A 57,671-nucleotide genomic window follows, 5' to 3' on the forward strand; every position below is an offset into this window, starting at 1 on the left:
TTTCAGACTGACACCCAATTCATTGTGATCACCCACCGTAAGGAAACGATGGTGCAAGCAGATCGCCTGTATGGCATCACAATGCAGGAGTCTGGCGTCTCGAAACTTGTTTCCGTCGACCTAAGCCAGGTCAGTGCCAGCAATTAACGCATTAAATAGTAAAGGAAGTGTCTCACGTGGGGTTATTTGATTTCTTTAAGCGCCGCAGTAAAGCGGACGAAGAAAGGAAGCCTGAACAACCGGCAACACCCGTTGAACCAGATGCATCTAGTGCACCCGCTGATGCGCAAGATGCATCGCCTGATACCCAGGCGCAAGGCGATACTACACCAGCTGATGAAATGGCTGAAACAACGGATGATGCTAGCGCAACGGCGGTGCCTGACGAGGCAACCGACGCGCCTGAAACGGAATCTGAGCCTGAATCGGAGTCGCAAACAGACGAAAAACCTGATTCACAATCAGAACCTGTATCAGAACCAAAAACAGAACCCGAATCAGAATCAGAACCAGAGTCAAAATTAGAACCTGAATCAGAATCCGAACCTGAGTTAGACACAGATTCAGATCTGAAAACAGACACTCAGCATGTAACTGACGCCGATAACGCCACAGCTGACAGTGAACCTGAATTGCCATCCAATGCTGATGAGGTAGCGCCAACTGACACACAAAACACTGACGTCAGTTTATCGGCTAGCGAAGCACCAACGGTTGAAGCTGACCGTTCAACAACGGAACAGGATGCTGAAACGGATGCGCAAGAGACGGTGGTTGAAGCATCGAAAGATCGTAAAACTGATGTTGATGCAACCGTTGAACCGGTTTCGGAAGCGACTGAACCAGAGACGTCAACCACAGAAAAGGCGCCAACGGATGCCGAACGGTACGACAAGGGGTTGGAAAAATCCCGGACCACGTTTGGTGAACGGTTGAACCATCTGCTGGCGAACTTCCGGCACGTGGATGAGTCCTTCTTTGACGACCTGGAAGAAACCTTGATCGGTGCTGATGTCGGCTACGAGGCCGCCATGCAGATCAGCGACCAGTTGCGTGATGAAGTGAAGTTGCAAAATGCGAAGCGACCAAAGGACGTTCAAAACGTCGTGGTTGAGAAATTGATCGATCTTTACGATGCTGCTGGGACCGAGGAAAATAACGAGCTGCACTTTGCAGACAAGGGGCCGACTGTCATTTTATTTGTCGGTGTTAACGGGGTCGGTAAAACGACCACCATCGGTAAGATGGCCAAGATGTTTAAAACTCAGGGTAAAAAGGTGTTGCTTGCCGCTGCCGATACATTTAGAGCTGGTGCAATCGAGCAGTTGAATGTGTGGGCAAAACGAGACGGGGTTGACATTGTCATGAAGCCCGAAAAGAGCGACCCCTCTGCCGTGGTGTTTGATGCGGTTAAAAAGCGAAGGCCGAAGACTACGATATTTTATTCGTGGATACTGCCGGTCGGTTGCAGAACAAGTCCAACCTGATGAATGAGTTAGCCAAGATGAAGCGGGTCATTAGTCGGGAGATTCCGAATGCACCGCATGAAGTGTTGCTGGTGCTGGATTCAACGACTGGCCAAAATGCGCTTAACCAGGCAAAGTTATTTAAGGAAACGACGGACGTCACTGGCATCGTCTTAACGAAGCTGGACGGGACGGCCCGGGGCGGTATCGTGCTTGCGATTAGAAACGAGTTGCACCTGCCTGTGAAATATGTGGGTCTTGGGGAACAGGTTGATGACCTGCGACCATTTGAGCCAACCGAGTTTGTTTACGGGTTGTTCAAGGGGCTTATCGACGTTAAATAGAGTCACGAGAGGTTGCCTTAACGGGGGCCTCTTTTTTTGGCTGATAATCTTTTAAAAACCGTGGTAGAGCGGTCTAAACCGCTTGCCCAGAACGCTTAAAAATGGTAACCTAGTTGAGTGTATGTAGACAACGGAGGGCGTTACCTTGGAAATTGAAAAAAATTATCGCATCAATTCGCTTTTCGAATTTTACCAGCCGTTACTGACGAAAAAGCAGAACGACTATATGCAGCTCTACTACGGTGACGACTATTCTCTTGGCGAAATTGCCGAAGATTTTAGCGTCAGTCGTCAAGCCGTTTATGATAATATTCGGCGCACAGAAAAGATTCTCGAAACGTATGAGACCAAGCTGCATCTCTTAGCTGAGTTTACGCAACGTAACCAGGTTGCTGATGAGATTCAAGCCTACGTTAAACAACAATACCCAACCGATCAGCGACTCAATCAGCTTGTCAATCAGCTTGAGTCTGCTGAAGAAGAATGAAAGATAGGTGCATTTATCCATGGCATTTGAAGGATTAACTGAACGATTACAAAACGCGATGAAGCGGCTCCGTGGCAAGGGGAAGGTTTCTGACGCCGATTTGCGCGACACCATGCGCGAAATTCGGCTGGCCTTACTGGAAGCGGATGTTAACTTTGACGTCGTCAAGGACTTTGTCAAAACTGTCCGGGAACGGGCCGTTGGCGCGAAGGTGCTGGAAGGCTTGAACCCCGCACAACAGATCGTTAAGATCGTTGACGAAGAATTAACGAAGATGATGGGTGAGACTGAGGTCCCGCTGAACAAATCGCCAAAGATTCCAACTGTCATCATGATGGCTGGTCTTCAAGGGGCTGGTAAAACGACCACGGTCGGCAAATTAGCCAACCGGTTGAAGACTGAAGATAATGCGCGGCCGTTAATGATTGCGGCCGACGTTTATCGGCCAGCCGCCATTGACCAGTTAGTAACGGTTGGTCAGCAAATTGATGTGCCGGTATTCGAAATGGGTACGGACACGAATCCAGTGGAGATCGTGCGTCAGGGGTTAGCCCAAGCTCAGGAAAACCACAACGATTACGTGTTCATCGATACTGCTGGTCGGCTCCAAATTGATGAACAGCTCATGAATGAATTGGCCGATATCAAAGACCTGGCCCACCCAGATGAAATTTTACTGGTCGTGGATGCCATGACTGGGCAAAACGCCGTCGCTACGGCACAAGGTTTAATGATAAGCTCGATGTGACGGGTGTGATCTTAACAAAACTTGATGGCGACACCCGTGGTGGGGCTGCGCTGTCAATTCGGGCCGTCACTGGGAAGCCAATCAAGTTCGTTGGTGAAGGTGAAAAGATGTCTGATTTGGACGTCTTTCACCCTGATCGGATGGCCTCCCGGATCCTTGGGATGGGCGACATGCTGTCCCTGATCGAAAAGACGCAAAAAGAGTATGATGAAAAGCAAGCGCAAGAGCTCACTGAACGCATTCAGGAAAATTCGTTTGATTTCAATGATTTCTTGGATCAAATGCAACAGATTCAAAAGATGGGGCCAATGGACCAGATCATGAAAATGATTCCTGGGATGGCTAACAATCCTGCCATGGCGAACGCGCAGCTGGATCCAAAAGACATGGATCATACAAAGGCCGTCATCTACTCAATGACTGAGCAGGAACGGACGAATCCTGACGTCTTGAACCCCTCACGTCGCCGTCGAATTGCGGCTGGTTCTGGCCGTCCTGTCCAAGAAGTTAACCGGATGATCAAGCAGTTCAATCAGATGAAAAAGATGATGAACCAGGTCTCAAAGGGAAACTTCTCAGGCATGGAAGGTCTAATGGGCCAATCAGGCATGGGCGGCGCCATGGGTGGCAAGATGGGCCAAATGGCCATGAAGCAGATGTCTCGACGCATTAAGAAGAATAAGAAACGTCGGAATAATTTGAAACGTCGGCGGAAATAAGTCAATTAGATAGAATTCAGATCATTTCCTTTAGCGGGTAGTCTGGGTTCTTTTTGTTTTTGTTTGATGGGAAAGGTTTTTATCGTTAATATGAAGTAACAACAGATACTGCTGGTTACTTTGAATTCATCACACTAAAGTCGAAAGAAGGCTCAATATGTTAAGCTACCAACAACTGCTCGTGGCGATTCCACTCGTGCTAAAAGCAGGTAACGTGCCGACCATCGTTGGTGAAGCGGGTATTGGTAAATCGGCATTGGTTGCAGATGTTGCCGACCAGATGCAGGCCAAATTATTTACGACAACGGTCAGTTTGTCTGAAAAAGGTGACCTTGCTATTCCAATTCCGCCACTGACAGATAAGGCTTACGTCCAAACGACACGGTATGGTGAACTTGCTGACGTTAAGTTTGGCTATACGCACACCCTGATCGAAATTATTCACGCTGCGGAAGCTGAATCCAATCGGCCCATTATTTGGTTTCTTGATGAGTTTAATCGGGGGACACAAGCCGTTCAAAGTGAGTTGATGAATTTGGTGTTGCAACGACAGATCAATACGCTGAAGTTACCCGCTCAAGTTCACTTGATCCTGGCAGAAAACCCGGATGCAACGATGGCTGGTTTTGAACAAAGCGATTACGGCGTGGTCACTGGTGATGCGGCCATCAACGATCGGACAGTTCGACTTGTGATGCGTGCCGATACTGCCGACTGGTTGGCTTGGGCAAGACAGGATAATGGTCATGGCCAGCCTAGAATTCAGCCAACAGTGACCCGTTTTATTGAAGAAAATCCGAACCAGTTGCGGCCTAGTGATCACGATGACGATCTGTATCCAACACCGCGTGCATGGGCACGGGTCTCAGCGAATCTCACGCAATTAAGCATATTGCCTGCTGACCAGCAATCGGCTTTACGATTAGATGTTTTAGCGGGTGATCTGGGTGTCACTGTGAGTCGCGCGTTTGAACAATATTTGCGTCGCGATGAACAGGGACTTACAGCGGCTGAAATATACGCGGATGCTGAGGAGACACCTGAGTTGTCAGCCACAGTTCTAGACCGGTTTGACCGTTTTAATCCGGGTCAGCAGCAAAGCATCCTGGCCGACCTCGTTGATCAAAACCCGACCTATCCATTGAACACCCCGCAAGTTGCAGGAAGATTTTTGACGCTGTTACAACACCTTGCTCCAGATGGTCAGTACGCGATTGCGCTTAAAATTGCGGAAACCCCAGAAATTCTGGAGGGCTTGGCTGCTCATGCCGAGCAGAAACCGGATGCTGTGGCTGACCTGTATCAAGCTTTAGCACAGATCGGCGTGGCGAGTGATGCACAGAACTAAGATTCTTGAAAGGGAGGGCGTCGAATGTCGTTTTCACAAGCGTTAATGACGCTAAAACAACTTCCCGCTGGCAGTCAGCAAGACGAGGCGTGTCTGTCCTTGTTGACTCAGGCCACAATGACAATGCTGGGCAGTCAGCGCCTTTATGGCGAGCTGCTCTTACGACTGCCTAAACGAGTGGTTCACGACCAGCAGGCTGCCGTTAAATTGCAAGTGAAACCGGAATTGACACTATTGGTTGACCCTGCAGAACTCATTCGGCTTTGTCAAACGCCCGAATCAGTAATGGCAATCCTGGCCCATGTTTTGGGCCATCTCATTTGGCATCATATCGACCGGTACGGTGCCCAGTCTGAAGACCCGTTTGTCCAGTTAGCCACCGATATGGCGGTCAATGAGTATGTGCCACATTTGCCGCAGGGCGCGATTACGCGTTCACAAATGAACTACCAATATCATTTAAATCTTCAGCCAAAACAAGATTCAGGTGTGTATTTGCGTGCGCTTAAAAAATTGAATTTGGGCACGCAACAGCAGGGCCGGTCTTTTCAACCGGGAAGTGCGACTCAGCTGCCAACGGTGACGCAACTGGATAGTCACGCAGAATGGCACAAAACGGACGCTCAGGCAACGTTAGCAGTTGATCAGCTGTTATCTCAGGCTTGGCATGGGACGCCCGTTAAGCAGCGCGGATTACTGCCTAGTCAGATGCAACAGCAACTGCAAGTGACCGTTCAGCCGCTTCGACTCGATTGGCGCCAGCTTTTGCAACGTGGGCTTGGCAGCACGCTTAAGTTGCGAGATGATGCCTACAATCGGTTTGACCGGCGACAGCCGTACCGGTTGGAACTGCCAGGAACACGCGTCAGTCCGGTCAGAACGGTACTGGTCTTTGTTGATCAGTCTGGGTCAATGAGCGACGCGGAAGTCAGCAGTATTTTGGGTCAGGTGATGACCCTGATCAAACGGTATCAGGATGCGCTTGTTGTTATTCCGTTTGACGCCGTTGTTCATGCCGACCAGGCACAAACGATTCGTCGCGCCAATCAACTTGACGCTCATCGGTTCGGTGGGGGCGGCACAGCATATCAGCCGATTTTTGATTGGCTGCTGACAAATGGCTATCGAAATGATAATGCGGTGGCCCTGATCTTGACTGATGGGCATGGTGAGGAACACGTATCACAGCATCGGTTCACTAATGTGATCTGGGGGTTGACGACAACCGTTCAGGACCTCTCAGTCGAGAATCCAAGCGGCGCAGTGACCGTTATTGCTTAACCCACAAAGGAGGAGTAAACATGCTTTCAGCAGCGGATTGTCGTAGTGTGATTCAGCATGATGCACGTTATCAGCGTGCGAGAAAACTACTAGCGGATGATTGGCAGTCAGTCGATACAAGTAACCCGCTCATGAGTGAACTGATCACGGTTCAAGATCTGCAGTTTGCACAAGCGTTACAACGTGCTCAGCTGGTGCCACTTACGCTCGATTTGGCTGACTATGGTTCTGTAATGGCGTTTTTAAATCACCATCAACGTACCATTACAACCGCGTCACAGCAGTGGTTAACCCAAAAATTCAAATAGATTTAAGGGTGTAAAGAAAAAAACCTTTACAACCCTCTTATTTACTGGTATATTATTTATCGTTGAAAGAATTACAGGAGGTGTCAATGCATGTCAGTTAAGATTCGTTTAAAGCGGATGGGTTCAAAGAAGCGCCCATTCTACCGTATCGTTGTTGCGGACTCACGGAGCCCTCGTGACGGTCGTTTTATCGAAAAAGTTGGGACTTACAACCCACTTGCTGAACCAGCCAAGGTTGAACTTGAAGAAGAATCAATCATGAACTGGTTGAACAATGGTGCCCAACCTTCAGATACTGTTCGGAACATCCTTTCGAACGCCGGTATCATGAAGAAGTTCCACGAAGCTAAGTTTTCAAAGAAATAAGCGAAGTGATCAGTAATGACCGACTTTAAACAACTCATTAAAACAATTGTCACACCACTAGTTGAGAACCCGGACGCCATTAGTATCGAAGAGGTAGAAACAGATCGTTTTTACGAATTCCATCTAACGGTGGCTGGTGACGATATCGGTCGGGTGATCGGAAAGCGCGGCCACGTGGCCTCAGCCATCCGGACGATTGTATATAGCGTGCGGGTCAAAGGCCCAAAGCGTGTTCGTTTAGTCATTAACGACGAATCAAAGGCTCCCGAATGAAGTGGTTTTGAGACTGCTTCTTTTGGAGGCTTTTTTTGTAAGAGTGTGAAGCAAGGCGGTTAAGGGGCAGAATGTAACGGACTCTGGCAGAAATTCCTGAACTTGGTATTTTTGCCAGAGTCCGTTACATGGCCGCCCCTTGCCTTGCTGAACACGTTTCGGCAAAAGAAGCGAGTAAGCAAAACAGAAATTCCTGGGCTTGGAATTTTTGTCAGAGTTGGCTTAGGCAGGAGCCTCTGCCTTGCTGAACATGTTTCAGCAATATAAAAATAACCAGTTAAAACCCAAAATAAAATTGACTATCCAATACAAAATCAAACCTATAAACTAAAAATTAAAACCAGAAAGGCAGTGACCGCATGTACTATAAAGTAGGCACCATCGTAAACACCCACGGCATTCGCGGCGAACTAAAAGTTGTCACCACGACAGACTTTCCTGACCAGCGATTCAAAAAGGGCAGTCAGTTAGCTGTTTTTAAAAAGGAGTCGGATCAAAAGCCGAAACAGACGATCACCATTGCCAGCTCGCGCCAGCACAAAGGCTTTATGCTGATCACATTAGAGGGGGTTGCTGACATTAACGAAGTGTTGCCACTAAAGGGGACAACGTTAAAGGTTTCAGACGATAACCTCTCTGACAGCGACCTGGATGATGGACAGTACTACTACCATCAGATCATCGGGTTAGCTGTTGTGACTGAAGATGGCGAGCACTTGGGCGAAATTAAGGAAATTTTGGCGCCTGGGGCAAACGACGTGTGGGTCGTTGCGCGACCGGAAAAAGATGATCTGCTGCTGCCGGTCATCGATCAGGTCGTTAAACGCGTTGAATTAGACAAAAACCAAGTCGTCGTCGAATTAATGGAGGGGTTAGAGTAACCATGCGGATCGATGTGTTAAGTCTCTTTCCAAACATGTTCAGTGGGCCATTACATGATTCAATTGTTGGCAAGGCCCTGGAACGCGACCAGTTAACGTTAGAAGTGACCGATTTTCGGCAGTATTCGACCAACAAGCATGGCAACGTTGACGACTATCCATTTGGTGGCGGTGCTGGTATGTTGTTGCAGGCGCAACCGCTATTTGACGCCTTCGCTGCAACCCAGAAAACGGCAAGTGAGGCCGGGATTCCGTCGGGGCGGGTCATTTTAATGGATCCAGCAGGTGTTCCGTTTACCCAAAGGGTGGCGGAAGACTTTTCGCGCGAGGACCATTTGACGTTCATCTGCGGCCACTATGAGGGCTATGATGAACGCATTCGGACCCTTGTGACGGACGAGGTCTCAATGGGTGATTATGTGCTTACTGGCGGTGAATTACCGGCAATGGTGATGATTGATGCCATTACCCGACTGCTGCCTGGTGTGCTTGGTAACGAGGCCTCAGCTCCTGGCGATTCCTTTTCAACCGGACTGCTCGAATACCCGCAATACACGCGGCCGGCGGAGTTTCGCGGGATGAAAGTCCCCGATGTCCTGATCAGCGGTGATCATCAAAAAATCGATGATTGGCGCGAAGCACAATCGCTAAAACGGACGTTGGAACGGCGTCCAGACCTGTTGGATAAGTTACAGTTAACTGCCAAACAGCAGCACTTGTTGCGCGACATTCAACTTGAATTGGATGAAAATGCAGATTAGGGTTTACTCAAGTCTTGAGATATGATAGTCTAGTTATTGGCTGTTGAAAGCCACATTAACAACATTCCGCTGTCGAGAAGAGAATGAATGTTGGCGAAGGGAAAGATATTCATGCGTCAAAATCAATTAATCGAAAAGATCAACGCAGATCAATTACGTACCGACATTCCTAACTTCCGTCCTGGGGACACCATTCGTGTTCACGCCAAGGTTGTTGAAGGCACTCGCGAACGTATCCAATTGTTTGAAGGGGTCGTTATCAAGCGTCACGGTACCGGCATCCAAGCAATGTACACTGTTCGTAAGATCACCAACGGTGTCGGTGTTGAGCGGACGTTCCCAGTTCACTCACCACGAGTCGCTGAAGTTGAAGTTGTACGTTACGGTCGTGTCCGTCGTGCTAAGCTTTACTACTTACGTGCATTGCATGGTAAGGCAGCTCGTATTCCAGAATCACGTCGTCCTCGTAACTAGTTCGACATCTGGCAAAAATGAAGCACTTGGGGTTAGCGCTAAGCTGACTTTGAGTGCTTTTTTGTTGGCAAAGACTGAATCTAAGTGCTAAAAATGTGACGAAACCCTGTTTTTATTCTTAAGAATCGGCCATCTTAACCGGGTTTTAAGGACAAAAGGGAGATTCGTGGCATAATAGAAGATGGCATAATTCTGAAAAAAAGTGTGATTTATTGAAAAGGCGGGAGAACTGATGGAAAAACGATCATTTAAGATCCCAGTTTGGCTGATTTACTCGGTGGCGTTTGCGGTGGTCATCACCGCAACGTTTGGGTTACTGCGATTTGAGGGATTAACGAATATTTGGCGTGTTGATGGGATTGCCCAACACTTTCCAATTTTAAAGGAATTTTACGGTATTCTTCACGGAACCGTTCACCAATCGTTATTTAGCTGGTCGTGGAATCTGGGGCTTGGCGCTGATCAAATGACAAGTTTTGCCTATTACGTGGTCGGCGATCCGTTTGCTTATCTGATTGCTTTATTCCCAGCGGACAAGATCGAGCTGGGGTACCAACTGCTGACGATCGTTCGGCTGTATGCGGTCGGGTTGTCATTTCTGGCACTGGCCAGGCAACTGCGGTTCAAGCGTGCTGGCTCACTGTTGGGGGCACTTATTTACACGTTTAACGGGTTCACCTTCTACGTGAGCTTCCACCACCCATTCTTCTTACTGGCGCCATTTTTCTTCCCGCTGTTGTGTTTGGGTGTTGATAAAATCTATCAGGGGGAAGTCATTTCTTTGGCTGACTGGCTTTACAGCACTCGTTTTGATCTGCAATATTTATTTCTCGTACTTGTTGGGATTAGGCGCACTGGTCTTTGCGATAGCCCGCTATGCCGATTTAAAACGACGTGGCGAACTTGTCCGGTCATTTCCCAAATCACTTGGATATTTTGCGGCAACCGTTGCCTTAGCGTTAGCTGTGGCGAGCGTGATCCTGTTGCCGACGTTACTGGCGATGATGTCATCGTCTCGGACGGGCAGCGCGACCTTTGCGAACGGGTTGAGTTTATATCCACTGGTCTACTATCTCAACCTGCCCAACGCGCTATTTAATACCACTGGGACCATGTATTACTGGGACGTCATTGGGACTGGGGCGCTTTCATTTGTTGCCGTCGTGTGGACGTTTAGGCACTTTAAAGACCACATTGCACTTAATGTGACCTTGATTCTAATTGCGTTAGGCGTCTTAGTTCCAGCCTTTGCCGCCTTTATGAATGTGATGAGCACGCCATCTAACCGCTGGCTGTTACTGGCAAGTTTACCATTAGCGTTAGCGGTTGCCAGTTTTACGGACAGTTTGGAGTCGCTGACCACTAAGGATTTCAAATGGTTTATCATTGCTGCAACCGGTTTTTTGATCCTACTGTTCGTTGGAAACGGCTTTACTTTCCTGCTGCGGCCGAGCCACTATCTAAGTTATGGGTGTCTCTTCATTTTCATGGTGATCCTTTCCTATGGCTATATGCGGTCGATGAACGGATTGCCGTTTAAAACGATGCTGCTGGCGTTGGTCGGTTTAAATGCGATCGCAATTGGCACCAGTTTTTATAGTACGAACTTCAACGCGTCGGTTGCTTATAATGAAATTCCAACGGGGAGTGCAACCAGCTGGGCGAAGAATTTCTTTGATGGCGCAGATAAGTTCCTTAAAAAATATGATAAGTCCTTCTACCGAACGTCCATGATGAGTAACTATGACATCCTGGACACGGCCGGAAACAACATCCCGATGCTGTTGGGGACACATACGATTGAATCGTATTTCTCCGTCCAAAACGGGGCAGTCAACAATTTTAATAAACAATTGGATAATAACCAACAAACAATGAATGACCCGACAAGTGACGCCAACAACCGCACAACGATGCTCAATCTTCTGGGTGTAAAGTACGTTTTTGCACGGCGTGATGACGTGGCTCTGAGACGATCGTTCCCGTATGGGTTTAAACTTGTGCGCAATAAACAGGGCAAGATGGTGAAGTTTTCTAACCGAACTGTCTATAAGCTGGAAAATCACTCCAGCACCGTCTTGTTGAAGAACCAGAATGCACTGCCGCTGGCCTACATGCAAACGCGTCAGCTGAACAGCAGCTCATACAATAAACTATCTGGTAACGACAAGGAACAGGCGCTGCTGACTGGGGCCAAGGTCGATCATCAAGTTGCCGGTGTTAAAACGACCAAGGCGACGTCAGCCTCGAAACCTATGAGTTACACGGTGAAGTCGCTAAGTGAACCAATCACGACCTTGGCGCAACTCATTCGGTATCGTTTGACTAAGAATAACGATTTACGGGTAGATCACCTAGATGTTAATAAGTATTCTGATGCGCAATTGGTCAAGTATTTCGCAAAGTCCGCCAAACTCGGTCACGTTTCCAAACGGGTCAACAAACTGCTGACTGAAAATGCTGCCATGGTCACTAAAAATAACGCTGAGAATGCTAACGGCCTGAAGAAGGTGACCAGTGATGTTGCCGGCAACCATCAGGCTTATCAGCTGGAAATTAAAAATCCGCAACGCTATCGAAACTCTGAGCTGTATCTGCAAATTAAGGGTATCAAGATCAATCAAACAACGACCCAATCGAAACTGACGCAGTTGTCAAACCGGTTAACCTTGTTGGATGAACCAACGACACCGGCCTTGAAAGTCACGCACTGGCGGTACGTTTTGAATCACCCGTCGTTTGGCGGTTACCTGATGAGCATGAACACATCGACCAGCAGTAATAATCTGATTCAGCTGGGCTACAACAACATGTCTGATTATGAACAGAAGGGCAGCGCCACGATCAACCTTGGCTATTCTTCAAGAAAGGTTGCCCGCCGATTGATCAACATTTGCTTCTCAGGTGAGGATAGTATTAGCTTCAAGAGCGTGAAATTGGTCGCTGTGCCGTTTAATCGGTCATATGAGACCAAGATTCATCGCTTGCAGAACCAGGGCTTAAAGAAGCTGAAAGTGACAAATAACACGGTCAGTGGGGTTTCAACCACGAAACAAAATGCCATTTTGACCACGTCGATTCCGTATTCAACAGGCTGGCATCTGACAGTGGATGGGAAGGCAACGCCAACCCAGAAGGTCAATACAGGGTTTGTGGGCGCTAGTGTAAAGGGTGGCACGCACCGCATCAAGCTAACGTATGAAACACCAGGGCTCGCTGTTGGGAAGTGGCTAACCCGCATTGGCGGGGTGATCTTTATTGGCATCTTCCTTGCTGAAACAGTGTTAGTGATTTTACGAAAACGCCGACCTGATAACCAGAGAAAACGGCATTAGCTTCGAGTTTACAAAATAGTGCTGCTTAGCCCACGAAAATGGGGTGCGGCACTATTTTATTTTGAGAAACTTAGTTTGGAATAAAAAGTTACTTTAACCTATTAATTAAAAATCAAACCAAGCACCTACGCAAATTAAAGCGCCGAACACATGTTACAATGTGCTCGGCGCTTTTTGACGCTTATAAGTTTAGATCTTGTTTGTACCTAAGTGGTGACAGACCAGTGGCCTTCGTGATCAAATCAGCTGTTAAGTCACGATAGCGTTTAAGCCTAATTCGGCTTGCGCGGTGCTGACTTTGGTGAGGTATGCAGCTAATTCAACACCATCTAAGTCTTGACCAACGTGATCAGCTTCAATAACCGCTTGGCCAAACTGCTGGTTTAAGTCCTTTTGCACGTCAGATAATAGGCCGCCAAATTCGTGGTAGTGGCTATCGACCATAACACCAGCCTGTTTATAGACCCAATAGGCAGAATCTGGTTGATAAGAGACCTTATCACTTGTTTGATAGGCGGCTGGCGTAGATAGGATGCCCGCATAGAAGGGCACGTAGACGCTTTGCGCTGCGACGCCCATAGCCAGCCAATGGATGCCTGCTAATTCTGGTTGCGCGAATTGTCTCAATTGCAGAACATGGGATTCCTGAGTCGTTGCAAGGCTAACGGGTCGGAATCGTTTACGGTCTTCTGGGCTGCCGCTGCCGATAGGATCGTAGGCGGTGCTTGGTAGTGGGAACTTAAGAAAGTCTTAGCATCATCGACTGATAAAAGATTGGTTGCTTGCCGCAAGAATGGTAGGTCATAGCTGTTGACAGCCTGACTGATTTCAGGGTTGAACATTTTTTGTCCATACCAGACCCGTGGTAGGTTATAGTAGGTATCCATCTGGTTTGCGGTGCCAAAAATTTTCCGGAAGTTGAACCCCTGACGAACAGGATTTAGCGCATAATTTGAAACGAATTTCTGGATGCCAGGGTGCCACATGAAGTTGTCAGGATCAGCGAAATCAATTTCTTGAATGGCCATTTGGTTGGCAATCACGGCGTAACTATCATCTGGAATTCGCTGGGCGACCCAGTAGTGGCCGGAGCCGGTCTCGAAATACCACGCTTCATTTTGGTCAGCAAACAGAATGCCGTTTGATTAATCAGTACCATAGGTCGCGACAATCGTGCCGAGACGTTTCACACCTTCGCGTGCTGATTTGATATAGGGGAGTGTGACCGTAATCATGGCCTCTTCACCAATGCCGTCTTTGACAAGCGGATCAGCTGCTAAAACGCGCGCGTTTGCGTAAGTACTTTCAGTCGCACTCATCGCAACGCCATATTCGTTAATGCCGTCTTCTTCAAACAATCCATATTTAGTGGTCCACTCAGGCGTTGCCGTATACTTGGCTGCCTGCGTTGGCAGCGGCATTGAAAAGGCGTTATCCTGGGAAGTGAATACTTGTGAGTCGTCGTGCGTCACAGCCGGATGGACCACAAAGTTCTTTGGCCACGCCGGACGTGAATCTTCGTTTCGGCCAATGATTACAGAGCCGTCAACTGTCGCGTTTTTACCGATCAAGATACTGGTACATGCTGAGAATGGTTCAGATTGCACAATAATCCCTCCAATAAACTCGTATTGATACCTGTATTCTATCATTAACCTTGGCAAATAAACATTAACACGCCGTGAACCTGCTCATGCAAATTTAACCGGCAAAACGGTAGTACAGTGGCGGGATTTATGGTATAAATAGTACCTTATGTTATTCGTTAAAAAAGAAGGGTGGACCTGCAGATGCAATTAAAAATTGACCAGAAAGATCTTGCGCTTAAAGTAGCGTTGATGGTGGGCTCATCCTCATCAGTGCCTTTGCGCTGAACGCCTTTTTGATTCCAGGGAACATTTTCAGTGCCGGGATCAATGGGGTGTCACAAATTTTATCTCTGTTACTCAAAAATGTGTTTCGCCTGACCGTCAATACTGGGTGGCTGATCCTGCTGTTTAACATTCCGATTGGCATTTTAGGGTGGGCAAAAATTGGCCGCGGGTTTACGATCTATAGCTTTTTAACCTCGTTTCTGACGTCATTTTTAGCAATTGTCATGCCCATTCAAAGTGTTGCGGGGCACAACCCGTTACTGAGTGCACTGTTCGGTGGTATCTTAACTGGAATTGGTGTTGCCTATCCTTTGAAGTATGGCTTTTCCACCGGTGGAATGGACATCGTGGCTGTGGTGCTGGAAAAAACAACGGGGAAAACGATCGGCACCTTAATGATGGTCACGAATTCTGTCATCGTGCTGATTGCAGGAACCAAATTTGGCTGGGAAAACGCTCTGTATACGATCATCTCGATTTACGCAATGTCACGGGTTGTGGACGCCATTCATACTCGGCACCAAAAGCTCACTGCCTTTATCGTGACGACCAAGACAAATGAGGTCATTGATGGCTTGCACGACACGCTGATTCGCGGTATCACGATCATGCCAGGTGAAGGGTCCTACAAACGGCGCCCAGGGTCAGTCCTGATGGTTGTCATTTCGCGTTATGAACTGTACGAATTAGAACACGTTGTTAAGTCAGTTGATCCGCAGTCCTTCGTCAACTTGGTCAATACAATTGACATTGAAGGGAACTTCTACGATGAGACAGAACAACTAAAAGTACGAAATCAATCCACTCATTGAAATTTAATGAAAAACCGAGTATAATTTTGAGCAATTAACTAAGAAGGAGCGTTTTAAAAAATGCCAATTGTACACATTGACCTCATCGCAGGTCGTTCACAAGAACAACTTAAAAACCTTGTTAAGGACGTTACTGACGCCGTTTCAAAGAACACTGGTGCACCAGCAGAACACGTCCACGTCATCTTAAGCGAAATGGCAACCAACCGGTATAGTGTTGGTGGCGTTTTGAAGAGTGATGAAAAGTAGTAGAGTGCAGAACAAACCGTTTAGATAGCGGAACAGAAGGGCACTAATCAATGAAATCCCGGGTTTGGATTTTATTAATTAGTGCCTTCTGTGGTAGCTATCTGGTTTGTGGCGCACGTTTCGGCTCGAGGACAGGAGAGCGGGAACTAAGTCTCTTTACCTTATTTTTATGTATTATTATATTGAGAAACAGTGGGTTACTCTTTGTATAAGTGGGCTTCTCTCCTAAATAACGTCTCTTAATTTACAGAATTTTTACCTGATTCCTTCTGGGCCTCTCAGTCGAAACGTGTTCCAGGCAACGGGAGGCCATGTAACGGGCTCTGACGGAAATACCAAGTTCGGGCATTTCTGCCAGGATAGTGGTACTCACCTATATTGCCGAAACGTGTTCCAGAAGGCAAGGGGCGGCCATGTAACGGACTCTGATGGAAATGCCAAGTTCGGGCATTTCCATCAGAGTCCGTTACATGGCTGCCCCTTAAGCGCCTTCTTCCACACTCTTGTTTTTATTTTAACGTTTTTTAATTGGCGTAACCGCTTTTATTAGGTATACTAGGGAAAGATACAGTTTCAAAACGCAGATTATAAATGATTGAATGAATGGAGACGGCTAACATGAATGACGAACAGTACATAATGGCAATCGACGAAGGAACCACGAGTACTAGGGCGATTCTGTTTAATCGTGATGGGAAAATTGTGGGGCAGGCGCAGCGTGAATTTCACCAGTATTTTCCAAAGCCGGGCTGGGTTGAACATGACGCAACCGAAATTTGGAGCGCAGTTCAGTCTGTTGTCTCTGACGCTGTCATCAACGCTAAAGTCCAACCTTATAAAGTTCGCGGCATTGGAATCACTAACCAACGGGAAACCACGATTGTTTGGGATAAACAAACTGGCGAACCAGTCTATCACGCAGTAGTTTGGCAATCGAAGCAAACCAGTGATATTGCTGATGCCCTTAAGGAAAAGGGCTACGCGGACCTGATTCACCAAAAAACCGGTCTGGTTATCGATTCTTACTTTTCCGCAACTAAAATCATGTGGATCCTAGATAACGTTCCCGGTGTCCGTGAACGCGCGGAAAAGGGCGAGTTACTGTTTGGGACAATTGACACGTGGATCCTTTGGAAACTTAGCGGTGGTCGAATCCATGCCACTGACTATACGAATGCCAGCCGGACAATGCTTTTTAACATTCACGATCTTAAATGGGATGAAGAGATTCTTGATTTATTGAACATTCCTGCAAGCTTGCTGCCGGAAGTCCACTCGTCATCAGAAATCTATGGCTATACAGCCGGATACACCTTCTTCGGTCTTCAGGTACCCATTGCCGGCATTGCTGGGGACCAGCAGGCGGCCTTATTTGGGCAAACTGCTTACGATAAAGGATCGGTTAAAAACACTTACGGGACTGGGGCGTTCATTGTGATGAACACTGGGACCGAACCAACCTTGTCAGATAAAGGCTTGTTAACCACGATTGCGTACGGCGTCAATGGTGAGATCACATATGCGCTCGAAGGAAGTATTTTCGTTGCGGGTTCAGCTGTTCAATGGCTGCGTGATGGGATGCGGTTGTTTGAGCATGCCTCAGAGTCCGAGAAGATGGCCGTTGACGCAAAAACAACCGGCGATGTGTATGTCGTTCCGGCCTTCACAGGGCTTGGTGCACCGTACTGGGATCAAGAAGTACGTGGTGCAGTCTTTGGCCTTACCCGCGGGACGACCCGTGAACAATTTATCCGCGCCACACTGGAAGCCATTGCGTACCAGACACGCGATGTTGTCGATACCATGAGTGCTAATACCGGAATCGATATTAAGACGCTCAGCGTTGACGGTGGGGCCGCTAATAATGATTTCTTAATGCAGTTCCAAGCAGATATTTTAAATACCCACATTCAACGCGCAGCAATTGCTGAAACGACCGCGTTAGGCGCTGCTTACTTAGCAGGGCTGGCTGTAGGGTTCTGGGATAGTATGGACGAAATTAAAAACATGCATCAGATCGGCAGTACCTTTGATCCGCAAATGGATGAGGATGCTCGCCACCAATGCTATCAAGGCTGGCAAGCAGCCGTAAAGGCGACGCAGCTTTTTAAACCTAATGAAACACTGTAACAGTTTTACTCAGATCTAGCGATAACCGGCGTTCACGCGAATGCCGGTTTTTGTTTGAGTCAGAAGAAAAGACATAAGGAGATGATCATTTGCGGCTTTTAGTCACTGGTGGTGCCGGATTTATTGGCAGCAATTTTATTCACTACGTTTTAAAAAAATATGACGACATTACACTCTTAAACGTTGATAAGTTGACCTACGCCGCCAATTTGGCATCGCTGGCTGATATTCAGGACGATTCACGCTATACGTTTATCAAGCTAGACATTACCCAAACAGACGACTTAAGAAAATTAATTGACCAGTACGGGATTACGCACATCATCAATTTTGCAGCGGAATCACACGTTGACCGTAGTATCGAAGACGCGTCGGTGTTTTATCACAGTAATGTGCAGGGGGTCATGAGTTTACTGCAGATCTTACAAAAACGACCAGCACTCCGGCTGCTGCAAGTTTCAACTGATGAGGTCTATGGCGATATACCACTTGCGCAATGTCCCGTCTCTGAATCGGCACCGTTAGCACCAAGCAGTCCCTATGCTGCTTCAAAGGCAGCTGCTGATCTAATGGTTCACGCGTATTGTCGCACCTACGATGTCAATGCGGTCATCACCGATCGGCAAATAACTATGGCCCGTATCAAAACGTTGAAAAATTGATTCCTAAAATGATTAGTCAAGCGCTTTTAAAACACCCACTGCCAATTTACGGGACGGGGGAAAACATCAGAGACTGGCTTTTTGTATTAGACAATTGCCGAGCACTCGACCTTGTGTTGCGTTCGGGGCATTCTGGTGATATTTATAACATTGCGGCTCACGAGGAACTGACGAATAATGAGATCGTGTCAGAAATCTGTCAACTTACACATGCAGATAAAGGCTTGATTCAGTATGTCAACGACCGGCCCGGACATGATCTGCGGTACGCTATTGCAACTGATAAAATTAATCAACAATTAGGATGGCGACCCACAGTAACGTTCTCAGATGCAATTAAACAGACAGTTGTATGGTACAAAAACCATTTGGAATGGTGGACGCCGTTAAATCAATAAGCTGGTTAACACAGCAATCAAACCGAATGAAATGACTCATCTACATCCTGTTCTGACGTTTGCTGTATAATACAAAAACAAGGCCAGTCAGAAAGTATCCATTTCTGACTGGCCTTGTTTTTAATGTCGCCTTACGCTGTAACCGTCTTTTCAAGATGAAAGGCCTTTTGCAAATAGTCGGCTAAGCCGTCCTCCTCGTTCGTGTATGCTGTTTCATCATTCGCAATCGCTTTTAAATGCGCGGTTGCGTTTTTCATGGCAACACCAGTACCTGCGTATTCGATCATATCGTTGTCATTCTGTTCATCACCAAAAGCAATAACGTCCTCACGCTTAATATCATAGAGGTGCGCAAGAAACTCTACACCAACAGCTTTTTGAATGCCCTTGGCGCCCATTTCAATGACGCTGTTTGGACCGCCCCAAGAATTTACATCGACCTGATCGCCATAGTGCTCGTGCACGTACGCAATAAATCGAGGCTGAGCGTCGCGTTTTAAAGCAATGGTGAGGCTAGTTGGATTTTGTTGTAATGATTGGCGGGTGAGCACCTGCTGCTTGGTGAGTGCAGACGGGAAAAAGCCATATACCAGCGACTTAGTTTGGTTTGCTAAAAATAGTGTTTTGCCTTCAGCAGCCATGGCTTCAACGTCAAATTCACGCTGATGCTGCATGAGATCAAATACAATTTCGCGATTAAAAGTGTACTGGTACTCCTTATCCCAATGTTTGTGAGGCAAATGACCCAGCGAGCCGTTGAAATTGATCATCGGTGTTTTTAGACCCAGCTGATCATAAAATTGCTGCGAGATCCGGTTCGGTCGACCGGTCACAATACTGACGATGTGGCCCGCGGCAGCAACCTGTTGAATCGTTTTGATCGTTGTCGGTGAGAGGGCAGCATCGTTGTTTAACGTTGTCCCATCAAGGTCAAGCGCAATTAACTTTCGTTTCAAATCAACACATCCAGTTCTTTTGAGTTTATCCTGCTCACTATACCATAGAATGGTCTAGAGGTCATCTGACGGCACCTTCAGTGGCGTTCAGGCTAGAAATGTCGTATACTTTTCCAGAATGATTAAATAGAGATTGGAGTCATACCGTGAATTTACCAGAAGATTTCATTAAAAAATATACCCAGCTTTTAGGTGACGAAGCCCCAGCATTTTTGGCGAGCTTTGACCAACCTGAGTATAGTGGGTTTCGAATCAACATTGCGGGCATCCTTGCCAAAAACGTGGACCTATCACAACCAGTGCCATATACAAAATGGGGCTACTACGGCAAAGTAACCGGTCATACGGTTGCGCATCAATCGGGTGCTGTGTATAGTCAGGAACCAAGTGCCATGTTCGTTGGCGAAACAGCCCATCCCGTTGAAGGCGACCGTGTGTTAGACCTGTCGGCTGCCCCTGGTGGGAAAACAACGCATTTGGGCAGCTTTTTAAACAATACTGCTTACTCGTCAGCAACGAGATTATGCCAAAACGCGCAAAAGTATTATCTGAAAATGTTGAGCGGTTTGGGTTAACGAACACGCTGGTTTTGAATGAAACGCCTGAAGTGATTGCCAAACATTTTCCGGCCTACTTTGACAAGATAGTGGTTGATGTGCCTGTTCTGGTGAAGGGATGTTTCGAAAGGATCCCGAAGCCATATCATACTGGTCGCTGGACTACCCGAAGGCTTGCGCAGAACGCCAACGCATGATTTTAGCTGAAGCGGTTAAAACGATCAAGCCTGGCGGTGAACTTGTGTATTCCACCTGCACGTTTGCGCCGGAGGAAGACGAACAGATTATTGCGTGGCTGCTGGAAACGTACCCGCAATTTGAGATTGTGCCGATCGATAAACCAGCCGGCATTGTTGATGGTCGGCCAAATTGGGCTGACGGGAACCCTGACTTAGCGGGAACTGCACGCCTGTTTCCGCATTTGATGAAGGGCGAAGGACACTTTGTAGCGAAATTACGCCTGAATGCGCCACTTGTTGCAGAACAAAAAGTCAGAACTGAAACGTCGCATACGAGTAAAGAAGAAAGTTTGCTTTTTAAGCAATTTGTTGCTGAAACTTTGTCACCAGCATTTCAATATGAGAGTAAGCGGCTCTTAACGTTTGGTGAACAGCTGTACTACATGCCAGACCATATGCCACGCCTCGAAAAATTGCGTGTCGTGCGTCCTGGCTTGCACTTAGGGACATTGAAGAAGGGCAGGATAGAACCCAGCTACGCGCTTGGATTAGCCTTGAAACCGGAAGAAATTAAGCAGAAACTAGAAATTACACCAGAGGAATGGCAGCTGGTCGTTCACGGCGATATCTTCAAGCGTGATGACCTCCCAATCAAAAAGGGGTGGGTAAGACTGGTCTGTGAAGATCAGCCGATCGTGTTTGCGAAGGTTGTTGGTAATACTGTGAAGAATTTCTTTCCGAAGGGGTTGAGGTTCAAGGTGTAGAGCGTGGAGGAAGGCGGTTAAGGGGCAGAATGTAAGCAACTCTGGCAGAAATGCCTGATTTTGGCATTTTTGCCAGAGTTGATTACATGGCCGCCTCTTGCCTTCTGGAACGCGTTTCGGCAATATAACAGAGAAGGGCGATAACGCACTCTACTCGATCAGAATTGGTAAATTTAGATTTTTGTCAAAAATGATTTACTTCCATCCAACTACCTAATCAGAAAACATTAGAAACCAAAAAAGCCAATGCCCGCAGCATTGGCTTTTTGTATATAACAATTTAAAATTCAAATCTCAATGCCACGCTGCTGCATATAGTCCACAAGCGGTTGGTCAAAAACCACCGGCACTTGTGTCAAAGCACCAACATTTTTTGCACCAACCAGCAACATCAGTTGTTTGAACTGTTGTAACCATTCTTGGAACCAAACGATTGTGGCATCTAAGTCAGTTTGAATCAGATGGTGCAGCACTTCGCCTGCCATCGCCACACAGTCGGCGCCTAAAACAAGCGCTTTAATGGCATCTAAAGGCGTCTTGATACCGCCGCTTGCAATGATCACCGGCTTCGTTTTCAATCGTCGCATTTCCAAAAGGGATTCAACGGTAGTGAGTCCCCAGTCAGCGAGGTAGGCCATATCCTTATCACCACGACGAAAGTTTTCAATTTTCGCAAAATCAGTCCCGCCACGGCCGCTAATATCGACTGCCTGCACGCCAACGCTCATAAGTTGCTGGACCGTTTTAGCAGTCATGCCAAATCCAACTTCCTTAACAATAACCGGCACATTGAGGTCTGCCACAAGCTGTTGAATGTTTTTGAGCCAGCGAAAATCTTGGTCGCCCTCTGGCATGACCGTCTCTTGTGCGGCATTAATGTGGAGTTGAAGGGCGTTTGCTTGAATCATGTCAATCGCCGTCTTGGCGGCTTTTAGGCTATGATTAGCGCCCATGTTGGCAAAAAGAATGCCAACCGGATCATTGAGACGCGCAACACTGAAGGTTGCAGCGAGTTCCGGTTCACGAATGGCAACACTTTGCGACCCGACTGCCATGGGCAGGTTAACCGCCTTAGCAAGCTGACTTAACAGGTCATTTAGCCGACCAGTACGCTCACTGCCGCCCGTCATTGCTTCGATCATGACAGGAAATGGCAATTGAAAGGCGCCAGTTTAACCTGGGTGTTGATATCAGTTAGTGCCAGTTCAGGCAAGCTCTCATGAATCAGGCGCACTTGTTTAAACCCCTGGTCATCGGGTTGCTGATAAAACTTTTCTGCAAGCGACACGTGTTCATCTTTACGATGTGATTGTTTGGAAGTCATTCGCTATTCCTCTACAGTGTGGACGTTAAACGCTAATGGTGTGACGTGATGCGCTTGCCAATCAGCAATCAAGGCATCGATATCTTTGGCCTTATCGATCAGTGCGATTCCGCAGTCACCACCACCGGCACCGGACGTTTTCGCAGCGCCGCCGTGGGCTTCAGCAAGGTCACAGAGTGTCTTTAACAACGGCGTTTCAATATGGACGTGCGTAAAACTATCCAGTTCGTTTAAAATACGGCGGTTCATGGTCAATTCTCGTTGAATTGCTGCAAGATCCTGGTGTCTAAATCCATCGACCATGCGGTTCAAACAAGCCTGACTATTCGTTAAAAAGGCTTGGTAATCTGCGTGCTGTTTGGCCTTATTCAGGGCAACTCGGTCAACGAGATGCGAGGTCGAGGCAGGTGATCCGGTCCAACCGACAAGCAGTTTTAAGTTTTCTGGTGGGGTCAATAATTCAACCTCAAGGCCCGGCCATTTTTGGTCTAAGAGGTCGGCAAACGAGTACGTTTTCCGCACCAATTTTAACCACTCGCGGTCAAAGGAGTGGTAGGCGATCCAGCCGCCATACACACTGGCCGCAATATCACCCAATGAGCCGTTACCCTGAACATCAAAGTGTGCAATCGCTGCTAATTTAAATAACCGATTGTGATCAACGGGTAAGTGATAAAACTTACAGAGGGCTTTAATGGTCGCAACCGTCACAGCGGCGGAAGAGCCTAACCCGTATTTGCGACCGTCAGAACTGTCCAGATCACTTTCAACGGTGAGGTGGTAGATGCCTAAAGGCTGTTTCAAAATTTTTGCGTAATCTTCAGTCACTTTAATGGCGGACAAAATGTAGTGGAAGGGATTATCACGGTTATCAAACACCATTTCCCCGTCTTCACGCCGCCAGTAAATCGAATTTTCTTGATACTGTGCGGACACAATACTGCCGATTTGGTCAGCCGTTTGAATGCTGACCGTGACAAATTGATCCAGGGCGACAATAATTGCGGGGAAACCTGTTTCCACAACGGCATATTCGCCAGCAATATAGAGTTTACCTGGGGCTTTCACAGAAATCAAAAACATCATGTCCTTTCGTCAGTTACACTTTAGTTAAGTTGATGGTGCGCTAATCGGTGATAAAGGTCAAGCCAGGACCAGGGTGGACCACTAAAACAGCATCTTCACCGAAGGCCGATTGAAGACTGCTGACCACCTTTTCAACAGCCAGTTTTTGACACAACACCTTAATATTGGGACCCGCATCGATCGTAAAATAACACGGATAACCAGCTGCTCGCAGGTCAGTAATAATGGCCATGGCGCGCAGCGTATCAGCGTTAAAGTATGTAAAGCTTGGGTCGGCACTAAGATTGAGCGCATGCATGCGCATGGCATTTTCCTCACTCACGTGACCAAGTGTCTCAAAGTCCTTGTCGTTAATTGCCTTGCGAACTGTTTCGAAATCTTGGGTTGCAGTTTGAACCCAGGCAGGGTAGTACGGCGATGTCTTAACGGCCGCCCGCATGCCTTGGCGACTAGAGATCTTTTTAGCAGCTGTAGTTAGAACCACCGCCACGACGGCAATGTCCCAATTAACGTTTTCAGCGATGGGATAGCCATAAGAGTCTTCGTCATTGTGCCCCATTTGCCAGGCCGCAAACCCGCCAAAAATCGAACGAGTTGCCGATCCAGAGCCGCGGCGTGCAAGCCGTGACAGGTCACGGGGTGCTAATTGCAATCCAGCTGCCCGACTTGCTGCACCAGCCAGTGCTGCGAAGCCTGAAGCTGAAGAAGCAAGTCCCGCAGCAGTGGGGACGTGGTTCGTCGTTTCTACGCTAGCAAATTCAGTAATGCCAGCAAGATCCCGAACCACATTTAAAAAGCGGCTGATCTTCCGCTGGGCATCACCAGTTAAGGTGCGCCCATTAAACGTGATTTGATCAGCCGCCAATTCGTCCCTAAATTGGACAGCAGTATCCGTATAAAATTGATCAAGTGTTAACGAGAGACTTGAATTTTGTGGAATAATGAGGTCTTCGTCTTTTTTGCCCCAGTATTTTACCAGAGCAATGTTTGTGTGTGCCCGTGCTTTAACGGGTAACGTTGTCGGTTTCATCAGCTAATTCCTCACTTAATAGTGGTTGAACCCAAGTTGCGGTTGCGCCGGCATCACTGAGTGCTTGCTTCACGCGTTGGGCAACGTGGATGTCTTCAACGAGACAGATCATGCAGCCACCCATGCCGCCACCGGTCAATTTTGCGCCTAATGCGCCGTTGGTCTTGGCAATTTGAATTAACTTATCAAGGGTCGGGTGGCTGACACCTAACGCCTTTAATTGTACCTGTGCAGCGTCTAAAATGGTACCTAATTTTTGAATTGCATTGTGCCCCAGAGCGTCCTTAGCATCTTTTGTGAGACGGCCAAGTTCGGCAATGAGCTTCTTAGCGCGCCGTGGGTGCCGTTTAAGAATCTTGCCCACACTCGCGACAGCTGACCCAGTTTGCCCATAAATGCCGCTATCGGCAATGACCATGTACCCGCCAAGATGAAACGGCAATGATTTAGGTGTTTCCCCAGTAACGAACCAGACTGGTGCTGATGCACTGGCAGTTGCGACATCTAGGCCGCTTGGATTGCCGTGAATAATGTGTTCAGAAATATCAGCGTCTGACAGGAGCTGTTCGTGGGTGAGTGGCACCTTTAAATAAGCATAGAGTGCTCGAATAGTCGCAACCGCTGTGGCGGCAGATGACCCCATGCCCCGTTCAGCAGGTAGTTGGCTTCTAATTTCAAGGGTAAAGCCTGCTTGCTGCTGGTTGAAACGCGCAAGCAGGACATCTAACAGATGGTTGATACCATTAAGTTGAATGGGCGCATCACTGCGGTTGCCAGAAAAGTAGCGGCTGATCAGCCACTGCTGGTTCCCACTACGTTCCGTAATGGTAACGGTGGTTTTAACAGCAGGCAAGGGCAGCGCAATAGCGGTTGGTGATACACCACGCTGTGTTCACCGATTAAGATAATTTTGGCATGACTTGTGCCAGTAGCCGAAATAGGCAACGTGACGACCCCTTTCAATGGTAAATTTAATCGCGTTTTTCTTCCTCAAAGTACGCAAACACACTGTATCATACTCTTTTTTGGGGATAAACGCTAGAATGCAATCATTAGGCATTAGGAAAAATTAAAGAGCGCGGAAGAAAGCGGTTAGAAGGTGGAGCGCAACTGGACGCTGCCATAAATTCCTGGTTTTGGAATTTGTGGTAGTGTCCAGTTGCGTGCAACCTTCTGCTTTCAGGAGCGCGTTTCGGCTTGGTAACCAAGAAAGAATTGCACGTTTCGACATAGCATTAAAATCAAATTAATTCCAATTATCAGCAATTACAATTATCAGCAATAGTAATTTCAACACCTAGCAACTAATCAAGAATTAAAGTAATGCTAACAATATCATTATTCATGATCTATCAGTGGTTATTCAACTCAAAACACAAGTGAAAAATAGCCACCATGAACGATTCATAGAAGTCTTAGAAACAAATAACCAGGCCGCTTCCAGGCCACCACGCCAAAACGAATTTCGCAAACCAAAGACTTGCACAGATACGGACACGTTAGGCAATCCAGACCCGGTATGACCTAACATCGTCCGTATCTGCTCCAGTCTTTAACCGGTTTGCTCCACTCTCTCACCACTTTTATGACGGAATGTAGTATGATGTTTAGGGCAAGTAATGAAAAGATTTGGTGAATAAAACTATGGATACTAATACAATTTATGCCATCGTTGATATTGAAACCACGGGGACAAACGTGGCCGATGGTAATCGCATTATCCAATTTGGCGCTGTTTTAGTTCAAAACGGCCAAATTATTAATAAGTTTGCAACGGATGTTAATCCGCAACAATCAATTCCAGAACCCATTAAGGCCTTAACGGGTATCACGGATGAGCAGGTTAAACACGCACCGCTGTTTGACGACGTTGCTGGAACGATTTATAGCCTCCTCAGTGGCACCGTTTTTGTTGCGCACAACGTTAACTTTGATTTTCCCTTCGTGAATGCTGAACTCGAACGAGTGGGGTATCCCGTGTTACCGATCGAAGCGATTGATACGGTCACGTTGAGTCAGATTCTTCTGCCAACGGTGGACAGTTATCGGCTTCATGACCTGAGCAGCTACCTGAGCATTCAACACGATCATCCGCACTCTGCAGATGACGATGCTTTGGTGACCGCCAAACTATTGATCGTTCTTTTAAAGCGTTTGACGTCGTTACCGATCGTCACCCTGCAACAAATGGTCGCCGTCAATGCAGACCTGCCGCAACAGACCGCAAAATTGTTTGACTGGGCTCTACACGATGCACGAAAACGTCACGAGTCACTAGCTGATGATCTGATCGTCACTAACGGGTTAGCGTTGCGCAAAAACAAGGTATTAAATGAAACTGATGACCATGAGTATACGTTTCCGCGGACGAAGAAAAGTAAGCTGAAACTTTATCCAAAGTACTTGGAGTGGCGCACAGATCAGGCCAAGATGATGAATTTGATCTACCGCCAGTATACGGTGCCTAAAACGCAGAACCAGCCATTAATTATTGAAGCGCCGACCGGTACCGGTAAGAGTCTGGGCTACACGTTACCGCTGGCTTATTTAGCACGTCATGAAGACCACCAAGTTGTTATTGCAACGGATACTGTGCTCTTACAATCGCAGCTCATGAACCAGACTTTGCCGCTATTAAATGATATTTTGCCGTTTAATATTAACGCGGTCGTCGTAAAGGGGAAACAACACTATTTAGATCTCAATCGTTTCATGACATCGTTAAAGCATCCAGAACGGTCAAAACAATCCCAACTGATCAAGTTGCGGCTGCTTGTCTGGTTAACGCAAACAGTGACCGGTGATTTAGATGAGTTACATTTCCGAAATGACCCGCCATATCTCGACGAAGTACGTCATGAAGGACTGGAAACAGTGACAGATCAGTCGCCGTTTTACGAAAATGATTTTCTGCACCGCCTTTATGCGCGTCTACCGTATGCGCAATTTATCATTATTAACCACGCGTTTTTGGTCCAGTACGCGACTTACTTTGGTGCCCACTTAAGTAAGCCGTATCTGGTCGTTGATGAGGCACAACATTTAGCAGACTATGCGTTGCGAACGAACCGACAGAAATTCGATTTTCAAGTGACGCTGAACCTGGTGCATCACCAGTTAGATCAACTAGATCCTGATAATAAGTACGGGGTGGTCACCGCGTTACATGAGCCAGCGTTTACCAGGGATTTTGCGACTATGCGCGCGTGGCTGGTTGAATTTGACCGCCAGTTGACGGCGTTAAGTGACTACTTGTTAAAAACGGTGCAGTCGAAGTTAGGCAAAATCAAGCAACCGTATAAAGAAGTGGCGCTGGATGCGGATGAATGGCAAGCGTTTAGTGAGGACCATCAGGGGTTGTTTGACCAACTGAACATCCTCGCCGAAAAGATGAAAACGTTGCTGACGACCCTGTCTCAACGGTTCGAGAGTCAGGCAGCAAAGTGGTTGCCAAGCGATAACGAGCACTTTAGCGGCTTTGCGAACAACCTGATGACGGCGTTTGATAATTGGCAACGACTTGTCACCATTCAAAAACAACCGACCATGGTCAGTGACGGCCGGGGCGCCTACCTTTACTGGGTAACGGTCAGTCAGGATCTTGAACACGTCATTATGGCGTCCAGTCTCATGTCGGTGAAGGGCTTCTTGTCACGCCAGGTCTATAGCAACTTTCAAGCACCGTTGTTCACGGGGGCAACCTTGTTCTCCTCTAACCGGTCGCAGTATCTTTACGATCAGCTTGATTTAGACCGGGAAAACGTTAAGGTGCGTCGCCTGAAATCCGATTTTAACTTTGAAAAACAGGCCAAGCTATACATCAGTAAAGACGCTCCAGATATTAAGAACGATGCCGCATATACCGACTATATCGTTGGGGCGATTCGCGGTCTGTTACGGGCCGCGAACCGGCCAACGCTGATCTTATTTAACTCGCTTGAGATGATCCAACAGGTCTACCAGCAACTTACTACTGGCAGTTACCGCGTGACACGGTTGTTGCTGGCCCAGGGTGTTTCTGGTGGTAAGGAAAAGTTGATCAAACGCTTCATGGATGAAGACAATGCCGTGCTCCTCGGGGCTGCCAGTTTTTGGGAAGGCATCGATCTGCCTCAGGAAAAACTGCAGGTGTTAGTCATTGCCCGGCTGCCATTTGATTCACCGGACCGCTTAGAGACCCAGGTGCAGTTTGCACAACTGAAGTCCGAGGGGAAGAATCCGTTTTATAATCTCTCACTCCCCAAGCAACGTTACGACTACGTCAGGGTATCGGACGCTTGATTCGGACGCGTTCTGACTACGGCGTCGTGGTCGTTCTCGATAGTCGGCTTGTCAATCGCCACTACGGACAGACCATTATGAAGACGCTCCCTGAATCGTTGCCGGTTCTTGCCGCAGATATGCCGGTAATTACGAACGATTTAGCACAATTTTTTAAGATTCACCAAACAGGACGCCACAAATCGTGATAGTCTGCTATAATTTTAAATATTAGGCCGAAAACGGCACAATTAGACGCATCACAGGCCAGTAGGTTCCTTGGCGCTGGCCATGTAATAAAGGAGTTTTAACATGAGAAGAGAACAATCGGGACGCCGTCGACGGGGCCGTCGCGTGTTAAGCTCGATTTTAGTCATTATTGTGATCTTGATCATTGGGACATTGTGGGGGTATCATCACGCGACAGCGCCGATCAACAAAGTACGGTCACAATCGATTTCAATGGCGGAAAAATACGCGGGTCTCAAAAAAGAGTCGGCTTTCTATTGGACTAATTTGAATAAGACCTACTACACCGTTGCGGGGACCAATAAACAAAATAAGGCCATTTATGTGCTAGTCCCGCAAAAGGGCGCCCAACTGCGGGTCATGCAACAATCTGACGGATTGACGCGAAACCAAGTCCTCAGCAAGGTTTGGTCGCAGCGCAACCCTAAGAAGGTATTATCAGCAGCCCTGAGTGTCTTTAACGGTAAATCGGCATGGATCGTGAGCTACATGAATAAAAAGGGGCAGTTGTGTTACGAGACCCTGAGTTTTAAGAGCGGTAAACTGCTGCAACTGATCGAAAATATTTAACTGGTTTACGTGGCAAAAAAGTCAGCTCCCAAGTTTTTTTGAGAACTGGCTTTTGTGTCTTCATAAAATGCGGTAACATGGTTCATGGAACACTTGCAGCGCGTTAACATACTCACACACCTTTAGGAGGCGTTTTTCTTGCACTTATCAAAGAGAAGCTTACAGATTCAGCCATCAGCGACAATGAAAACTTCTGCGCAAGCTAAGCAGATGATTGCTGACGGAATCGATGTCATTAATTTGGGAATCGGTGAACCCGATTTTGAAACCCCAAGAGTCATCGAAGACGCCGCCATTAATGCCATCAATACTGGCAAGGCAAGCTTTTACACCCCGGCAGCAGGGTTAATGCCACTGCGTCAGGCAGTTGCTGATACAACGAATACTGCATATGGGTTGGATCTGACTGCAACCAACGTCGCGGTGACCACAGGTGCGAAAATGGCACTGTACGCCACTTTCCAAACCATTCTTGATCCCGGTGACGAGGTGCTCTTACCTGATCCATACTGGGTCAGCTACTCAGAACAGATCAAGTTGGCGGATGGCGTCTCCGTGCCGGTCGCAACGGGAGAGACCTTTAAGGTAACCCCCGCACAGTTAGATGAGAAACTAACGGCTAAGACCCGTGCCCTCGTTTTGAATAGCCCGCAAAATCCCACTGGTGTCATTTATGATAAAGCGGAATTGATTGCCCTAAAGGCCTGGGCTGACGCTAACGATGTGATCGTTGTAACGGATGATATTTATGGCAAGCTCACCTATAACGGTGCCACCTTTACTTCAATTGCCCAGTTAGACGACCACTTGAGTGATAATTTAATCGTCATCAATGGGGCTTCAAAAACGTACTCTATGACTGGTTGGCGAATGGGGTATGTGATTGCCCCTGATTCAGTGATCAAGCAGCTCAGTGCGTTTTTATCCCACGCTACGGGGAATCCAACCGCTGTGAGTCAGTATGCATTTTTAGCTGCGTTGCAGGGTGATCAAAGTGCCGTTGAGAAAATGCACGATGCATTCGAGGAACGGTTGAACACCATTTATCCGCTTGCAAATGCACTGCCCGGCTTTAACATGGCCGTTAAACCGCAGGGGGCGTTCTACTTATTCCCAGATATTTCTGAAGCCTTAAAACTGACTGGTATTCAGAGCACAGCTGAATTTGTGGCGCGTATTTTGGACGAAGCCACGTGGCGCTGGTTGACGGCAACGCGTTTGGTGTGGATAATCATCTACGGATCAGTTATGCCACGGATTTAGCTTCCCTTAAAAAGGCGGTTGACCGCTTAAGCAAGTTTATGAACCAAAACATTCAATAGTTCTGGAGGAAAACACATTGGTGCAACAAATTAACATTATCGACGCAAAAGACCACGTCAATGAAAAAGTCAAAATTGGCGTATGGCTGACCAACAAACGATCAAGTGGGAAGATTGCCTTCCTGCAATTACGGGACGGAACCGAATTTTTCCAAGGCGTTGTTTTAAAGAAGAACGTCGACGAGGCTGTTTTTGAGATGGCCAAGGAAATTAAACAAGAAACCAGCATGTGGATTACAGGTGTCATTCACGAAGATGCGCGGTCAAAGTTTGGGTATGAAATTGAAGTTGAAACGATTGAAGTGGTTGGTGAAAGTCACGATTATCCGATCACGCCAAAGGAACACGGTGTTGACTTCTTGATGGACCACCGTCATCTCTGGTTACGCTCAAGTCGGCCGCACGCGATTATGACGATCAGAAACGAAGTTATTCGGGCAACGTACCAATTCTTCAATGACCATGGCTTTACCAAGATCGATGCGCCAATTTTAACGGGAAGTGCGCCTGAAGGGACGACCGACCTGTTCCATACGGAATACTTTGATCGGGATGCTTACCTTTCTCAATCAGGTCAACTGTATGAAGAAGCGGGTGCTTTAGCATTTGATAAGGTCTTCTCGTTTGGACCAACATTCCGTGCTGAAAAGTCAAAGACACGTCGGCATTTGATTGAATTTTGGATGATCGAACCCGAAATGGCTTCATGCATCAGGAACAAAGTCTTGAGGTTCAAGAACAATACATTGCCTTCTTGGTTCAAAACGTCATCGATCACTGTGCCGGCGCCTTAAAGACCTTGGATCGCGATGTTGAAACATTGAAACGCTATACGCAATTACCTTACCCGCGGATCAGTTACGATGAAGCCATCGACCTGTTAAAGGAAAACGACTTTGACGTGGATTGGGGTTTTGATTTCGGGTCACCTGAAGAAACCTTCTTGGCTGACCATTTCGACCAACCAGTGTTCGTTTTGAACTACCCAAAGGCCATCAAGCCATTCTACATGAAGCCGCATCCAACGCGGGATGACGTTGTCATCTGTGCCGACTTGTTAGCGCCAGAAGGCTACGGAGAAATTATCGGGGGGTCAGAACGGGCAACCGATTATGATTACCTGTACGACCAAATCGTCAAAGCTGGCTTAGATCCAAAGGACTATGAATGGTACTTAGATCTAAGAAAATACGGCAGTGTGCCTCACTCAGGATTTGGATTAGGCCTAGAACGGGCCCTCACCTGGATCACAGGAGAAGACCACGTCCGTGAGACCATTCCGTTCCCAAGATTGTTGAATCGGATCTACCCGTAGAGAGTGGAGGAAAACGGTAGGAAGCGGAGTGTAAGCCAACTCTGACGGAAATGCCTGAACCTGGCATTTTCGTCAGAGTTGGCTTACATGCAGCTTTCTGTTTTCCGGAACTCGTTTCGGCTATGTCGCTAGATAGACAATCGCTGAAACACTAGTACGCTCCAGCGCAAGTTTCAATTTAGCAGCCTATTCACAAGCAAATAATGTACAAAATCCTTAAAGAAGACAGCTATTAAACCAAATAGTTGTCTTCTTTGTCTCAAACCACTATCCTATTGAAGTTAGGACTTTATAAAAAGGAGGACGTCGGAGTGGACGCATTTACAACAGCATTGTTGTCGTCTGGAAACACCGTGGTGTCCACGTTACTGCTGCGTCATTATCGTGACCTTGGACTGACAAATGAGCAATTTTTAATCTATCTTCAGTTAAAATCCTTCGCGGATCAGGGCAATGACTTTCCACCGACAGCAACGATCGCGCAGTCAGTGGGTCTGTCTGATAATCAGGTCTTTCAAGTGTTACACGAAATGATCAGTCAAAACATGATGCAAATCAAAACGACCCATCAAAAGGATCAGCTTGCTCAGGACGCCTATGATTTTACCCAGCTCTATGAAAAATTGGCCCAGTACGTTGCCAATCAGGAAACGGCTACGGTCAAGCAATCAGCGACTAATGATCGCCAGGTGGTGTTCAAACAGGTTGAATCTGAATTTGGGCGTCCACTGTCGCCAATTGAACTCGAAACAATTGCCCAGTGGTTGGATAAAGATCATTATTCAGGTGAGTTGATTCAGTTGGCCTTGAAAGAAGCTGTGCTCAGTCAAGTCTACAGTCTCAAATACATGGATCGAATTCTTTTGAGTTGGGAGAAGAAACACATTACTACTCCTGAACAGGTACAGCAGGAAAAGGAACGGTATCAGGGCAATTCAAGGCAATCTGGCCAGCAATCTAATCACTCATCAGATGCGACTAAGACACCTGATATTCCGCTATTTAATATTGGTGACCAAGACAAGTAACCTTTATGATCGCCATAAAAAGGACCTCTGGAATCGGGTGATTTCGGAGGCCCTTTTTATGATGAGCTGTTTGTCACTGAATCGTCGATGAGTCGAGCGGCCCCGTTTCAGCTAGATAATCCTGTTCTTGCTGGTGCCAGTAGTCCTGGTCTTTCTGAGTGATCGACCGCAGTACCTGGCAGGGATTTCCAGCTGCGACGACATTTTCGGGGATATCATGGGTCACAACAGCCCCAGAACCAATGATCGTGTTGTCGCCAATTGTGACGCCTGGATTCACAATGACACCGCCGCCAAGCCAAACATTATCGCCGATTACGATGGGGTGACCATCGGCTAACCATTTTGGTTCGGACGTCCGCCGCAATGGGATGACTCGCCGCAAATAAGCTCACACGCGGGCCGATTAATACCCGGCTCCCAATCGTGATGCGACCCGAGTCGAGAAAAACAGCGTTGGTGTTAATGTACACGTCATCGCCAAGTGTAATATTGTCGCCAAAGTCGCAGAAAAAGGGCGGTTCAATGTAAAAGTGTGCGCCGGTTTTGCCCAGAAGCTGTCGAAACTTTGGCTGAACGTCCGTTGTGGTGCTGGGATCGTTAATGGATGCAAGCAGGGTTTGTTTCCGATCCGTTTTCTTAGCCAGGTCTGTGTCGTAAACGTTATAGAGCTGACCACTTAACATCCGTTCTTCGTTGGTTGTCATGGTGTTGTACCTCCGTATGATGATGCAGGGTTTAGCTGTAGTATAACATGTAAACGATTACAAGGGGGGGACAATAAAAACAGATCGAATCCAATCAGACGGATTCAAGCTGTTTTTGATTTAAAATGTGTCCCTTAACTGCTTGCCTTGGCACTCGACTTCGTTGAAGTGGTACCACCAGTGGTTGTTGAACCACCAGTACTTTCAGAAGTGGTGGTTGACGTCGACGATGACGTTGTCGTTTCCGTGCTGTTACCATCGTTGCCACTACCACTGCCGCTTCCGCCACTAGGTTCTTGCTTGGTTGAAGTTGAAGAACTCGTGGAGTCAGTTGAACTAGTCGACGACGATGTTGACCGGTTCGTGGTGGCTGCGTTACTTGAACTGGTGCCAGTTGCACTGCTTGCAGAACTGCTATAAGCATTCGTTGAGGTGCCACCGTTAGCGCTCGTGGTTGTATCACCAGGATACCCCTGAATATAGTATTCATCGACCCCGTTTCGGGTTGTTTCAACAACGTCGTTCGGCTTGGTCCAGTCGGTGTTTGAAACGTTCTCGTTTTGTGCGAGATAGGTCATTTCATACTTGTAGATCTCTTGGGCTATCTTGGTTTCATCCTCAGTCACGTATCCACCCGTGGCAAATTGTTTGTCGTACCCGGTCCAGACAGACAGTGAATAATTCTTGGTGTACCCAGTAAACCATGAATCCATGGTGCTGCTTGCTGGAACCTTATTCACATAGTCGTCAGGGTAAGCCGTTGTCCCAGTTTTACCAGCTTGGTATAACCCAGAAATTGCGGCTGCCGTTCCTGAACCGTTAGAGCTATTAATAACACCCTTAAGCATGTTGGTGATCATAAAGGCTGTGGCTGATGACATGGCGCGCTTCCCGGTACTGCCGTAGGAGTGTGACTTGCCATCCTTGGTGACGACCTTGTTCAGCAAACTTGGCTTGTAGTAGGTCCCACCGTTCGCAAAGGCACTATAACCAGCGGCCTCTTGTTCGGTGGAGATATAAGCCCCAATCCCGTTTTGCAGGGTCAGTTTGTCCTTAAACGTCATCCCAAGACCACTCAGGAACTTAGTCGCCTTTGTGATCCCAACAGCATCCAGCGTTCGGATAGCTGGAATGTTTCGGGATTCAACCAGCGCTTTCCGCATGGTAATGGTGCCTTCATACTTATCATCAAAGTCGTTTAGCTGTTTATCAGTACCAGGATAGGTGTATGCCGTATCCTTAACTGGTTCATACGTCGGGTATTTAAGGTACTGAATAGCCGGCCCGTAATCCATCAGTGGCTTGATCGTTGACCCACTCGACCGGTCAGTTTGGACAGCTCGGTTAAGCCCGAAGCTGACATTACCAGTCTTTCGGCCGCCAATCATGGCGGTCACCTTACCATTGTTAGGATTGATCAGCGTCGCACCAACTTGGAACTTTTTACTTGGGAAGGCGACGTAGTTGTTGGAGTTGACGATGTTATACAGGTGTTTTTGAGCCGACATATCAAGGTTCGTGTAGACCCGCAAGCCATCGGTACTAGTGTTATAGCCATCCGCCTTTAATTCTGCGTAGACTTGTTTTAAGTAAGCATCGATATACTTTTGGCTCTTATTCGTGACCGTTGTGACCGGATGGGTTTTGGCTAAACCACTTTGCACGCTCGTGGCTTCAGCAGCCTTTGCTTGAGCGGAACTGATCACCTTGTTTTGGGCCATCGCGGCGAGCACTTGGTTCCGGCGGTATGTCGCGTACTTAGGGTAGCGCGTTGGATCATAGTTTGTCGGACTTTGCGGCATCCCAGCCAACATTGCGAGCTGCGGCAGCGTTAAGCGGCTGAGTGATTTGCCGTAGTAATATTTAGCGGCGGTCTCCATGCCGTAAACCCCGTTACCCATATAAACCTTGTTAATGTAGAATTCTAGGATCTTTGACTTGCTGTACTTTTGGTCAACCTTGATGGCCAACCAAGCTTCCTGGGCTTTCCGTTTTAAAGTTCGGTCAGCATTGGACGTTGAAAAGACAGACAATTTCACGAGTTGCTGGGTCAGGGTACTCCCACCCTGCATCCCTAATGAAGAGCCGCGGATGTTAGAAAAGGCGGCTTCCACGATACGGATCGGGTCAACCCCGTGTTCCTTATAGAAACGACGGTCTTCAATGGAAACAACAGCTTGTTTTAACGTACCAGGGATCTTGCTTGACTTCACGTAGTCACGGTTTTGAGCACCTAACCGGGAAATAACGTTATTGTCAGCATCGTAGACCTTGGTCGACGTATCACTTGAAAGTTCGGATTCAGTGATGTTAGGCGCGCCTTGCGCGTAGTAGAAGAATAGTCCAGCGCCTAATAGGATGGCGCCTAAGAATAAGACCAGCAGACTGGTAAATATCGTTCGAAATAAATGACGTTTTCGTTTGGGCTTGGCATTTTGCTGTCGACGCCCAGAACGCGTCTCATCGTTATTTGAATTACTTGACATAGGTAAGCTCCTTTGATTAAGGCGTTAAATAATGTGATCAACCGCATCGAGATAGGGAATAATTGGGTTGAGTCGGTAGTGGATCGGCAGCGCAATGTCGTCAAATACTTTAAGGGGTATCGATTTGTGTCCCGTATCCTGGTGATCCCAGTAGGTGATGAGATCCGTAGCCTTTAATAAGTATAGCTGATCTAATTTAACAAACTTAATCAGACCAAAACAAATGCCGCCTTGTTTTAAACAACTTCTCATGTGCTCAATCTGGTGTTTATGGAAGTTATCTAGTGGAAAGCGGGTCGTTTCCTGGGTTTCCTTGGCATCAAAATCGACGTATCTGCCACGATAGATACCGTTGTAGTCCGTGGTGGAAGCTTGCCGAAAGTAGGCTTCCCGAATAACTGCGGCGGAACGTTTGGGGTAATCGACTTTGACGATTTGAATGGGGGTCGGCTTTTTATGAATGACAGCAATATCGTTAGCCAGGTAGTATTGATTGCTCTCATTAAGCTCCTGTTCTAAAGTCATCCCTCGGCCGCCATAGGTGGTCAGCTTTAACTTTTGGTTGGGTTGCTGACCTGGCGAGAAGCACGCGCCGTTCGGATAATGAATTGTCACAGACCGGATCATCTCTTTTCGTTATGAATTCGTCGAAACTATGTTAACCCAGTTAGTGTTATTATACCAAGGGACACGTTTTCAATAAACAAGTAAATGCAAAAAACCCGTGATAACGGGCTTAGTTCTTTAAAAATCATCGAACACTTGTATGGGAAATGTCCGAATATGGGACAATTGCCGATGCTTTTAAAGTTGGGTTAAGGTGTGCAAGCGTATGATACGGTTATGTCTGCCGTTTTTCAAGTAGCTGATTGGCATCACTGCACAAGTTTAATGAAATTAAGCTATATTTTCGTCTGTATATAGTGAAAGCAATTGGTCTCAAAGGTTCTTTTCAATTTTAGGAGGGAACTTAAATAGTGCTATTATGCCGCTTTGTTGTACAGTTCGGCCCTGTAGGTTGAGTTGGAGTCGATCGCGGTCTGCACTGCGGAACGGTTCCACTACGTTACGATATTTGTAATCGTTATCTTAGATGTCAAGGCTTCATAAATGGTGTCATGAAACCTGTTAGTCAGTTGTTATCTGTGACTAGAACATGGTAAGAAGCACACCTATTAACGGTCTGGTTAGCAGTCGAGGGCGAATTCTCCGCAAACTGGTTTTAACGCAATTGTGATGCTTAACCAGTGATAAAAAGGGAGCTCAACGTCAGTGGAATGCAGCAATTTGGCACGGAGCTGTGGTGTCGATATCAGTTAGCGACCGTACTTTGGTCGGTTACTGATATGCGAGACGATTGAGATCCACTCGAGAGCCACGCAGTGGAAATCGAGTTAGCTCAATCGCGAGCCACCACACGGAGTGCCAAATTGCGGAATGCAACGGATTTTTACCCAATATTTTTACCCAAAAACAAGTGTGGATCATCCATTCAATAAAGGAGGACGTGCAGACATGGCACAACGACTATGGATCACTGGCTATCGGTCATATGAATTAGGCTTATTCTCAGAAACTGAGCCGAAGTATCAAGTGATCGACTATGCGCTGACTAAGCTGATCACGCAAGCAATTGAAGACGGCACGACTTGGGTCATCACTGGGGGCCAGCTTGGCATTGAACAGATGGCAGCGAAGGCGGCCATTTCGTTAAAGCCAGATTATCCTGAACTTAACGTTGCATTAATGATGCCATTTGCGCATTTCGGCAATCAATGGAAACCGGATAACCAGGAAAAACTGGCGGATCTAAAGGAACAGGTGGACTTTCAAGCCCCCGTCAGTGATCAGGATTACACGTCGCCACAACAATTAAGAAATTATCAAAATTTCATGCTGACCCACACTGATGGGGCACTTTTAGTATATGATGTAGACAACGAGGGCAAATCGCGGTACGATTATGATGCGATTATGCATTGGCAAGAAAACCATACCTATCCGTTGCAGCTGGTTGATTTCGACCAATTGCAAGAGTATTCGTATGAATTTCAAGAAAATTCAAAAAAAGGTTTCAATCTCGACTAATTTTTGGTATCATCTTAAATGTTGGTGTTGAATAAATGATGAGGTGTATTTAAATGGCAACGATCAATTTTACTCCCAAGGACATTTTACAAAAAGAATTCCGTCAGAAGATGCGGGGCTATGACCCAGCTGATGTTGATAGTTTCTTGGATAATGTCATCAAAGACTACGAAGCGTTTACGAAGGAGAATCAACACCTCCAAGACGAAAACGAACGTTTGTTAGCCAAGGTAGATGAGCTGACGAAACAGATTTCTGTTGGTGGCGGTCAGCAAACGGTTCAAACGAGTCAACCGGCAAGTAATGTGACTAATATGGATATCCTGAAGCGCTTATCAAACCTGGAACGTCATGTGTTTGGTTCCCAACTGGATTCCAGTAATAGTAACACGTCACACCGGCTCTAATATAAGTTAACATTTTTTGTAAATCGTGGGTAATCGCGGTCGGCTTAAGTCGGCTGAGGAAAGTCCATGCTCGCACAGGCTGCGATGCCTGTAGTGTTCGTGCTCGGTGAAAAAATAAGCCGGGGGACTTCGCAAGAAGTTACGGCGGGGAAAAGCGCTAAGGTTTCGGCTATGCGTTAATACCTCTGAAAGTGCCACAGCGACGATGACGCTATTGGAAACGGTAGTGGTGGAACGTGGTAAACCCCTCGAGCGGGCAACCCAAACTACGGTAGGGGCGCTTCACACACGGAAATGAACTAAGTTGTGGGGGGAGAGTTTTTAACTCTCGAGATAGATGATTACCGCTTGACCTAACTGTCCCTGGCATTAGGTGAAGTACGGAACATGGCTTACAGCGATTTACAAATCAGGATTGTGGGCGCTTAGGCGTCCACTTTTTTTATGGCTATAAATTGAGGATCGTGATGAATAAGGCTGTTTGATCTCGCCAGCACCTGATTTCGAGCGGTCTCGCTTTAAAAACAGAACTGTCGCACCGAAAACAAAGGAATAGGAGCACAACATGAATAACGAAGAAATGAACCTCTACGCAGCAACTGCCAGTGGTATTGAAGCCATTGCGGGACAGGAACTGCGGGACATGGGTTACGATGTCCAGGTTGAAAACGGCCGGGTAGCGTTTAAAGGGAACATGCACGATATCTTACGCACTAATTTGTGGCTGCGGACAGCAGACCGCATCAAAATTATATTAATTCAGTTTCCAGCCAAAACTTTTGATGATATTTTTGACACAGTTAGTGCAATGTCATGGGATCAATGGCTCCCTATGGATGCCAAATTTCCCGTTAATGGCCGTTCAAAAAATTCAAAGTTGTTTAGTGTATCCGATATTCAGGCGGTGACGAAAAAAGCAATTGTCAGTCAAATGACTGAGGCCTACCATCGTAAAACACGTTTTCCAGAAACGGGCGCACTCTTCCCACTTGAAATTGCGTTAGACAAGGATGTTGCCACGCTGACACTCGATACGACCGGTGATAGTTTATTCAAACGTGGTTACCGACAGGAAAAAGGGGATGCGCCGTTGAAGGAAAACTTTGCGGCCGCCTTGATTAAATTAACGACATGGCGCCCGGATATGCCATTTGTCGACCCAATGTGTGGTTCCGGTACCATTCCAATTGAAACTGCGCTCATTGGCAGAAATATTGCGCCTGGACTCAACCGGCACGTGGTCTGTGAAGACTGGCATCCTGACTATCGTAAAATGGCAGATACCTTGAAGGAAGAAGCTCGGGCTGCACAGACTGACCCAGTCCTTGATATTACAGGGTACGATATTGATGGGTCAATGATCGATATTGCAAAGTTAAACGCTAATGGTGCCGGTGTTCTTCACGATATCCAGTTCAAGCAGCTGGCAGTAAAAGACTTTACGACGGATCAAGAAAACGGCGTCATGATTGCTAACCCGCCTTACGGGAAGCGGATGGGGGACCAAAAGAGTGTCCGCCAGATCTATAAGCAAATGGGGCAAGTCTTTAAGCCAATGACAACGTGGTCGAAGTACATTCTGACTGCTGATCTATCATTTGAGTCCTTCTATGGCGAGAAGGCGACCAAGCGTCGAAAACTCTATAACGGGGCACTCAGAACCGATTACTTCCAATATTGGGGTCATCAGAACCGCCAGCATTAATATCAACTAGAATAAACGGGTGTCAGCTTAATGACCAAAATGGGTGTTGAGCTGACACCTTTTTTGTGTTGACTGCATTTTAGTGTCCATTGAAGGACAATCATTAGAGAAAGGTCAGTCATGTAACCTCGAAATACAACTGCATCATAGAGCCGATACTGTTAAGACGGGCGCTTGACTAGCAATAATGAAATTTATGTCACATCATAGATATGACATAAAACGTGCCATTGCGTTGAACAAGTCTCAAAATTTTTTAATCATTTTTTAACGTCGTAAATTGGTATAGTAAGCGGTTTCCTTATCTCCTAAGGCAACCTGACATCTCACTAAAGTAGTGGTTCTCTCTCATAAATGATGTTAGACTTTATAACATTAACGAGAGGAAGTGATGCTGTTGAATTTAGCCAACGTAGCATTCATGATCTTAGCAACCATCTTAGTCCTGTTTATGACCCCGGGATTAGCCTTCTTTTATGGCGGGTTAGTCTCGAAACGAAACGTGGTCAACACGATGTTATCCGTGTACATGCTGACTGGGGTGGCCATTCTGCTATGGATCATTATTGGGTACAGTCTATCGTTTGAAGGGAATCTTGGCGGCTTTATCGGCTCAGCGTCTCACATCTTCATGCATGGCGTCAATATGTCGCGATTGACGGCAACTAAAATTCCAACTGGCCTCTATGCCATCTTTCAAATGATGTTTGCCGTCATTACACCAGCGCTGTTCGTTGGCGCCGTTGTCGGTAGGATCAGATTCCGGTTTTTGTTGGTATTCGTTTGTCTATGGTCGATTTTGATCTATTATCCCATGGTCCACATGGTCTGGAGTCCCAACGGGTTATTAGCCCGCCTAGGAACCGTCGATTTTGCCGGTGGGACGGTCGTTCATATCAACGCTGGGATCACCGCCTTTGTTCTGTCAGCCTTTTTAGGTAAACGGATCCACTACGGCGATATTCCGCATACCCATTACAACCTGCCATGGGTGCTTTTAGGAACCGCGATTCTTTGGATCGGCTGGTATGGGTTCAATGCGGGGTCAGCATTGGGTGTCAACGGAGTGGCCGTTCAAGCCATGTTGACGTCAACGGTTGCCGCAGCGACAGCCATGGTAAGTTGGATGTTTCTCGACATGTTCACGAAGAACGGCAAGCCAACCTTGGTCGGCGTCTGCACGGGAACCCTATGCGGCCTGGTTGCAATTACACCGGGAGCAGGCTACGTGACGATTACCGGAGCTTCTTCATTGGGCTGGCTGGCACACTGGCGAGTTACTTTTTCGTCAACGTTTTAAAGGATCGCATTGGTGTCGATGATGCCTTAGATGCGTTTGGGTGTCACGGTGTGAGCGGAATCGTCGGTAGTATTCTAACCGGACTGTTTGCGACCAAAACTGTCAACGGCAGTTTGCCAGAAAATGGCCTTTTCTATGGTGGCGGTTGGCATATGTTCTTGGTCCAACTGGCAGCGACGTTTGGCACGATCATCTTTGTTGCCATCATGGGCAGCATTATCATTAAAGTGATGCAGCTGTTCATGCCCATGCGAGTCGATCGGCGCGAAGAAGAGCTGGGCCTTGATATGGGCGAGCACGGTGAAGAAGCCGATTACGCGGTTGAGTTTAGCCGGGATCTCGACCGGTACCGGTCTGATATGAACCAGTACTCTTCTGAATTCCAAGGCCAAACTGCTAAACTTGGTAAAAAATAACGATTGCATTAACATTCTCTCGGAAATGCTCGGGTATCTCAAAATAAATGGTCTGAAAACAAAAAGCGTTGCTTGGATTTGTTATACTAAATCCAAGCAACGCTTTTATATTTAAATTGAGGTGGATAAAATGCCATTAGATCGAACAGAACCCGTTGAACTCGTCAATATGTGTATGGTGATCAATGAAGACACGCAGGAGGTCCTTGTGGAAGACAAAACCGACGTGGATTGGAAATTTGGTCATTCCTTTCCCGGCGGCCACGTTGAACCTGGTGAACCCTTGGCGACCGCAATGGCGCGCGAAGTATTTGAAGAAACTGGGTTGACTGTTAGTCAGCTAGAATCCTGCGGCACCGTTGAGTGGTTTGACACGCAAGACCACTATCGCAAAATCGGTTTCTTGTATCGCACAAGTCAGTTTTCCGGTCAGCTGAAACAAGGCGATGAAGGCCGCATCCTTTGGTACCCACTGGCGGACCTCAACCGTGCCAATACAGCGGAGAGTTTTATGGAAATGCTGGCCATTTTTACGAAACAAACAACGGTGGATGCTGTGTCATTTGAAATGAACGGCAGTTTAACGCTAACCCCCGATGAGGCAACGACAAGTAAGTCCCAGACACTGTGGGTCACGATGCCCGGCCACAGGGAGTGACTCTTAACAAACAGCCAGCCAAACAGGTATCCCAGTAACCCGACCGTGATCAGATTCGTGATAATGGTGAGTGCGGACAAGGTGGGATAGGTTGTAAAGTACCGCGGCAGGTGAATACCAGCGAACATGACGGCTTGAATGATCAGGGCGGTCTGTTCATTGTCGTAGAGCTTTAAGAGGAGATTGAGAAAGTAGCCCCGAAACATGGTCTCCTCGCAAATACCTACAATCAAGAAGTCCTGAAAGAAATATTCGGGCTTAAATTTGGGACTGATGGCAATTTGGTGATGTTGCATAACTGTCACCACCAAAAAATAAACAATAATGGCAGCTAACCAGTAATAGAATGGCTTAAAACGCCAGTTAAACAGGTAGGGCCGTTCAATTGCCAGTTGTTTTCTGGTGTGGTGAATCAGCCAAGCACCGAAAACAAACCAGATGAGAAATTTAACGCTGTCGAGCAAGGCTTCCTCGGTCCAACCAGAATTAAGATTACTGATGGGCGTGTTGTAAAAGACCTGAATCACAAACCAAAGCAGCAGGAAGTACCCATATTGTCCAAATAATTTACGTCGTTCATGTTTCAAATCCATTGATGCTACACATCCTTATTGGTAATTGGTGGTTACTAGTGTAACACTAGTACAGAGAGTGGAACAAGGCGGGTTAGGGGCGGTGTGTAACGGACTTTTCAATATTAGGTGATAGTCCGTTCCATTCCGCAATTTGGCACTCCGTGTAGTGGCTCGCGACTGAGCTAACTCGATTTCTGCTGCGCAGCTCTCGAGTGGATCTCAATCGTCTCGCACATCAGTAACCGACCAAAGTACGGTCGCCAACTGATGTCAACACCACAGCTTCGTGCCAAATTGCTGCATTCCACTGACGTTGAGCCAACTTTTTATCATTAGTTAAGTTTCACAATTGCATTAAAACTAGTTCGCAGAGAATCCGCACTCGACTGCTAGTAAGACTATTAACAGCAATGCTTCTCATGATGTTTATGTCGCCTGTAACGATTAATATAGATGTTTCGTGATACCGCATTTGGAAACTTATTACATGTGACGACCACTGTCAGAATTGTAGCGTAGTGGAGCCCTTCGGCATTGCAGGCTCTGTGGCTGTTAGCGGCCGTCCTTAAACCAGTTACGAACACGGGAGTCGTAGGAGATCCTTGAATTAGATCTTTGAATTTCAAGGTAAATTGCGGAAAACTTCAGCCTGCAGGGCCGAACGGTGGAACGAAGCGGCATTAAAGCGCTACTTTGAATCATCCAAGAATGGAAAGACCCCTTGTGAAAGGCGTTTAGGCAATATAAATTGAAAAAGTCGGAGAATGTAAGTCAACCCTCTAAAAAGGTGAAAAAAAAGCGCCCACTCAACCACAGAACTCCCCATACCTCCGGCAACCTAATACAACCACATTTAAATTTTCTTAATCAAAAACGCCAACCACCGCTATATCAAGCGCCCCAACTTTCAACCCACAACATACCAGTGAAAAATTCTCGGTTTTCATGAAAAACTCTTTACTTATTAAAAGTAAGTTGATATACTATTTTTCGTAATCAAAAAACGCACATCAACAAACAACAATGAGGAGTTGCTTATCACATGAAAGAACAATTATTAGAATTATCCAAACAACGTCGTTCCATTTATGCATTGGGTCGTCATTTAACACAAACACCAGATGAAATTGCTGACCTGGTTAAGAAGGATATTAAGTTAGCCCCAACTGCTTTCAATAGTCAAACAACCCGTGCTGTCATCCTGTTTAACGATAAGCATGAACAATTATGGGACATCGTCGCAAAGCGCCTCAAGTCTGAAGTGCCTAGCGAAGAAGCCTACCAAAAAACGTTACAGAAGATCAATGCCTTCAAGGCAGCATTTGGGACAGTGCTTTACTATACTGACATGGATACGGTACACCAGCTCGAAAATGATTTCCCGCTGTACGCTGATAACTTCTATGACTGGTCAGAACAAGGCCAAGGGAATGCGCAGTTTGCTGTGTGGACATCACTTGCGGAAAACGGGATCGGCGCCAACCTACAACACTACAATCCACTGATCGATGACCTCGTTAAGGAAGCTTTCGAAATTCCTGACGGCTGGCGGTTACGTGCCCAAATGGACTTTGGTCAATTGAAAGTGACGCTGGCGACAAAGAATTCATGGACGACGATATTCGCTTTAAAGTTTTGAAATAAGCTGAAGTCCTAAATAAGTTTAAAAACGTGCCTCGGAGTTTATTCCGGGGCACGTTTTTTGTTAAAATTAGACAGTAGTGAGCCACGATAATCTGGAGCGATCACCAGAGTCGCAACATTTCAATCTCGTTCATGAAACATCGTTCGTCTTTTTTTATATTAAATCGTAATTTAGCCATTTTAAAAAGAATGATTTAAAATTTCACGAACTAATTTCTTAATTTCTGGTATCATAGTTAACAGTTAATATTTTTCGTCGCCCAGTTACCGATACTGATCAGAACTATGCTAAAATTGATCTAGACAGATTGATTCTGAAGGAGTGTGCATGTTATGAAACGAAAAATTGCAATTATCGGCGGCGGTATCGTTGGTGCCAGTGCTGCGTACTATCTCAGCACGTTATCTGGTCATGATCAACTTGAAGTGACCCTGTACGATGACGGGACTGGTCAAGCAACCTCCGCAGCTGCCGGAATCATTTCACCGTGGCTGTCAAAGCGTCGCAATTCCCAGTGGTATCAGCTCGCTAAGGATGGTGCTTCACTGTTAATGCAGCTGGCGCGTCAAGCTAATTTGGCCACGGATGTGTATGCTCAGACCGGAACGATCATTACACGAACGGACCCGACGGATATGTCGAAATTATGGGAACTGGCTAAACAGTGGGCGGCGGATGATCCCGATATGGGTGAGATCGCACAACTCACTGCTGAACAAGTCCAGGAGAAAATTCCGCTTCTGTCAAAAGGACAGCCAGGCGTGTTGGTGAGTGGCGGTGCCCGTATCGATGGGGCTAAATTTGTAACCGAGCTGCTTCAGCAGGCCAGTCAAGTCAACCTCACAGTGAAGCATGGCCGCGTCCAACTTGACGAAGCGGGTCGCGTGATCACGCCAGCAGGGTTAAAACGATTTGACGAACTGATTCTTGCGGCTGGTGCCTGGTTACCTGATTTAGTTGCGCCGTTAGGCATTAAAGTTGCGGTCCGCCCACAAAATGGCCAACTTATCCGGCTAAACGTGCAGGATATCCAAGATTATGAAAACATGCCGGTACTGATGCCGGAGGGCGAACGGGACGTGATTCCGCTCGGCCACGGCGAACTGATCGTTGGCGCGACCCACGATGACGAAGGAAAGTATGACCTGAGCGTTACTGACGAGGCTACTCAGGATCTGCTGGGAAGCGCTCAACGCTTTGTATCAGGCTTGACGGCTGACAGTATTGCGGAGGCCAAGGTCGGCACCCGGGCTTACACCGAGGATCATTCACCGTTCTTTGGCCGGTTACCGAAACACCCTAAGATCTTGGTGGCTAGCGGATTAGGGGCATCCGGCCTAACAACGGGACCGCTGATTGGCAGACTATTAGCCGGTACAGCTATCTATGGCGGTCAACCCGACTGGAGCAAGTATGAAAAGAACCTGGCAAATTACTTCTCATAGCACGTCAGGTACAGTTAGCGGTCGACGTCGGCGCGGTGCTGTTTTAACGCCTGTTGCGCCAAATTGTGGGCACCCTGATTCTGTTTTTCAGGCACCCAGTTTGTCACGACGACGCTAAACTTCGCTTGCAACGCCAGTAACTGATCGACGAGCGGTTGATAGTGTTTTGCATACTGTTTTGCGACACTATCGGCGACAATCTTGCTATCTGTATAATACAAAACGCTTGACGCCGTCGCCGAATCACCAGCAATCGTGACGAGTTTTTCAAAGCCCGTAATAGCTGCGTGAAATTCAGCTTGATGATTGTCACCATCCGGCAGGACCGCCTTAAGTTGCGTCTGCTGTCCATCATGAAGAATCAAAATACCGGCGGCACTTAAAATACGATCACTGTCGGTTGTGGCATCTGTATATAAAGTAAACATTGGTTTAAACCACCTTTCGAAAGGAAGAGATTCCCATTATTTCAAAGCAAAAACGTCAATTATTGTACCAGCCTGGCCCCTTGTCTACGATCATTTTATGGAGTTGGACGGTCGTGGTGCTCTGTTTAAGTATTATTTTAGCACTGGAACTTTCAAATCATTACTGGATCCCATGGGTGATTGGTGTCATTTTTATCGTGCTGGTGTGGGCGCAGATCCATTATCGCCACATTTATCTTGAAAATGGCGTGATCCGTGTGAGCCGAATCCTTAACCATAATTGGGTACAGATTCGCCTCAGCGATGTGCACAATGTCCACGCGTCTAAGTACCGTTTAGGATTTGTTTATGGCGGGAAGATCTATCAGTTCTTATTACCAGTAAACTCAGTGATTGAACTCAATAACTTGATTCAAGAGGCACAAATTTCACAAAAGGGGTAAACCACATTGAATGATATTGAAATTTCACAAGCAGCTACTGAAGCACCCATTACAGAAATTGCAGGTAAATTAGACCTGTCAGCCGACCAAATCGAACAGTATGGTGCTGTAAAAGCGAAAATTAAACTCCCCGTTACTGGGGATGCCAGCACGTCAAAACTGATCCTGGTCACATCCATTAACCCTACGCCAGCGGGTGAAGGCAAGTCAACCGTTACTGTTGGTCTAGGTGATGCACTGCAGCGTCAGGGCAAAAAGGTCGCGATTGCATTACGTGAACCATCCCTGGGGCCCGTCATGGGCATCAAGGGTGGTGCCACGGGTGGCGGGTATGCGCAGGTTATTCCAATGGAAGATATCAACCTGCACTTTACTGGGGACATGGGCGCATTAACGGAGGCCCACGATACCTTGTCAGCACTGATCGACAACCACATTCAGCAGGGCAACGAGCTTAACATTGATCCACGCCAGGTGATTTGGAAGCGCGTGATCGATATTAACGACCGTGCACTTCGGCAAACGGTCATTGGGTTAGGCGGTCGTACCTCAGGAATTCCACGCCAGGATGGGTTTGACATTACTGTTGCGAGTGAATTAATGGCAATTTTATGTTTGAGCAAGGACCTCGCAGACTTGAAAGCGCGCATTAATAAGATTGTGATCGGATACACCTACGATAAGGACCCAGTGACCGTAGCAGACTTAAAAGTCGGTGGTGCGATCGCGTTGTTATTAAAGGACGCCATCAAGCCAAACCTTGTCCAAACGATCGAACACACCCCAGCCATTATCCATGGTGGCCCCTTTGCAAACATCGCCCACGGCTGTAATTCCGTCATTGCAACTAAGTCAGCCTTAGCCCTCGCAAACTACGTGGTTACCGAGTCCGGCTTTGGTGCTGATCTTGGCGGCGAAAAGTTCATGGATATTAAGACCCCGGTTCTTGGCAAAACACCGGATGCAGTCGTGATCGTTGCAACCGTTCGCGCGTTAAAGTACAACGGTGGCGTGGATAAGAACAATTTGCAGGAAGAGAACTTGGCTGCGTTAGCAACCGGTTCGGAAAACTTGAAACGTCACGTGACAAGCATGAGTCGCTACGGTGTGCCCGTAATCGTGGCTGTGAACCGTTTTACGAGTGATACGGATGCCGAGATCGATCAGTTATTGGCCTACGTTAAGGATGAACTCCACGTACAAGCCTTTGATACCACAGTTTGGGCAAACGGGGGTGGTGGCGCACTTGATTTGGCAGATGCCGTTGTGGCAGCTGCTGACGAACCATCAACCTTCAAGCCACTCTATGATTCCGACGATGACTTGGTGACCAAGATGACTAAAATCGTTCAAAATATTTATGGCGGTCGCGACGTTGAACTGGAACCCAAGGCTAAACGCCAGTTAAAGACCTTCCAAAAGCAGGGTTGGGATAAGCTGCCAGTTTGCATGGCAAAGACGCAGTATTCATTATCGGACAACGCGAAGGCGCTTGGTGCACCAACAGAGTTTACCATTCACGTCCGCGAATTTGTCCCCAAGCTGGGCGCTGGTTTCATCGTGGCAATGACAGGCAATGTCTTAACGATGCCTGGCCTACCAAAACACCCGGCAGCATTGGACATGGACATCGATGCTGATGGCAAGATCACCGGGTTGTTCTAACGATTAATATCATTTACACACTAAAAAGCCGCTGTCTTTAGGGGCTTTTTATTTTGGGTTGAACTGGCGCTAGTGGCGTAAGCCGGTCTCGGCATGCGGGGACACGTTTCGACAATCCAAACTAGAAATTTAAGTATTTCAACGTCTCACATAATACTAGGCAAGGAAAAGGCCCCGCCAACGAAAAATCACAGCTAGATCAGTTACCAACGGAAAATCAACTAGAATAATACAGCACCGTGGCTGGATAAGCCGGGGTCTGCTATAATAGATAAATAATTCAAAAAGGGAGTTCGGTGCGTTGATAATCGGATCAGTTACAGTTTTGATCATCGTTTTATTTCTGATCGATCAGTGGATTAAATACGCAGTTGTGGCGCACATTGCCTTGGGGGCAGTCCATCAGGTGATTCCTGGGGTTCTATCGCTCACCTATCTGCGTAATAATGGGGCAGCTTGGAGTATGCTCGAAGGTCAGCAGTGGTTTTTTTACATCGTGTCAATCATCGCACTGGCAGTCTTGATCTATTTTCTCATTCGTTACCGCACGGATTGGCGGTACGAACTGGGACTCGCTTTGATGATTGCGGGGACGCTTGGTAACTTTGTGGATCGGATACGTCAAGGGTTCGTGGTCGACATGTTCCAACTAGACTTTATTTCGTTTCCGATTTTTAATTTTGCGGACAGTTGTTTAACGGTTGGTGTCATTGTCCTGATGATTGCCATTCTGCTGGAGGACCGCCGCGACAGAACGGGGTCTTCACATGAGTAGCCAAGAAACATTTAAAATCACGACCGAAACTGGCCGCTTGGATAAGGTGCTCAGCAACCTGATGGCTGATGAGAGTCGTTCACAACTCAAGGAAGCCATTGATAAGGCAACGTCACGGTTAATGGCAACCTAACGAAGCCCAAGTACCCCGTGCAGCCTGGTGATGAGGTTGTGATCACCATTCCAGATCCGGTCGCGCTCGATCTAGAGCCGGAAAATATTCCCCTCGATATTGTTTACGAGGACGACGACGTGATCGTGGTCAACAAACCTGCAGGGATGGTGGTTCATCTCACCGGGGCACCCTGACCATACCCTGGTCAACGCGCTGTTATACCACTCGCCGCTTTCGACAATCAACGGCACGTACCGCCCTGGAATCGTGCATCGAATCGATAAGGATACATCCGGGTTGTTGATGGTTGCCAAAAATGACAACGCGCATCGCAGCCTCGCAGCCCAGCTAAAAAATAAAACAAATCTACGCGAGTACATTGCGTTAGTCCACGGTGTCATCAAGCAAGATGAGGGCACGATCGACGCACCGTTGGGACGGTCACCCAAGGATCGAAAGCGACAGGCAATCGTTGCTGACGGCCGGCACGCGGTGACCCATTTTAAGGTGTTAGAACGCTACCTCAACTATACGTTGATCTCTTGCTGGCTCGAAACTGGTCGAACCCACCAGATCCGAGTGCATATGAAATCCATCGGCCATCCTTTAGCCGGTGATCCTCTCTATGGCCCACGTAAAACGATTAACGGCAGTGGACAGTTCCTGCACGCAAAGAAACTAGGGTTTAAGCATCCCGTAACGGGCAAACAGCTTGTGTTTGAAGCGCCTTTACCAGATGATTTTGAACGGGTTCTGCGACGATTACGCGAACAGACACCTGGCTTGCATTGACAGTGCAAAACCCAATTTTTATGCTAAACTTGAGGCTGAATACTCACGTCAACACAGTTTCGCTTAAATAAGCAGTACCTAAATTCTTAAGGAGGCAACTCATGGCAAAAGTAGTTGTAGACGCAATGGCAATGCAACGGGCACTCACCCGGATCACCTATGAGATCATTGAACGGAATAAGGGAATCGACAACCTCGTCATTCTGGGCATCAAAACACGAGGTATCTACTTGGCACAACGTATCGCAAGTCGCTTAAAACAGTTAGAAAACGCAACGGTTCCGGTTGGGGAATTGGACGTTTCAAAGTATCGCGACGACATCGAGCATGATAGTCAAGAAATCGATCCAACGGTCACAGTCTCTAAAATTGATTTTCCCATTACAGATAAAAAAGTGATCCTAGTGGACGATGTGCTGTATACTGGCCGTACTATTCGGGCCGCAATGAGCGCCATTATGGATCTTGGCCGGCCAGAACAGATCAACCTGGCTGTTTTAGTTGATCGCGGTCACCGGGAACTGCCGATTCGTGCTGACTTTGTTGGCAAAAACATTCCCAGTTCTCAATCTGAACGCATTAAGGTTTCCGTCACAGAAATTGACGGTCAAGACAGTGTTGAAATTATTGATCGTTAAAAAAGCACCGGTTTATTTGGTGTTTACAAGAATGGACTGATGTATGATGGCACAACGATTTTTAATACTTGAAGACGGGTCATCGTACCCAGGTGAAGGCTTTGGTGCAGGCGCCACAACCACTGGTGAACTTGTGTTTAATACCAGTATGTTGGGCTACCAAGAAATTGTGACCAATCAGATCTACCACAACCAGATTATTGTTTTTTCACAACCAACTATTGGCAGCATCGGCATCACTCATGACAGTTATGAATCAATTTTGCCAACAGCCAAGGGGATGGTCGTGCGTGATGTATCGGATATCTCCAAAAACCGGCAGCGTTCCCTGTCCCTTGACCAGTTTTTAAAACAACACAACATTCCGGGCATCAGCGGGATCGATACCCGCCATCTGATTCGTCAGATTCAAAAGAACGGGACGATGAAGGGCAGCATTGTAGATGTGGATGACGACCACGCGTTTGACCAGCTGCACGCCACGGTACTGACCAATCAGCAAGTCGCCCAAGTGGCCACTCCGGCGCCGTACCCCAACCCCAACAGCGGGTATAACGTTGTGGTTGTCGATTTTGGGTTAAAGCACGGGATCCTGAGGCAGTTGTCGCGACGGAACTGTAACGTCACCGTTCTGCCTTGTAAGACGGATGCCCAATCGATCATCAGCCTTGATCCGGACGGCGTCATTTTGTCGACTGGTCCAGGGTCACCGTTAGACTTACCTGAGAGCGTTTTGGACATGATCAGAACGATTCAAGAACGCGTACCTCTATTCGCGATTGGGTTGGGACACGAACTTTTTGCGCTGGCAAATGGTGCCGAGATCACGGCGCTGCCGGTGGCACACCACGGTGCGAGTCACCCGATTCGTAAAATTATCACCAACGAGATCATTTATGCGCTTGAGGGTCAAGAATACGTCGTTGATGGCGAGTCGGTTGACCGCGACCGGTTGATCACCACGTACCGCGATTTGATCGACAGTAGTATTCAGGGACTGCGGCACCGAGATTTCCCGGCTTTTTCAGTGCAGTTTTTCCCAGATGGCGCACCGGGGCCAAACGATTCGGTCGATCTCTTCGATGAATTTATTGAAATAATGGGCACACGAGAGGGTCTACATGGATAACGATATTCAAAAAATTCTAATAATCGGTGGCGGTCCAACGGAAATTGGCCACGAAACAGAGCTGGACGCGGCCACATTACAAATGATCCAGGCGTTTCAGAAACTGGGTATTCGAACATTACTGATCGATAACAATCCATTTTCAGTTGCCCTTGAACGCGTGCAACCCACCAACATGTTTATCCAAGCGGTAACGGTGGAAAACGTGCAACGGATCATTGAAAAAGAGCATCCCGATGCTATTCTGCCAACGGTTGGTGGGGTTTTAGCCATCAGTGTGGTCCAGGAACTGCAAGAAAACGGTGTGTTAAGCGATAATGGGGTCCGCCTTTTGGGCATCCCATCCGAATCCATGGTTGACGTGAACAACCCAGACCGCATTAATGACGTTTTGCAACAGATCGGCGCACCCGTCATTTCCTCAGAAACGGTTGGCACGCTTGATGAGGCCGTTAGTGTGGCGATGCGGATCGGCTACCCGGTCATCGTTAAACCAGTGGCGCCAAAGCTCGATACAAACCGAATTCTTTGCGACAACGAAGATGACCTGATCAACGCGGTGACCCAGGGGTTTGCCTGGTCCCGGTTTAGCCAATGTCTGATCGAACAGAGTATTGTGGGCTATAAAGAAATTGAAATGGTGGCGATTCGTGATTTCACGGGCACGCAAGTCCTGATTGCAGGGCTGGAAAACATCGATCCTATCGGCATTCACTCTGGTGATTCAATGGTCGTTGTGCCCACACAGACGTTGACGAACACTGAATATCAGCAATTGCGCGACATGACGTTTGCCATCAACAACAAGTTTAATTTTACAGGTGTCAGCCATATTCATTTTGCGCTCGATGCGCAAAAAGAACTCTTTTACGTGACAAAAGTGACCCCCTACAACGATCGGGGGACGGCGCTGGCAGCGGTGGCGACTGGCTATCCGATTGCGACGGTAGCGGCGAGCTTATACCTCAACCTCAAACTCACTGAAGTGCGGTTGCCAGAGATCTTTCATTTTCGGCAAACGGCATTACTGGAGCCGACGGTTGATCACGTCGTCGTTCGAATCCCAATCTGGCCGTTTGAAGATATTCCCAACGCTGATCGCCACCTTGGCACTGTTATGCGGTCAGTCGGCTCGACAATCGGTATCGGGCGCAGTGCTGAAGAAGCCATTCTAAAGGCATTGCGTTCCTCTCAATTTAGTCCTAAGGATGAACTGCCTTCAATGAGTAACTTGTCTGATTCGCAGATCATCTCACAGTTAATTCATCCCTTGGCATCACGGATACTCGTGTTATTGGAAGCGTTAAGACGCGGCTACCAAGTTGATGAACTTAACGAACTCACCAAAATTGATCCGTTCTTCTTTTACAAGCTGAAGCATATCCTCGATATTGAAATTGAGATCAAGGATAATCCGATGGGCGCTAAGTCACTGAAAAAGGGGCGTTATTACGGGTTTGGCGATGGGATGATCGCCCGTCTGTGGCGAACGGACATCGACAATGTCCGTCAACTCGGGCGCGACCACGACGTCGTCCCCACCTACAAGGGGATTGAACCCACTGCTGCCGAATTTTTAGCCGAATCGACTGGCTACTACAGCACGTTTGAATTCGAAAATGAATCCAACCGCCTTTCTGACCATAGTGCACTTGTGTTAGGTCGCGGTGGCAATCAGTTAGGACCCAACGCCTCGGCGGACTATTTTACGACGAGCATGCTTAATCAACTCCGTAAGTCCGGGTACAAGACCATCATTATGAACACGAATCCAAACGCTGCTTCGTTAGTCGCGACGTTAACGGACAAACAGTACATTGATCCGATTCAGTTGGGTGACGTGCTCAATGTGATTGCAATCGAGCGACCGGAGATTATTTTTGTCCCCGGTAACCGGCACTATCTGACACGCGAATTGCGACGCCGTCATCTGCGCATCGCGGTGTTACCGCCCGACCAGGAGAAACGCAGTGAACTTGTTAATAACTACGCAACGATTGGGTTGGATCTCTTTATTACGAGAGATCACATCGTGCCGATCTTGGTGAGTGACCTGCGTTCTGACCAGGGAATGGCCACAACATTTGATCAAATCACTGTCATGAAAACGCCAGCCGAAATTGATGATACTCAGTTAGATCACATTTTGCAGCATGCAACTAACTACCTCATGAACGATCCACGTACCGGGTTAGTCCAAATGCTATATACAATTAGTAATGGTCAACCCGCCTTTGCCGGTGTTCGACCAACTCGGTTAACAACGATTGCCTACTTGAATAAAGTCACCGGCATCAACTGGGTCCGGATGTTGATTCGGCAAGCACTTGGTGAAATTGACGAAAATTTAATCGCAAACTTGCCGCTTGATATTCATTCTGACCGCGTTGCAACCGTTCAGGGGACGTTCCCGTTCAAACAGTTGCAATTACCAACACAACTTGGGCTGACCACTCAGGAGGTGGGGGGACAAATTGCGTTTGGGAGTCATTCGCAGGCGGTTTTAGCAGATCAAGATAAGACTGACTAAATGCAGAGTAACCAAAAAGAGATGCCATAGTGGCATCTCTTTTTGGTTTGAACCGGTTACCTCATTTTATTGTTTCACCATGCGGCCCTCAACAAAGGCACGATCAGGCGTTACATACAACGTTTTTTGGCCTTCATAAATCACATAGCCCGGTTTGGTGCCATTCGGTTTCTTAATCCGTTTGACCTGAACATAGTCTACTGGAACAGAGCTGGATTGGCGTGCCTTGGAATAGTAAGCTGCAATGTTGGCTGCTGCAAGCAGCGTTTCATTAGACGGATTGGCGTCATGGATGATTACGTGCGAGCCAGGCATGTTCTTAACGTGCAGCCAAATATCAGTTTTGGCTGCACTATGCAGGGTCAACTGTTCATTTTGCAGATTGTTTTTCCCGACCTCGATCTTGGTCCCATCTTCAGCCTGGAAGATCTCTGGTTTCGACACGCGTTGGCGCTTCTTCTTTTGATTCTTCCGGTGCTCGTGGTCACGCAGATAGCCGCCCTGTTGCAGTTCCAGCTTAATATCAGCGAGATCCTTCGGCGCAGCAAGTTCGATTTGCGATTGAATGTTATCAAGATAGGTGATCTCAGCGTTGGTTTTATCGATCTGCTCCGTCACATACTGCACCGCATTCTTCAGCTTGTTGTAACGCTTTGAAGTATTTTTGCTGCATTTTGCGAGGGACTGATCTGATTTGATAAGGAAATCGTCATCGGTTTTTCATTGTCGTAGAAGTTCGGCAGTGAAATGCTGGTCATTCCCCGTTCAACCTGATGTAAGTATGTCGTTAACAGCTCGCCCTTGATTCGGAACTCATCTGCATTCTCAGTTGCGGCCATGGTCTGTTGAAGCTTTTTGAGCTTAGTCCGATTCTTTTTGAGCTCGTTTTTAACCACGTGAATCAACGTGCTGCCTTGTTGCTGGACCCGGTCACGTTCGGCCCGGTCCTGATAGTAGAAATCAAGCAGGCTACTCAACGTGTTGAAGGATTGGGTCGTCGTGCCATCGTCTTCAATATAAGGGAAGGCAGTGAAACTCGTTTTATTCTTGGCAGTCACAACAAGGGTCGGTTCCGGTGTTTCAAAGCGCTTAAAGAATGCTGTAAATTCAGCGTCACTGTCAGTGGATTGGTGCAACTGACGGGCGAGTCCAAGCGCAGTGTCCTTGCCAAGACCCTGATACGTTTTTTGCAGTTGTTGCGCCAACACCGTTTCGTTTGGGTAATCTTTGACTAGGGCTGTCAGCACCTCAACAGGGCCGGTAAAGGGATCACGAAGATCCTGCGCCGGGGGATTAATATAGGTCCCGCCAGGTAACAGTGTCCGGTAACGATTCTGGTCAGGATGCACGTGTTTAATGGCATCTAAGATGGTCATGTCGCTGGTGTCGATTAAAATGACGTTACTATGCCGCGCCATAATTTCAATAATGAGGCGAAGATTAATCTGATCACCTAATTCATTTCGACTGGTGAAGTCTAAGTTAACGACCCGGTCGTTAGCGGGTTGGGTGACACTGCTTAAAATGGCACCGCTGAGATACTTACGCATCATCATGGTGTAGTTTGTCGGCACCACGGGGTTAACGTACGGAATTTGCGTCGTTTGAATACGTGCAAAGGTTGGGTTCGCTGATAACAAGAGGGGGTAACTGGTCCGGTTTGCACGAATGGTTAAAATAATTTCGTTGTCGTAAGGTTGATTCACCTTAGAGACCCGGCCACCAGCAAGCGTCTGATTCAGTTCACCAACCATAGCATGGGTAAATACACCATCAAAAGACATGTGTTCACTTCCTTAATAAATAGAAAAGAGTTATAACGGTCATTTTTTCGCATACGTACACTAGTATACAGATTTGGGTGGGGAGTGGCAAGGAAAGTGGTCAGAGAGCGGAGCAAGGCGTTTTGAGGGCGGAGCATAAGTAACTCTGGTCAGAAAAGTCCGGGCCTGACTTTTTTGACCAGAGTTACTTATGCAGTAGCGCTCAGCCTTGCGAAACTCGTTTAGTCAACGTAAATAGGAAGAACACCGACGCATAAACACTATGGCCACAAAAAAGGCTGGCCCAACATAGCCACTCAACGCTCTGTGAAATACAGCATAAAAAAGAACAATCACTGTTAAAACGCACCAATGCAATCCCCCAGACGCTCCAGTCAACACACG

At 47.3% G+C, this 57,671-nt stretch carries 34 protein-coding genes, 1 other RNA gene and 17 pseudogenes (1 of these 52 cut by a window edge); 39 read left to right on the forward strand and 13 right to left on the reverse strand.

Going from position 1 to position 57,671, the window contains the following annotated elements; translation table 11 throughout:
* The 14 genes and pseudogenes from JCM11969_RS00860 to JCM11969_RS00925 form a co-directional block, all read left to right on the forward strand.
* Positions 1-147 (forward strand): annotated as a pseudogene (locus JCM11969_RS00860) (AAA family ATPase) (its annotated part extends 506 nt beyond the left edge of the window); the annotation flags it as partial.
* A gap of 194 nt (positions 148-341) precedes the next feature.
* A pseudogene (ftsY, locus tag JCM11969_RS00865) lies at positions 342-1,810 on the forward strand (signal recognition particle-docking protein FtsY).
* Between the two features lie 145 nt (positions 1,811-1,955).
* Positions 1,956-2,297, forward strand: coding sequence for a putative DNA-binding protein (locus JCM11969_RS00870; protein WP_054707084.1), 342 nt, complete (start codon positions 1,956-1,958; stop codon positions 2,295-2,297).
* A 19-nt stretch (positions 2,298-2,316) separates the two neighbouring features.
* A pseudogene (gene ffh / locus JCM11969_RS00875) lies at positions 2,317-3,764 on the forward strand (signal recognition particle protein).
* A 157-nt stretch (positions 3,765-3,921) separates the two neighbouring features.
* Positions 3,922-5,112, forward strand: a complete 1,191-nt coding sequence (locus JCM11969_RS00880) for an ATP-binding protein (protein WP_054707087.1) — start codon at positions 3,922-3,924, stop codon at positions 5,110-5,112.
* Positions 5,113-5,136: 24 nt separating this feature from the next.
* Positions 5,137-6,393 (forward strand): vWA domain-containing protein, encoded by a 1,257-nt coding sequence (locus tag JCM11969_RS00885; RefSeq protein ID WP_054707090.1) that lies wholly within the window; start codon positions 5,137-5,139, stop codon positions 6,391-6,393.
* 20 nt (positions 6,394-6,413) lie between these two features.
* Positions 6,414-6,701: a hypothetical protein gene (locus tag JCM11969_RS00890; protein ID WP_054707093.1), complete on the forward strand. Its 288-nt coding sequence runs from the start codon at positions 6,414-6,416 to the stop codon at positions 6,699-6,701.
* Between the two features lie 90 nt (positions 6,702-6,791).
* Positions 6,792-7,067, forward strand: a complete 276-nt coding sequence (gene rpsP, locus JCM11969_RS00895) for a 30S ribosomal protein S16 (RefSeq protein WP_054707096.1) — start codon at positions 6,792-6,794, stop codon at positions 7,065-7,067.
* Between the two features lie 15 nt (positions 7,068-7,082).
* Entirely contained in the window at positions 7,083-7,340 is a 258-nt protein-coding gene (locus JCM11969_RS00900) for a KH domain-containing protein (protein ID WP_054707099.1), read from the forward strand.
* A gap of 359 nt (positions 7,341-7,699) precedes the next feature.
* The gene (gene rimM / locus JCM11969_RS00905; protein ID WP_054707103.1) at positions 7,700-8,221 is read left to right on the forward strand and encodes a ribosome maturation factor RimM; all 522 of its coding nucleotides are present in this window, start codon (positions 7,700-7,702) and stop codon (positions 8,219-8,221) included.
* 2 nt (positions 8,222-8,223) lie between these two features.
* On the forward strand, positions 8,224-8,982 hold the full coding sequence (gene trmD, locus JCM11969_RS00910; RefSeq protein ID WP_054707107.1) for a tRNA (guanosine(37)-N1)-methyltransferase TrmD: 759 nt from the start codon (positions 8,224-8,226) through the stop codon (positions 8,980-8,982).
* A gap of 111 nt (positions 8,983-9,093) precedes the next feature.
* Positions 9,094-9,456, forward strand: coding sequence for a 50S ribosomal protein L19 (rplS, locus tag JCM11969_RS00915; RefSeq protein ID WP_054707329.1), 363 nt, complete (start codon positions 9,094-9,096; stop codon positions 9,454-9,456).
* Positions 9,457-9,688: 232 nt separating this feature from the next.
* Positions 9,689-10,183, forward strand: a pseudogene (locus JCM11969_RS19495) (YfhO family protein); the annotation flags it as partial.
* 19 nt (positions 10,184-10,202) lie between these two features.
* Complete coding sequence (locus JCM11969_RS00925; RefSeq protein WP_263849974.1) at positions 10,203-12,791, forward strand: YfhO family protein; 2,589 nt, start codon at positions 10,203-10,205, stop codon at positions 12,789-12,791.
* A gap of 181 nt (positions 12,792-12,972) precedes the next feature.
* Here the strand turns inward: JCM11969_RS00925 and JCM11969_RS00930 are convergent.
* A pseudogene (locus JCM11969_RS00930) lies at positions 12,973-14,443 on the reverse strand (C69 family dipeptidase).
* A gap of 203 nt (positions 14,444-14,646) precedes the next feature.
* Between JCM11969_RS00930 and JCM11969_RS00935 the strand changes: the two are divergent.
* The 4 genes and pseudogenes from JCM11969_RS00935 (at position 14,647) to rfbB (ending at position 18,916) form a co-directional block, all read left to right on the forward strand.
* On the forward strand, positions 14,647-15,477 hold the full coding sequence (locus JCM11969_RS00935; protein WP_225353078.1) for a YitT family protein: 831 nt from the start codon (positions 14,647-14,649) through the stop codon (positions 15,475-15,477).
* A 60-nt stretch (positions 15,478-15,537) separates the two neighbouring features.
* Complete coding sequence (thmT, locus tag JCM11969_RS00940) at positions 15,538-15,726, forward strand: 2-hydroxymuconate tautomerase (protein WP_054707118.1); 189 nt, start codon at positions 15,538-15,540, stop codon at positions 15,724-15,726.
* A gap of 618 nt (positions 15,727-16,344) precedes the next feature.
* A complete protein-coding gene (gene glpK, locus JCM11969_RS00945; RefSeq protein WP_054707121.1) occupies positions 16,345-17,856 on the forward strand; it encodes a glycerol kinase GlpK in 1,512 nt (503 codons plus the stop codon).
* Between the two features lie 89 nt (positions 17,857-17,945).
* Positions 17,946-18,916, forward strand: a pseudogene (gene rfbB / locus JCM11969_RS00950) (dTDP-glucose 4,6-dehydratase).
* Between the two features lie 131 nt (positions 18,917-19,047).
* On the opposite strand, the gene JCM11969_RS00955 reads toward rfbB, so the two are convergent.
* Positions 19,048-19,872 carry a Cof-type HAD-IIB family hydrolase gene (locus tag JCM11969_RS00955; protein WP_054707124.1) on the reverse strand — a complete coding sequence of 275 codons (825 nt, stop codon included), beginning with the start codon at positions 19,870-19,872 and terminating at the stop codon, positions 19,048-19,050.
* Positions 19,873-20,018: 146 nt separating this feature from the next.
* Here JCM11969_RS00955 and JCM11969_RS00960 point away from each other — a divergent pair.
* Positions 20,019-21,372, forward strand: a pseudogene (locus JCM11969_RS00960) (RsmF rRNA methyltransferase first C-terminal domain-containing protein).
* Between the two features lie 287 nt (positions 21,373-21,659).
* On the opposite strand, the pseudogene fni reads toward JCM11969_RS00960, so the two are convergent.
* From fni to mvk, 4 genes and pseudogenes are all read right to left on the reverse strand, one after another.
* Positions 21,660-22,696: pseudogene (gene fni / locus JCM11969_RS00965) on the reverse strand (type 2 isopentenyl-diphosphate Delta-isomerase).
* Positions 22,697-22,699: 3 nt separating this feature from the next.
* Positions 22,700-23,773 carry a phosphomevalonate kinase gene (locus tag JCM11969_RS00970; protein WP_054707332.1) on the reverse strand — a complete coding sequence of 358 codons (1,074 nt, stop codon included), beginning with the start codon at positions 23,771-23,773 and terminating at the stop codon, positions 22,700-22,702.
* A gap of 49 nt (positions 23,774-23,822) precedes the next feature.
* Positions 23,823-24,812, reverse strand: coding sequence for a diphosphomevalonate decarboxylase (mvaD, locus tag JCM11969_RS00975; RefSeq protein ID WP_054707127.1), 990 nt, complete (start codon positions 24,810-24,812; stop codon positions 23,823-23,825).
* Positions 24,787-25,757: pseudogene (gene mvk / locus JCM11969_RS00980) on the reverse strand (mevalonate kinase). Before mvk ends, mvaD begins: the two are co-directional and overlap by 26 nt.
* 699 nt (positions 25,758-26,456) lie before the next feature.
* Here mvk and JCM11969_RS00985 point away from each other — a divergent pair.
* From JCM11969_RS00985 to JCM11969_RS01010, 5 genes and pseudogenes are all read left to right on the forward strand, one after another.
* A pseudogene (locus JCM11969_RS00985) lies at positions 26,457-29,281 on the forward strand (helicase C-terminal domain-containing protein).
* 103 nt (positions 29,282-29,384) lie between these two features.
* Positions 29,385-29,891, forward strand: a complete 507-nt coding sequence (locus JCM11969_RS00995) for a cell wall elongation regulator TseB-like domain-containing protein (RefSeq protein ID WP_054707138.1) — start codon at positions 29,385-29,387, stop codon at positions 29,889-29,891.
* Positions 29,892-30,029: 138 nt separating this feature from the next.
* A pseudogene (locus JCM11969_RS01000) lies at positions 30,030-31,213 on the forward strand (pyridoxal phosphate-dependent aminotransferase).
* A gap of 20 nt (positions 31,214-31,233) precedes the next feature.
* Positions 31,234-32,528, forward strand: a pseudogene (gene asnS / locus JCM11969_RS01005) (asparagine--tRNA ligase).
* Between the two features lie 311 nt (positions 32,529-32,839).
* Positions 32,840-33,556 (forward strand): DnaD domain protein, encoded by a 717-nt coding sequence (locus tag JCM11969_RS01010; protein ID WP_054707142.1) that lies wholly within the window; start codon positions 32,840-32,842, stop codon positions 33,554-33,556.
* 73 nt (positions 33,557-33,629) lie between these two features.
* On the opposite strand, the gene JCM11969_RS20085 is transcribed toward JCM11969_RS01010, so the two are convergent.
* The 4 genes from JCM11969_RS20085 to recU all read right to left on the reverse strand — a co-directional run bounded on the left by JCM11969_RS20085 (position 33,630) and on the right by recU (position 37,364).
* A complete protein-coding gene (locus tag JCM11969_RS20085) occupies positions 33,630-33,836 on the reverse strand; it encodes an LbetaH domain-containing protein (RefSeq protein WP_304621837.1) in 207 nt (68 codons plus the stop codon).
* A gap of 25 nt (positions 33,837-33,861) precedes the next feature.
* On the reverse strand, positions 33,862-34,263 hold the full coding sequence (locus JCM11969_RS20090) for a maltose acetyltransferase domain-containing protein (protein WP_304621838.1): 402 nt from the start codon (positions 34,261-34,263) through the stop codon (positions 33,862-33,864).
* A 134-nt stretch (positions 34,264-34,397) separates the two neighbouring features.
* Positions 34,398-36,749 (reverse strand): transglycosylase domain-containing protein, encoded by a 2,352-nt coding sequence (locus JCM11969_RS01020; protein ID WP_054707145.1) that lies wholly within the window; start codon positions 36,747-36,749, stop codon positions 34,398-34,400.
* 24 nt (positions 36,750-36,773) lie between these two features.
* The gene (gene recU / locus JCM11969_RS01025; protein WP_156319208.1) at positions 36,774-37,364 is read right to left on the reverse strand and encodes a Holliday junction resolvase RecU; all 591 of its coding nucleotides are present in this window, start codon (positions 37,362-37,364) and stop codon (positions 36,774-36,776) included.
* 900 nt (positions 37,365-38,264) lie between these two features.
* On the opposite strand from recU, the gene JCM11969_RS01030 reads away from it, so the two are divergent.
* The 6 genes and pseudogenes from JCM11969_RS01030 (at position 38,265) to JCM11969_RS16870 (ending at position 43,323) form a co-directional block, all read left to right on the forward strand.
* Positions 38,265-38,837 (forward strand): SLOG family protein, encoded by a 573-nt coding sequence (locus tag JCM11969_RS01030; RefSeq protein WP_054707152.1) that lies wholly within the window; start codon positions 38,265-38,267, stop codon positions 38,835-38,837.
* Between the two features lie 53 nt (positions 38,838-38,890).
* The gene (gene gpsB, locus JCM11969_RS01035) at positions 38,891-39,244 is read left to right on the forward strand and encodes a cell division regulator GpsB (RefSeq protein WP_054707154.1); all 354 of its coding nucleotides are present in this window, start codon (positions 38,891-38,893) and stop codon (positions 39,242-39,244) included.
* A 21-nt stretch (positions 39,245-39,265) separates the two neighbouring features.
* Positions 39,266-39,644: RNase P RNA component class B (gene rnpB / locus JCM11969_RS16865), an RNA gene on the forward strand.
* 165 nt (positions 39,645-39,809) lie between these two features.
* Positions 39,810-40,949, forward strand: coding sequence for a THUMP domain-containing class I SAM-dependent RNA methyltransferase (locus tag JCM11969_RS01045; RefSeq protein ID WP_054707157.1), 1,140 nt, complete (start codon positions 39,810-39,812; stop codon positions 40,947-40,949).
* A 397-nt stretch (positions 40,950-41,346) separates the two neighbouring features.
* Positions 41,347-42,665 (forward strand): annotated as a pseudogene (locus JCM11969_RS01050) (ammonium transporter).
* A gap of 130 nt (positions 42,666-42,795) precedes the next feature.
* Entirely contained in the window at positions 42,796-43,323 is a 528-nt protein-coding gene (locus tag JCM11969_RS16870; protein WP_082409096.1) for an 8-oxo-dGTP diphosphatase, read from the forward strand.
* Positions 43,324-43,334: 11 nt separating this feature from the next.
* Here JCM11969_RS16870 and JCM11969_RS20145 read toward each other — a convergent pair.
* A pseudogene (locus JCM11969_RS20145) lies at positions 43,335-43,916 on the reverse strand (CPBP family intramembrane glutamic endopeptidase); the annotation flags it as partial.
* A gap of 1,024 nt (positions 43,917-44,940) precedes the next feature.
* Between JCM11969_RS20145 and JCM11969_RS01060 the strand changes: the two are divergent.
* Both JCM11969_RS01060 and JCM11969_RS01065 read left to right on the forward strand, forming a co-directional pair.
* A pseudogene (locus JCM11969_RS01060) lies at positions 44,941-45,542 on the forward strand (nitroreductase family protein).
* Positions 45,543-45,875: 333 nt separating this feature from the next.
* Complete coding sequence (locus JCM11969_RS01065; protein ID WP_054707163.1) at positions 45,876-46,988, forward strand: NAD(P)/FAD-dependent oxidoreductase; 1,113 nt, start codon at positions 45,876-45,878, stop codon at positions 46,986-46,988.
* Positions 46,989-47,002: 14 nt separating this feature from the next.
* On the opposite strand, the gene JCM11969_RS01070 is transcribed toward JCM11969_RS01065, so the two are convergent.
* Entirely contained in the window at positions 47,003-47,416 is a 414-nt protein-coding gene (locus JCM11969_RS01070; protein WP_054707166.1) for a ribonuclease HI family protein, read from the reverse strand.
* 38 nt (positions 47,417-47,454) lie between these two features.
* On the opposite strand from JCM11969_RS01070, the gene JCM11969_RS01075 reads away from it, so the two are divergent.
* The 7 genes and pseudogenes from JCM11969_RS01075 to JCM11969_RS01105 all read left to right on the forward strand — a co-directional run bounded on the left by JCM11969_RS01075 (position 47,455) and on the right by JCM11969_RS01105 (position 55,503).
* Positions 47,455-47,859 carry an EbsA family protein gene (locus JCM11969_RS01075; protein WP_082409097.1) on the forward strand — a complete coding sequence of 135 codons (405 nt, stop codon included), beginning with the start codon at positions 47,455-47,457 and terminating at the stop codon, positions 47,857-47,859.
* A 6-nt stretch (positions 47,860-47,865) separates the two neighbouring features.
* Positions 47,866-49,524: a formate--tetrahydrofolate ligase gene (locus JCM11969_RS01080; RefSeq protein WP_054707172.1), complete on the forward strand. Its 1,659-nt coding sequence runs from the start codon at positions 47,866-47,868 to the stop codon at positions 49,522-49,524.
* Between the two features lie 307 nt (positions 49,525-49,831).
* Complete coding sequence (gene lspA, locus JCM11969_RS01085) at positions 49,832-50,299, forward strand: signal peptidase II (protein ID WP_404814643.1); 468 nt, start codon at positions 49,832-49,834, stop codon at positions 50,297-50,299.
* Positions 50,292-51,206: pseudogene (locus JCM11969_RS01090) on the forward strand (RluA family pseudouridine synthase). Before lspA ends, JCM11969_RS01090 begins: the two are co-directional and overlap by 8 nt.
* A 101-nt stretch (positions 51,207-51,307) precedes the next feature.
* Positions 51,308-51,844, forward strand: coding sequence for a bifunctional pyr operon transcriptional regulator/uracil phosphoribosyltransferase PyrR (pyrR, locus tag JCM11969_RS01095; protein WP_054707177.1), 537 nt, complete (start codon positions 51,308-51,310; stop codon positions 51,842-51,844).
* Between the two features lie 46 nt (positions 51,845-51,890).
* Entirely contained in the window at positions 51,891-52,973 is a 1,083-nt protein-coding gene (locus JCM11969_RS01100; protein ID WP_054707335.1) for a carbamoyl phosphate synthase small subunit, read from the forward strand.
* The gene (locus tag JCM11969_RS01105) at positions 52,966-55,503 is read left to right on the forward strand and encodes a carbamoyl phosphate synthase preATP-grasp domain-containing protein (RefSeq protein ID WP_054707180.1); all 2,538 of its coding nucleotides are present in this window, start codon (positions 52,966-52,968) and stop codon (positions 55,501-55,503) included. The genes JCM11969_RS01100 and JCM11969_RS01105 overlap by 8 nt, the downstream gene beginning before the upstream one ends.
* Before the next feature lie 66 nt (positions 55,504-55,569).
* Here the strand turns inward: JCM11969_RS01105 and JCM11969_RS01110 are convergent.
* Positions 55,570-57,287: pseudogene (locus JCM11969_RS01110) on the reverse strand (NFACT RNA binding domain-containing protein).
* Positions 57,288-57,671: the final 384 nt, after the last annotated feature.

Source organism: Secundilactobacillus paracollinoides DSM 15502 = JCM 11969 (genome assembly GCF_001311135.1).
In the GTDB taxonomy this organism is placed as follows: domain Bacteria; phylum Bacillota; class Bacilli; order Lactobacillales; family Lactobacillaceae; genus Secundilactobacillus; species Secundilactobacillus paracollinoides.

Excerpts from the sequence above, each read along its gene's own strand:
- glpK (WP_054707121.1), top strand. The coding sequence starts at position 16,345 with ATGAATGACGAACAGTACATAATGGCAATCGACGAAGGAACCACGAGT.
- JCM11969_RS01100 (WP_054707335.1), top strand. The coding sequence starts at position 51,891 with ATGGCACAACGATTTTTAATACTTGAAGACGGGTCATCGTACCCAGGT.
- JCM11969_RS00900 (WP_054707099.1), top strand. The coding sequence starts at position 7,083 with ATGACCGACTTTAAACAACTCATTAAAACAATTGTCACACCACTAGTT.
- JCM11969_RS00880 (WP_054707087.1), top strand. The coding sequence starts at position 3,922 with ATGTTAAGCTACCAACAACTGCTCGTGGCGATTCCACTCGTGCTAAAA.
- JCM11969_RS20090 (WP_304621838.1), bottom strand. The coding sequence starts at position 34,263 with ATGACAACCAACGAAGAACGGATGTTAAGTGGTCAGCTCTATAACGTT.
- JCM11969_RS00995 (WP_054707138.1), top strand. The coding sequence starts at position 29,385 with ATGAGAAGAGAACAATCGGGACGCCGTCGACGGGGCCGTCGCGTGTTA.
- JCM11969_RS01065 (WP_054707163.1), top strand. The coding sequence starts at position 45,876 with ATGAAACGAAAAATTGCAATTATCGGCGGCGGTATCGTTGGTGCCAGT.
- JCM11969_RS01020 (WP_054707145.1), bottom strand. The coding sequence starts at position 36,749 with ATGTCAAGTAATTCAAATAACGATGAGACGCGTTCTGGGCGTCGACAG.
- rplS (WP_054707329.1), top strand. The coding sequence starts at position 9,094 with ATGCGTCAAAATCAATTAATCGAAAAGATCAACGCAGATCAATTACGT.
- JCM11969_RS01045 (WP_054707157.1), top strand. The coding sequence starts at position 39,810 with ATGAATAACGAAGAAATGAACCTCTACGCAGCAACTGCCAGTGGTATT.
- trmD (WP_054707107.1), top strand. The coding sequence starts at position 8,224 with ATGCGGATCGATGTGTTAAGTCTCTTTCCAAACATGTTCAGTGGGCCA.
- thmT (WP_054707118.1), top strand. The coding sequence starts at position 15,538 with ATGCCAATTGTACACATTGACCTCATCGCAGGTCGTTCACAAGAACAA.
- JCM11969_RS00885 (WP_054707090.1), top strand. The coding sequence starts at position 5,137 with ATGTCGTTTTCACAAGCGTTAATGACGCTAAAACAACTTCCCGCTGGC.
- JCM11969_RS01105 (WP_054707180.1), top strand. The coding sequence starts at position 52,966 with ATGGATAACGATATTCAAAAAATTCTAATAATCGGTGGCGGTCCAACG.
- JCM11969_RS01070 (WP_054707166.1), bottom strand. The coding sequence starts at position 47,416 with ATGTTTACTTTATATACAGATGCCACAACCGACAGTGATCGTATTTTA.
- rimM (WP_054707103.1), top strand. The coding sequence starts at position 7,700 with ATGTACTATAAAGTAGGCACCATCGTAAACACCCACGGCATTCGCGGC.
- gpsB (WP_054707154.1), top strand. The coding sequence starts at position 38,891 with ATGGCAACGATCAATTTTACTCCCAAGGACATTTTACAAAAAGAATTC.
- mvaD (WP_054707127.1), bottom strand. The coding sequence starts at position 24,812 with ATGAAACCGACAACGTTACCCGTTAAAGCACGGGCACACACAAACATT.
- pyrR (WP_054707177.1), top strand. The coding sequence starts at position 51,308 with ATGGCAAAAGTAGTTGTAGACGCAATGGCAATGCAACGGGCACTCACC.
- rpsP (WP_054707096.1), top strand. The coding sequence starts at position 6,792 with ATGTCAGTTAAGATTCGTTTAAAGCGGATGGGTTCAAAGAAGCGCCCA.
- JCM11969_RS16870 (WP_082409096.1), top strand. The coding sequence starts at position 42,796 with ATGCCATTAGATCGAACAGAACCCGTTGAACTCGTCAATATGTGTATG.
- JCM11969_RS00890 (WP_054707093.1), top strand. The coding sequence starts at position 6,414 with ATGCTTTCAGCAGCGGATTGTCGTAGTGTGATTCAGCATGATGCACGT.
- JCM11969_RS01030 (WP_054707152.1), top strand. The coding sequence starts at position 38,265 with ATGGCACAACGACTATGGATCACTGGCTATCGGTCATATGAATTAGGC.